This is a genomic window from Pseudomonas sp. P39-UII1 (genome assembly GCF_039672635.1).
In the GTDB taxonomy this organism is placed as follows: Bacteria; Pseudomonadota; Gammaproteobacteria; order Pseudomonadales; family Pseudomonadaceae; genus Aquipseudomonas.
The window spans coordinates 223485-280300 of sequence record NZ_JBDFPP010000001.1; the positions used below are offsets into that span (position 1 = coordinate 223485).

At 64.0% G+C, this 56816-nt stretch carries 52 protein-coding genes (1 of these 52 only partly in view); 19 read left to right on the plus strand and 33 right to left on the minus strand.

Going from position 1 to position 56816, the window contains the following annotated elements:
• The 6 genes from ABEH27_RS01115 to rpsB form a co-directional block, all read right to left on the minus strand.
• Positions 1–655 carry the 5' portion of a phosphatidate cytidylyltransferase gene (locus ABEH27_RS01115; RefSeq protein ID WP_346611792.1) on the minus strand. It extends 161 nt beyond the left edge of the window, so 655 of the gene's 816 nt are visible here — the first part of the coding sequence; its start codon is at positions 653–655; its stop codon lies beyond the left edge, outside the window.
• A complete protein-coding gene (gene uppS, locus ABEH27_RS01120; RefSeq protein WP_346611793.1) occupies positions 655–1410 on the minus strand; it encodes a polyprenyl diphosphate synthase in 756 nt (251 codons plus the stop codon). The genes ABEH27_RS01115 and uppS overlap by 1 nt, the downstream gene beginning before the upstream one ends.
• Positions 1411–1425: 15 nt before the next feature.
• Entirely contained in the window at positions 1426–1983 is a 558-nt protein-coding gene (gene frr / locus ABEH27_RS01125) for a ribosome recycling factor (protein ID WP_008094910.1), read from the minus strand.
• Positions 1980–2723: a UMP kinase gene (gene pyrH / locus ABEH27_RS01130; protein WP_008094912.1), complete on the minus strand. Its 744-nt coding sequence runs from the start codon at positions 2721–2723 to the stop codon at positions 1980–1982. Before pyrH ends, frr begins: the two co-directional genes overlap by 4 nt.
• Before the next feature lie 177 nt (positions 2724–2900).
• Positions 2901–3764, minus strand: coding sequence for a translation elongation factor Ts (gene tsf / locus ABEH27_RS01135; RefSeq protein ID WP_279805046.1), 864 nt, complete (start codon positions 3762–3764; stop codon positions 2901–2903).
• A 185-nt stretch (positions 3765–3949) separates the two neighbouring features.
• Entirely contained in the window at positions 3950–4687 is a 738-nt protein-coding gene (rpsB, locus tag ABEH27_RS01140; protein WP_027595792.1) for a 30S ribosomal protein S2, read from the minus strand.
• A gap of 345 nt (positions 4688–5032) precedes the next feature.
• Between rpsB and map the strand changes: the two genes are divergently transcribed.
• The 3 genes from map to dapC are packed head-to-tail and all read left to right on the plus strand — an operon-like array spanning position 5033 to position 9781.
• Positions 5033–5815, plus strand: a complete 783-nt coding sequence (gene map, locus ABEH27_RS01145) for a type I methionyl aminopeptidase (protein ID WP_016712936.1) — start codon at positions 5033–5035, stop codon at positions 5813–5815.
• 36 nt (positions 5816–5851) lie between these two features.
• The gene (locus tag ABEH27_RS01150) at positions 5852–8554 is read left to right on the plus strand and encodes a [protein-PII] uridylyltransferase (RefSeq protein ID WP_346611794.1); all 2703 of its coding nucleotides are present in this window, start codon (positions 5852–5854) and stop codon (positions 8552–8554) included.
• Positions 8555–8584: 30 nt separating this feature from the next.
• Entirely contained in the window at positions 8585–9781 is a 1197-nt protein-coding gene (gene dapC, locus ABEH27_RS01155) for a succinyldiaminopimelate transaminase (RefSeq protein WP_346611795.1), read from the plus strand.
• 124 nt (positions 9782–9905) lie between these two features.
• Here the strand turns inward: dapC and ABEH27_RS01160 are convergent, their stop codons facing one another.
• Positions 9906–11552 carry a Na+/H+ antiporter gene (locus ABEH27_RS01160; RefSeq protein ID WP_346611796.1) on the minus strand — a complete coding sequence of 549 codons (1647 nt, stop codon included), beginning with the start codon at positions 11550–11552 and terminating at the stop codon, positions 9906–9908.
• A gap of 287 nt (positions 11553–11839) precedes the next feature.
• Here ABEH27_RS01160 and ABEH27_RS01165 point away from each other — a divergent pair, with 287 nt between their 5' ends.
• From ABEH27_RS01165 to ABEH27_RS01180, 4 genes are all read left to right on the plus strand, one after another.
• On the plus strand, positions 11840–12187 hold the full coding sequence (locus ABEH27_RS01165) for an ArsC family reductase (protein ID WP_306381699.1): 348 nt from the start codon (positions 11840–11842) through the stop codon (positions 12185–12187).
• A 42-nt stretch (positions 12188–12229) separates the two neighbouring features.
• The gene (gene dapD, locus ABEH27_RS01170) at positions 12230–13264 is read left to right on the plus strand and encodes a 2,3,4,5-tetrahydropyridine-2,6-dicarboxylate N-succinyltransferase (RefSeq protein WP_346611797.1); all 1035 of its coding nucleotides are present in this window, start codon (positions 12230–12232) and stop codon (positions 13262–13264) included.
• A 120-nt stretch (positions 13265–13384) separates the two neighbouring features.
• On the plus strand, positions 13385–14590 hold the full coding sequence (locus ABEH27_RS01175; protein ID WP_346611798.1) for a cysteine desulfurase: 1206 nt from the start codon (positions 13385–13387) through the stop codon (positions 14588–14590).
• Positions 14587–14997 (plus strand): SufE family protein, encoded by a 411-nt coding sequence (locus ABEH27_RS01180; RefSeq protein ID WP_346611799.1) that lies wholly within the window; start codon positions 14587–14589, stop codon positions 14995–14997. Before ABEH27_RS01175 ends, ABEH27_RS01180 begins: the two co-directional genes overlap by 4 nt.
• A gap of 74 nt (positions 14998–15071) precedes the next feature.
• On the opposite strand, the gene tcdA is transcribed toward ABEH27_RS01180, so the two are convergent.
• Entirely contained in the window at positions 15072–15881 is an 810-nt protein-coding gene (gene tcdA, locus ABEH27_RS01185; RefSeq protein ID WP_346611800.1) for a tRNA cyclic N6-threonylcarbamoyladenosine(37) synthase TcdA, read from the minus strand.
• 132 nt (positions 15882–16013) lie between these two features.
• Between tcdA and ABEH27_RS01190 the strand changes: the two genes are divergently transcribed.
• The 4 genes from ABEH27_RS01190 to ABEH27_RS01205 all read left to right on the plus strand — a co-directional run bounded on the left by ABEH27_RS01190 (position 16014) and on the right by ABEH27_RS01205 (position 21059).
• Entirely contained in the window at positions 16014–18605 is a 2592-nt protein-coding gene (locus ABEH27_RS01190) for a glycosyltransferase (RefSeq protein ID WP_346611801.1), read from the plus strand.
• 98 nt (positions 18606–18703) lie between these two features.
• Complete coding sequence (gene dapE, locus ABEH27_RS01195; protein WP_346611802.1) at positions 18704–19855, plus strand: succinyl-diaminopimelate desuccinylase; 1152 nt, start codon at positions 18704–18706, stop codon at positions 19853–19855.
• Positions 19855–20667 (plus strand): putative RNA methyltransferase, encoded by an 813-nt coding sequence (locus ABEH27_RS01200; RefSeq protein WP_346611803.1) that lies wholly within the window; start codon positions 19855–19857, stop codon positions 20665–20667. The genes dapE and ABEH27_RS01200 overlap by 1 nt, the downstream gene beginning before the upstream one ends.
• A gap of 17 nt (positions 20668–20684) precedes the next feature.
• Complete coding sequence (locus ABEH27_RS01205; protein WP_346611804.1) at positions 20685–21059, plus strand: hypothetical protein; 375 nt, start codon at positions 20685–20687, stop codon at positions 21057–21059.
• A 123-nt stretch (positions 21060–21182) separates the two neighbouring features.
• On the opposite strand, the gene ABEH27_RS01210 is transcribed toward ABEH27_RS01205, so the two are convergent.
• A complete protein-coding gene (locus ABEH27_RS01210) occupies positions 21183–21392 on the minus strand; it encodes a cold-shock protein (RefSeq protein WP_346611805.1) in 210 nt (69 codons plus the stop codon).
• A 231-nt stretch (positions 21393–21623) separates the two neighbouring features.
• Here ABEH27_RS01210 and plsB point away from each other — a divergent pair, with 231 nt between their 5' ends.
• The 3 genes from plsB (at position 21624) to ABEH27_RS01225 (ending at position 25308) form a co-directional block, all read left to right on the plus strand.
• Positions 21624–24110 (plus strand): glycerol-3-phosphate 1-O-acyltransferase PlsB, encoded by a 2487-nt coding sequence (gene plsB / locus ABEH27_RS01215; RefSeq protein WP_346611806.1) that lies wholly within the window; start codon positions 21624–21626, stop codon positions 24108–24110.
• A gap of 76 nt (positions 24111–24186) precedes the next feature.
• Positions 24187–24585, plus strand: a complete 399-nt coding sequence (locus tag ABEH27_RS01220; protein WP_346611807.1) for a YbaY family lipoprotein — start codon at positions 24187–24189, stop codon at positions 24583–24585.
• A 33-nt stretch (positions 24586–24618) separates the two neighbouring features.
• On the plus strand, positions 24619–25308 hold the full coding sequence (locus tag ABEH27_RS01225; RefSeq protein WP_346611808.1) for a DUF4197 domain-containing protein: 690 nt from the start codon (positions 24619–24621) through the stop codon (positions 25306–25308).
• A gap of 135 nt (positions 25309–25443) precedes the next feature.
• Here ABEH27_RS01225 and ABEH27_RS01230 read toward each other — a convergent pair whose 3' ends face one another.
• Positions 25444–28509, minus strand: a complete 3066-nt coding sequence (locus tag ABEH27_RS01230; protein WP_346611809.1) for an efflux RND transporter permease subunit — start codon at positions 28507–28509, stop codon at positions 25444–25446.
• A gap of 6 nt (positions 28510–28515) precedes the next feature.
• On the minus strand, positions 28516–29616 hold the full coding sequence (locus ABEH27_RS01235) for an efflux RND transporter periplasmic adaptor subunit (protein ID WP_346611810.1): 1101 nt from the start codon (positions 29614–29616) through the stop codon (positions 28516–28518).
• Between the two features lie 169 nt (positions 29617–29785).
• Here ABEH27_RS01235 and ABEH27_RS01240 point away from each other — a divergent pair, with 169 nt between their 5' ends.
• Positions 29786–30427 (plus strand): TetR/AcrR family transcriptional regulator, encoded by a 642-nt coding sequence (locus ABEH27_RS01240; protein ID WP_346611811.1) that lies wholly within the window; start codon positions 29786–29788, stop codon positions 30425–30427.
• A gap of 195 nt (positions 30428–30622) precedes the next feature.
• Here ABEH27_RS01240 and ABEH27_RS01245 read toward each other — a convergent pair whose 3' ends face one another.
• Positions 30623–31399, minus strand: a complete 777-nt coding sequence (locus tag ABEH27_RS01245) for a class I SAM-dependent methyltransferase (protein WP_346611812.1) — start codon at positions 31397–31399, stop codon at positions 30623–30625.
• Positions 31400–31502: 103 nt separating this feature from the next.
• On the opposite strand from ABEH27_RS01245, the gene ABEH27_RS01250 reads away from it, so the two are divergent.
• Positions 31503–32123: an energy transducer TonB gene (locus ABEH27_RS01250; protein ID WP_346611813.1), complete on the plus strand. Its 621-nt coding sequence runs from the start codon at positions 31503–31505 to the stop codon at positions 32121–32123.
• Positions 32124–32125: 2 nt separating this feature from the next.
• Here ABEH27_RS01250 and ABEH27_RS01255 read toward each other — a convergent pair whose 3' ends face one another.
• The 7 genes from ABEH27_RS01255 to ppc form a co-directional block, all read right to left on the minus strand.
• On the minus strand, positions 32126–32812 hold the full coding sequence (locus ABEH27_RS01255; RefSeq protein WP_346611814.1) for an extensin family protein: 687 nt from the start codon (positions 32810–32812) through the stop codon (positions 32126–32128).
• 6 nt (positions 32813–32818) lie between these two features.
• Complete coding sequence (locus ABEH27_RS01260) at positions 32819–33649, minus strand: isocitrate lyase/phosphoenolpyruvate mutase family protein (protein ID WP_346611815.1); 831 nt, start codon at positions 33647–33649, stop codon at positions 32819–32821.
• A gap of 30 nt (positions 33650–33679) precedes the next feature.
• The gene (locus ABEH27_RS01265) at positions 33680–34549 is read right to left on the minus strand and encodes a DUF72 domain-containing protein (protein WP_346611816.1); all 870 of its coding nucleotides are present in this window, start codon (positions 34547–34549) and stop codon (positions 33680–33682) included.
• Between the two features lie 3 nt (positions 34550–34552).
• Positions 34553–34840, minus strand: coding sequence for a hypothetical protein (locus ABEH27_RS01270; protein WP_346611817.1), 288 nt, complete (start codon positions 34838–34840; stop codon positions 34553–34555).
• Positions 34841–34969: 129 nt separating this feature from the next.
• Positions 34970–35644, minus strand: a complete 675-nt coding sequence (tsaB, locus tag ABEH27_RS01275; protein WP_346611818.1) for a tRNA (adenosine(37)-N6)-threonylcarbamoyltransferase complex dimerization subunit type 1 TsaB — start codon at positions 35642–35644, stop codon at positions 34970–34972.
• 189 nt (positions 35645–35833) lie between these two features.
• Positions 35834–36484: an adenylate kinase gene (adk, locus tag ABEH27_RS01280; protein ID WP_346611819.1), complete on the minus strand. Its 651-nt coding sequence runs from the start codon at positions 36482–36484 to the stop codon at positions 35834–35836.
• 257 nt (positions 36485–36741) lie between these two features.
• The gene (gene ppc, locus ABEH27_RS01285; protein ID WP_346611820.1) at positions 36742–39369 is read right to left on the minus strand and encodes a phosphoenolpyruvate carboxylase; all 2628 of its coding nucleotides are present in this window, start codon (positions 39367–39369) and stop codon (positions 36742–36744) included.
• 170 nt (positions 39370–39539) lie between these two features.
• On the opposite strand from ppc, the gene ABEH27_RS01290 reads away from it, so the two are divergent.
• From ABEH27_RS01290 to ABEH27_RS01300, 3 genes are all read left to right on the plus strand, one after another.
• Entirely contained in the window at positions 39540–39884 is a 345-nt protein-coding gene (locus ABEH27_RS01290; RefSeq protein WP_346611821.1) for a pilin assembly protein, read from the plus strand.
• 267 nt (positions 39885–40151) lie between these two features.
• Positions 40152–40565 carry a DUF4398 domain-containing protein gene (locus ABEH27_RS01295; RefSeq protein ID WP_346611822.1) on the plus strand — a complete coding sequence of 138 codons (414 nt, stop codon included), beginning with the start codon at positions 40152–40154 and terminating at the stop codon, positions 40563–40565.
• 50 nt (positions 40566–40615) lie between these two features.
• A complete protein-coding gene (locus ABEH27_RS01300) occupies positions 40616–41404 on the plus strand; it encodes an OmpA family protein (RefSeq protein WP_346611823.1) in 789 nt (262 codons plus the stop codon).
• 156 nt (positions 41405–41560) lie between these two features.
• On the opposite strand, the gene ABEH27_RS01305 is transcribed toward ABEH27_RS01300, so the two are convergent.
• The 14 genes from ABEH27_RS01305 to ABEH27_RS01370 all read right to left on the minus strand — a co-directional run bounded on the left by ABEH27_RS01305 (position 41561) and on the right by ABEH27_RS01370 (position 56745).
• The gene (locus ABEH27_RS01305) at positions 41561–41887 is read right to left on the minus strand and encodes a hypothetical protein (protein ID WP_346611824.1); all 327 of its coding nucleotides are present in this window, start codon (positions 41885–41887) and stop codon (positions 41561–41563) included.
• A complete protein-coding gene (locus ABEH27_RS01310; RefSeq protein ID WP_346611825.1) occupies positions 41884–42807 on the minus strand; it encodes an alpha/beta hydrolase in 924 nt (307 codons plus the stop codon). The genes ABEH27_RS01305 and ABEH27_RS01310 overlap by 4 nt, the downstream gene beginning before the upstream one ends.
• Complete coding sequence (locus ABEH27_RS01315; RefSeq protein WP_346611826.1) at positions 42779–44056, minus strand: flavohemoglobin expression-modulating QEGLA motif protein; 1278 nt, start codon at positions 44054–44056, stop codon at positions 42779–42781. The genes ABEH27_RS01310 and ABEH27_RS01315 overlap by 29 nt, the downstream gene beginning before the upstream one ends.
• A 27-nt stretch (positions 44057–44083) precedes the next feature.
• On the minus strand, positions 44084–44632 hold the full coding sequence (locus tag ABEH27_RS01320) for a hypothetical protein (protein WP_346611827.1): 549 nt from the start codon (positions 44630–44632) through the stop codon (positions 44084–44086).
• A gap of 29 nt (positions 44633–44661) precedes the next feature.
• Positions 44662–45378, minus strand: a complete 717-nt coding sequence (locus ABEH27_RS01325) for a TetR family transcriptional regulator (protein ID WP_346611828.1) — start codon at positions 45376–45378, stop codon at positions 44662–44664.
• Positions 45379–45570: 192 nt separating this feature from the next.
• The gene (gene lysS, locus ABEH27_RS01330) at positions 45571–47073 is read right to left on the minus strand and encodes a lysine--tRNA ligase (protein WP_346611829.1); all 1503 of its coding nucleotides are present in this window, start codon (positions 47071–47073) and stop codon (positions 45571–45573) included.
• Between the two features lie 93 nt (positions 47074–47166).
• Positions 47167–48262, minus strand: a protein-coding gene (gene prfB / locus ABEH27_RS01335) for a peptide chain release factor 2 (RefSeq protein WP_346611830.1) whose coding sequence is annotated in 2 segments (ribosomal slippage) — positions 47167–48189 and positions 48191–48262 — 1095 coding nt in all. Because the reading frame shifts where the segments join, the coding sequence is not laid out codon by codon here.
• Between the two features lie 92 nt (positions 48263–48354).
• Complete coding sequence (wspR, locus tag ABEH27_RS01340; protein ID WP_346611831.1) at positions 48355–49359, minus strand: Wsp signal transduction system regulator diguanylate cyclase WspR; 1005 nt, start codon at positions 49357–49359, stop codon at positions 48355–48357.
• 50 nt (positions 49360–49409) lie between these two features.
• A complete protein-coding gene (locus ABEH27_RS01345; RefSeq protein WP_346611832.1) occupies positions 49410–50423 on the minus strand; it encodes a chemotaxis response regulator protein-glutamate methylesterase in 1014 nt (337 codons plus the stop codon).
• Positions 50420–52702 (minus strand): hybrid sensor histidine kinase/response regulator, encoded by a 2283-nt coding sequence (locus ABEH27_RS01350; RefSeq protein WP_346611833.1) that lies wholly within the window; start codon positions 52700–52702, stop codon positions 50420–50422. The genes ABEH27_RS01345 and ABEH27_RS01350 overlap by 4 nt, the downstream gene beginning before the upstream one ends.
• A complete protein-coding gene (locus ABEH27_RS01355) occupies positions 52699–53364 on the minus strand; it encodes a chemotaxis protein CheW (RefSeq protein ID WP_346611834.1) in 666 nt (221 codons plus the stop codon). Before ABEH27_RS01355 ends, ABEH27_RS01350 begins: the two co-directional genes overlap by 4 nt.
• Positions 53361–54614, minus strand: a complete 1254-nt coding sequence (locus ABEH27_RS01360) for a CheR family methyltransferase (protein ID WP_346611835.1) — start codon at positions 54612–54614, stop codon at positions 53361–53363. Before ABEH27_RS01360 ends, ABEH27_RS01355 begins: the two co-directional genes overlap by 4 nt.
• Entirely contained in the window at positions 54611–55117 is a 507-nt protein-coding gene (locus ABEH27_RS01365) for a chemotaxis protein CheW (protein ID WP_346611836.1), read from the minus strand. The genes ABEH27_RS01360 and ABEH27_RS01365 overlap by 4 nt, the downstream gene beginning before the upstream one ends.
• Before the next feature lie 5 nt (positions 55118–55122).
• Entirely contained in the window at positions 55123–56745 is a 1623-nt protein-coding gene (locus ABEH27_RS01370) for a methyl-accepting chemotaxis protein (RefSeq protein WP_346611837.1), read from the minus strand.
• Positions 56746–56816: the final 71 nt, after the last annotated feature.

The following is a 56816-nucleotide window of genomic DNA, read 5'->3' on the forward strand; positions in this document are numbered from 1 at the left end:
CGATCACCGACGACATGACCACCAGCGCGGCGCCCACAAGGCCCAGCAGGATCTGGCCAATACCCCAGTCGCGGCTGATGCCGACCCCCAGGGTAATCAGCAGGCTGACAGCCAGGCCGCCATAAACGCCTTCCCAGCTCTTGCCCGGGCTGACCTGCGGCGCAAGCTTGCGCTTGCCAAAGGCACGACCGGAGAAATAGGCGCCGATATCGGCAGCCCACACCAGCACCATGACCGAGAGAATCAGCCAGTTGCCCAGCGGCCAGTGCTTGAGCAGCACCAACCCCTGCCAGGCCGGCAGCAGTATCAGCAGGCCGATCAGCAGGCGGCAGGCGGCGCTGGCCCACAATTCACTGCTGCGCGGGTAGGTCAGCACCAGCCAGGTGGCCAGCGCCCACCAGATCACCGAAGCACCCAGCACCCAGGGCGCCAGGTCAGGCATCAGGTAGAGCAGCATCAGCGCCCCGGCGACCACGGCGGCGTAGGCGATGCGCAGGGGCTGAGCCATAAGCCCGGCCAGGCGCGCCCATTCCCAGGCACCCAGGGTAACCACGAAGCCGATGAAGAGGGCGAAGTCCCCGCCGTTGAGCAGGAAGAAACCACCCAGCGCGACCGGCAGCAGGATCAGCGCGGTAATGATGCGTTGTTTAAGCATTAAGCACGAGCTCCAGCCTCGACCTGCTCGCTGGTCTTACCGAAGCGGCGCTGGCGCGAAGCGAAATCGGCCAGGGCATTGCGCATGGCCTCGTGTTTGAAGTCCGGCCAGTACAGGTCGGAGAAGTACAGTTCGGCGTAGGCCAGCTGCCACAGCAGGAAGTTGCTGATGCGGTGCTCGCCACCGGTGCGGATGCACAGGTCCGGCAACGGCTGCTCGCCGGTGGCCAGGCATGCCTGCAACAACCCCGGCGTGATGTCGTCCGGGCGCAGATGGCCGGCCTGAACTTCACGCGCCAGCCGTTGCGCGGCTTGGGCGATATCCCACTGCCCACCGTAGTTGGCGGCGATCTGCAGGATGAAGCGGTTGTTGCCGGCAGTCAGCGCCTCGGCCTCGCGCATGGCGGCCTGCAGCTCCGGGTGAAAACGCGAACGGTCACCAATGATACGCAGGCTGATGTTGTTCTCGTTGAGGCGCCTGGCCTCACGGCGCAGTGCCGAGAAGAACAACTCCATCAGCGCACCGACCTCTTCGGCCGGGCGCTGCCAGTTCTCGCTGGAGAAGGCGAACAGGGTCAGCACCTCGACCCCGGACTTGGCGCAGACTTCGATGACCGCACGCACGGCATCGACGCCGGCCTTGTGCCCGGCGACGCCGGGCAACAGGCGCTTCTTTGCCCAGCGATTATTGCCATCCATGATGATCGCGACGTGACGCGGCACCGATGACGGTGCCGCCAGCTTGGTCTTTTCCATTAAAAAACCTCGGCCTTAGACGGCCAACAGGTCCTTTTCCTTGGCTTTGAACGCAGCGTCGATCTCGGCGACGAATTTGTCGGTCAGCTTCTGGATCTCGTCAGCGGCGCGACGCTCTTCGTCTTCGCTGATTTCCTTGTCCTTGGTCAGCTTCTTGAGGTCGGCCAGTGCGTCACGACGCACGTTGCGCACGGCAACCTTGGCGTCTTCGGCAACAGCGCTGGCCTGCTTGGTGTAACCCTTGCGGGTTTCTTCGGTCAGGGCAGGCATCGGCACACGAATGGTGGTACCGGCGCTGGACGGGTTCAGGCCCAGGTCGGACGTCAGGATGGCCTTTTCGATGGCAGCGCTGAGGTTCTTGTCGTGGGCGACGATCTTCAGGGTACGGGCATCTTCAACGGACACGGCAGCCACCTGGTTCAGCGGCATTTCGCTGCCCCAGGCCGGAACCTTGACGCTGTCCAGGATGCTGGGGTGGGCGCGACCGGTACGGATGGACGCCAGGTTGCGACCCAGTGCCTCGATGGACTTGCCCATGCGGTCCTGGGCGTCTTTCTTGATGTCGTTGATCATTTTTGAACTTCCTCGATCAGAGTTCCTTCCGCGCCGCCATGCACGATGTTCAGCAGGGCGCCGGGCTTGTTCATGTTGAAGACGCGCAGCGGCATCTTGTGGTCGCGGCACAGACAGATTGCCGTCAGGTCCATCACGCCCAGCTTGCGATCCAGCACTTCATCGTAGGTCAGATGATCGAACTTCTCGGCATGCGGGTCTTTGAATGGATCTGCAGTGTATACACCATCGACCTTCGTTGCCTTCAATACCACGTCGGCATCGATTTCGATGGCGCGCAGGCAAGCGGCAGAGTCGGTGGTGAAGAACGGGTTGCCGGTACCGGCAGCGAAGATTACGACTTCTTTGGCATTCAGGTGGCGCATGGCTTTGCGGCGATCGTAATGATCGGTCACACCCACCATGGAAATGGCCGACATCACGATGGCAGTGATGTTCGCCCGCTCCAGCGCATCGCGCATGGCCAGGCCATTCATGACGGTTGCCAGCATGCCCATGTGGTCGCCGGTGACACGGTCCATGCCGGCTGCACTGAGCGCCGCACCACGGAACAGGTTGCCACCACCGATAACGAGACCTACCTGAACACCGATGCCGACCAATTGGCCGACCTCAAGTGCCATGCGATCCAGGACCTTGGGGTCGATCCCGAACTCTTCCGAGCCCATCAGGGCCTCGCCGCTAAGTTTGAGTAGAATGCGTTTATAGCGAGCCTGATAACCACTGCCCTGCTGAGCCATTGCGAATCTCTCCTGCGGCGTTTGTAAAATTCTGGCGGGCTGCTTCGAGCCTGCGTGTAACTCTAACGTGACGCAGCGACTGCGTCAGCGAACAACGGTTCGAAAACCGCACCCGCTTTGACAAAGAGGCTGCGCGCGTGAGCGGGCAGCCTCTTTGGGGCGACAGACGAGTCTGTCTTACTGCTTGGCAGCTGCTACCTGAGCGGCTACTTCAGCAGCGAAGTCGTCGACCGGCTTCTCGATGCCTTCGCCTACTTTGAAGTAAGTGAAGGAAACGATTTCAGCGCCGGCTTTCTTGGCCAGTTCGCCGACTTTGACTTCCGGGTTCATGACGAAGGCTTGCTCTTTCAGCGAGGCTTCGGCCTTGAACTTGGTGATACGGCCGTTGATCATGTTCTCAACGATGTTTTCCGGCTTGCCGGCGATCTTGTCGGCGTTCAGCTGCAGGAAGACATTCTTCTCGCGCTCGATGGCCTCGGCGGAGATTTCCGAAGCATCCAGGAACTCTGGGTTCGAGGCTGCAACGTGCATGGCGATGTTCTTGGCCAGCTCGACGTCGCCGCCTTTCAGGACAACAACGGCACCGATCTTGTTGCCGTGCAGGTAAGCACCGACAACGTCACCCTCAACGCGCACCAGGCGGCGGATGTTGACGTTTTCGCCGCACTTGGCAACCAGGGCTTCACGAGCAGCTTCACGCGAGGCGATCAGCGGAGCTGCGTCAGTCAGCTTCTGGGCGAAGGCTTCTTCGATGCTTTCGGCAACGAAGTTCTTGAAGTCGTCTTGCAGGGCCAGGAAGTCGGTCTGCGAGTTCACTTCCAGCAGAACGGCGGATTTACCGTCGGTCTTGACTGCGATCGCGCCTTCGGCAGCGACGTTGCCAGCCTTTTTGGCGGCCTTGATGGCGCCCGAGGCACGCATGTCGTCAATGGCTTTTTCGATGTCGCCGCCGGCCTTTTCCAGGGCCTTCTTGCAATCCATCATGCCTTCGCCGGTACGCTCGCGCAGTTCTTTGACCAGCGCTGCAGTAATTGCTGCCATTTCAAAATCCTCTTGGAAAGTTTTTCAACCATTCCACCCGCTCGTCACGGGCGTTCAATTCTGCGAATCCGCTGTTGTTGTCTCAGCCAGCCCATGATGCGGGAGCATTGCTGACAGCAGGATTTCAAGGTGGCAAAAAGGGGGCAAAGCCCCCTTTTTGCGTGCCAAGTAGACGCTAGCGCCTATTACTCAGCAGCAGGTGCAGCCGCTTCTTCAGCGTAGACTTCGGTGCCGCCAGCAACGTTGTTGCGGCCGCGGATGATGGCGTCGGCCATCGAAGTCATGTACAGCTCGATGGCGCGGATGGCGTCGTCGTTGCCTGGGATGATGTAGTCAACACCTTCCGGGCTGCTGTTGGTATCGACAACGCCGATTACCGGGATGCCCAGCTTGTTGGCTTCGGTGATAGCAATGCGCTCGTGGTCAACGTCGATCACGAACAGGGCATCAGGCAGGCCGCCCATGTCCTTGATACCACCCAGGCTGCGGTCCAGCTTTTCCAGATCGCGCGAACGCATCAGGGCTTCTTTCTTGGTCAGCTTGGCAAAGGTGCCATCTTCGGCCTGGGTTTCCAGGTCGCGCAGACGCTTGATCGAAGCACGGATGGTTTTGTAGTTGGTCAGCATGCCGCCCAACCAGCGGTGATCAACGTATGGCGAACCGGCGCGAGCAGCTTGCTCGGCAACGATCTTGCCGGCGGAACGCTTGGTGCCGACGAACATGATCTTGTTCTTGCCCTGAGCCAGACGCTCTACGAAAGCCAGAGCTTCGTTGAACATTGGCAGGGTTTTTTCCAGGTTGATGATGTGGATCTTGTTACGCGCGCCGAAAATGTACTTGCCCATTTTCGGGTTCCAGTAACGGGTCTGGTGGCCGAAGTGCACACCGGCCTTCAGCATATCGCGCATGTTGACTTGGGACATGATAGTTCCTTGATAAGTCGGGTTGGGCCTCCACGTATCCCAATGACCAACCCGCAAATTCGAGAACTCGGGGCACCCAGGTCATCGTGTCGACACGTGTGTGGGTTTATGCTCACGGGGTCGTCCCCGAAAGCGGCGCATTTTATACCACAGACCGCGACCGAACGGAACCAGGATAATCGCTCGTCCGTCAGCGGTTTTTGCAGCACCCCGCCAAACAGGCCAGAATGCCCCCTGTAGACAGCAGCATGGCCGCCTTTATCCCGACAGAATGCCGCCCTGCTCTGCTAGAATCCGGCCTTTCCCGTTTGTTCGCGCCGCCTGCGGCGCCGTAGAGAGCCTGTAATGACCGTTACCATCAAGACCGCAGAAGACATCGAGAAGATGCGCATCGCCGGCCGCCTGGCCGCCGAAGTGCTGGAAATGATCGAAGAGCACGTCAAGCCCGGTGTCACCACCGAAGCGCTCGACCGCCTGTGCCACGACTACATCGTCAACGTCCAGCAGGCGATCCCGGCACCGCTCAACTACAAAGGCTACCCGAAGTCGATCTGCACCTCGATCAACCATGTGGTCTGCCACGGCATCCCCAACGACAAGCCGCTCAAGGACGGTGACACGCTGAACATCGACGTCACCGTGATCAAGGACGGCTACCACGGCGACACCAGCCGCATGTTCCACGTCGGCACCGTGCCGGTATGGGCCGAGCGCCTGTCCAAGGTCACCCAGGAATGCATGTACAAGGCCATCGAACTGGTCAAGCCGGGCTGCCGCCTGGGCGACATCGGTGAAGTGATCCAGAAGCACGCCGAAAAGAACGGTTTCTCGGTGGTGCGCGAGTTCTGCGGCCATGGCATCGGCAAGGTGTTCCACGAAGAGCCGCAGATCCTTCACTACGGCCGTGCCGGCACTGGCATGGAGCTCAAGGAAGGCATGACCTTCACCATCGAGCCGATGATCAACCAGGGCAAGGCCGATACCAAGGTGCTGGGCGACGGCTGGACGGCCATCACCAAGGACCGCAAGCTCTCGGCCCAGTGGGAGCACACCCTGGTGGTGACCGCGACCGGCTACGAGATCTTCACCCTGCGCAAGGACGACACCATCCCGCGCACCTCGGCCTGATTTGACGCCAAGGCCTTTACGACAGGAACGCGACGCATGCCCCAGGTGGATCCCGAGCTGTTCGACCGCGGCCAGTTCCAGGCGGAACTGGCCCTCAAGGCGAGCCCAATCGCCGCCTTCAAGAAAGCCATCCGCCAGGCCGGCGAGGTGCTCGACAAGCGTTTTCGCGAAGGCCGGGAGATCCGTCGGCTGATCGAGGACCGCGCCTGGCTCGTCGACAACATTCTGCAGCAGGCCTGGAACCAGTTCGACTGGGGCGACACCAGCGGCATCGCCCTCGTCGCGTGCGGTGGTTACGGGCGCGGCGAATTGCACCCGCACTCGGACATCGACCTGCTGATCCTGCTCGGCGCCGCCGAGCACGAGCAGTACCGCGACGCCATCGAACGGTTCCTGACCCTGCTATGGGATATCGGCCTGGAAGTGGGCCAGAGCGTGCGCACCGTCGATGAATGTGCCGAGCAGGCGCGTGCCGACCTGACGGTCATTACCAACATGATGGAAAGCCGCACCATCGCCGGCCCCGAAGCCTTGCGCCAGCGCATGCTGGATGTCACCAGCACCGCGCACATGTGGCCGAGCCGGGAGTTCTTCCTGGCCAAGCGCGCCGAACTCAAGGCCCGCCACCACAAGTACAACGACACCGAGTACAACCTCGAGCCCAATGTCAAAGGCTCGCCCGGCGGCCTGCGCGACATCCAGACGGTGCTGTGGGTGGCCCGGCGCCAATACGGCACGCTGAACCTGCACGCCCTGGCCGGCGAAGGTTTTCTGCTGGAGAGCGAAAACGAACTGCTGGCCTCGTCCCAGGACTTCCTGTGGAAAGTGCGCTACGCCCTGCACATGCTGGCGGGCCGCGCCGAGGACCGCCTGCTGTTCGACCACCAGCGCAGCATCGCCGCGCTGCTGGGCTACACCGATGAAAACCCCAAGCGCGCCATCGAACAGTTCATGCAGCAGTACTACCGGGTGGTGATGAGCATCAGCCAGCTGTGCGACCTGATCATCCAGCACTTCGAGGAAGTCATCCTCGCCGATGACGACAGCGGCACCACCCAGCCGCTGAATGCGCGCTTCCGCCTGCACGACGGCTATATCGAGGCGGTCAGCCCGAACGTGTTCAAGCGCACGCCGTTCGCCATGCTGGAAATCTTCGTGCTGATGGCCCAACACCCCGAGATCAAGGGTGTGCGCGCCGACACCGTGCGCCTGCTGCGCGAGCATCGCCACCTGATCGACGACACCTTCCGCAACGACATCCGCAACACCAGCCTGTTCATCGAGCTGTTCAAATGCGAAATCGGCATCCACCGCAACCTGCGGCGGATGAACCGCTACGGCATCCTTGGCCGCTACCTGCCGGAATTCGGCCTGATCGTCGGGCAGATGCAGCATGACCTGTTCCACATCTATACGGTCGATGCGCATACCCTCAACCTCATCAAGCACCTGCGCAAGCTGCAGTACACGCCGGTGTCCGAGAAATTCCCGCTGGCCAGCAAGCTCATGGGCCGCCTGCCCAAGCCGGAGCTGATCTACCTGGCCGGGCTGTACCACGACATCGGCAAAGGCCGCCAAGGCGACCATTCCGAACTGGGCGCGGTGGATGCGCAGAAGTTCTGCGAACGCCACCAGCTGCCGGCCTGGGACAGCCGCCTGATCGTCTGGCTGGTGCTGAACCACCTGGTGATGTCGACCACCGCCCAGCGCAAAGACCTGTCCGACCCGCAGGTGATCAACGACTTTGCCCTGCATGTCGGCGACGAAACGCGCCTGGACTACCTCTATGTGTTGACCGTGGCCGACATCAACGCCACCAACCCCAGCCTGTGGAATTCCTGGCGCGCCAGCCTGCTGCGCCAGCTGTACACCGAGACCAAGCGCGCCCTGCGCCGCGGCCTGGAAAACCCGCTCGATCGCGAAGAACAGATCCGCCAGACGCAAAGCTCGGCACTGGACATTCTGGTGCGCGAGGGCACCGACCCGGACGACGTCGAGCAACTGTGGTCCCAGCTTGGCGACGACTACTTCCTCAAGCACAACGCCGCCGATGTGGCCTGGCACACCGACGCCATCCTCCAGCAACCCGCTGACGGCGGGCCGCTGGTACTGATCAAGGAAACCACCCAGCGCGAGTTCGAAGGCGGCACGCAGATCTTCATCTATGCACCCGACCAGCACGACTTCTTTGCCGTGACCGTGGCGGCCATGTCGCAGCTCAACCTGAACATCCATGACGCGCGGATCATCACCTCCAGCAGCCAGTTCACCCTCGACACCTACATCGTGCTCGACAACGACGGCGGCTCGATCGGCGACAACCCGCAGCGGGTCAAGCAGATCCGCGACGGCCTGACCGAAGCGCTGCGCAACCCCGAGGATTACCCAACGATCATCCAGCGTCGGGTGCCGCGCCAGCTCAAGCACTTCAACTTCCCGCCGCAGGTGACCATCCTCAACGATGCCCAGCGGCCGGTGACCATCCTGGAGATCACCGCACCCGACCGCCCCGGCCTGCTGGCACGCATCGGGCGAATCTTCCTGGAGTTCGACCTGTCGCTGCAAAATGCCAAGATCGCCACCCTCGGCGAACGCGTGGAAGACGTGTTCTTCATTACCGACGCCGATAACCAGCCGCTGTCCGACCCGCAACTGTGCAGCCGCCTGCAGGAAGCCATCGTGCAGCAGCTGCAGGCCGGCCAGGCCAGCGACACCAGCCCGAACCGCGTGACCTTTTAACGATTAGACGATTGACGAGACCTTGCGCCGATGAACCCTGCCCTGACCCAGCTTCAGCCCTACCCGTTCGAGAAACTCCGCGCCCTACTGGGCAGCGTGAAGCCTGCAGCGGACAAACGCGCCATCGCCCTGTCGATTGGTGAGCCGAAGCACGAATCGCCTGCGTTCGTCGCCCAGGCCATGGCCGACAACCTCGACAAGCTGGCGGTCTATCCAAGCACTCTCGGCCTGCCAGCCCTGCGCCAGGCCATTGGACAGTGGTGCGAACGCCGTTTCGGCGTGCCGGCCGGCTGGCTGGATGCCGACCGCCACATTCTGCCGGTCAACGGTACCCGCGAGGCGCTGTTCGCCTTCACCCAGGCCGTGGTCAACCGCGACAATGATGGCCTGGTAGTCAGCCCCAACCCGTTCTACCAGATCTACGAGGGCGCAGCCCTGCTCGCCGGTGCCACCCCGCACTACCTGCCGTGCCTGGAAGCCAACGGGTTCAACCCGGACTTCGATGCCGTGCCTACGGAAGTCTGGACGCGTTGCCAGATCCTGTTCCTGTGCTCGCCGGGCAACCCCACCGGTGCGCTGGTGCCGATGGACACCCTGAAGAAGCTGATTGCCCTGGCCGACGAGCACGACTTCGTGATCGCCGCCGACGAGTGCTACAGCGAACTGTACTTCGACGAAGACGCGCCACCACCGGGCCTGCTCAGCGCCTGCGCCGAGCTGGGCCGCAACGATTTCAAGCGTTGCGTGGTGTTCCACAGCCTGTCCAAACGTTCCAACCTGCCGGGCCTGCGCTCGGGCTTCGTCGCCGGTGACGCCGCGATCATCAAGCCGTTCCTGCTGTACCGCACCTACCATGGCTGCGCCATGCCCGTGCAGACTCAGCTGGCCAGCATCGCTGCCTGGCAGGACGAGGCGCATGTGCGCGAGAACCGTGACCAGTACCGCGCCAAGTACGATGCCGTGCTGGATATCCTGCAGCCGGTAATGGATGTGCAGCGGCCGGATGGCAGCTTCTACCTTTGGGCCAAGGTGCCGGGCTGCGATGCCGCGTTCACCCGCGACCTGTTCGAAGTCCAGCATGTGACCGTGGTGCCGGGGTCTTACCTGTCGCGTGAGGTGGATGGCGTGAACCCAGGCGCAGGTCGGGTGCGCATGGCACTGGTTGCGCCGCTGGCCGAATGTATCGAGGCGGCTGAGCGGATTCGCGCCTTCCTGCAAAACCGCTGACGGAACTGGGGGCACTTTGTGCCCCATTCGCGGGGCAAGCCAGCTCCCACAGGTTCTCCATTGCATTTGAGGTTGCTGGGTACCTGTGGGAGCGGGCTTGTCCCGCGAATGGCAACAATGAGTTCTACCTGACCTGCCCCAGGTTGGCCTCACTCATATCCAGCTCACCCAACACCTGCCGCACCACCTCATCGCCCACCAGGTGCTGGCGATGCAGGTTATACAGCTCCAGCCGCTGCGCCCGTAGTGCGCGCAAACGCAAACGCCGCTCGAGCAAATCCATCTGCTCAGCCAAAGCTCTCGCCTCGGCCGTGTCGTTGTAACTGTTCAGCTCGTCCCGATACTCGGCCATCAACCTTGCCTTGAGCTCGGTGGCGAGTGTCGCCTGCGCGGCATCCTGCGGCGCGTTGGCGTCGATCACTTCCTCAGCTTCCAACGCATGAATCGCCGCCTCGGCGGTACGGCGCCAGGCTTCCTGCACCTCTTGATGCAGGCGCTCGTCCGGGCTCTTGGTGATGCCACGCAGCAGGATCGGCAACGCGATGCAGGCACTGATCAGCGACAACAAAATGACCCCGGCGGCAATGAAGATCAGCAAGTCGCGTTCAGGGAACGCCTGGCCCGCCCCCATCAGCAACGGTATCGACATCACACCCGCCAGGGTCACCGCACCCCGTACCCCGCCCAAGGTCAGCAGCCAGCACGAGCGTGCGGTTGGCATCAGCACCAGCGCCGGCTTGCCGCGCCAGCGCCGCACCACACCAATCGCCCGCCAGATGCTCTGCACCCAGATGAACCGCAGCAGAATCAACGCTGCGAAGATCGCCAGCACGTCCAGGCAGCGCCAGGCCAGGGTTGGCCAGACCGTCGCCTCGTGGCTGACCACCGCCTTGATGATGTCGGGCAACTGCAGGCCCAGCAGCAAGAAGATCAAGCCATTGAACGCGAACTCCAGCAGCGACCAGACGCTGCGGTTGAGCAAGCGGGTGCTGGTCTGGCGCGGCAGCAGGTCGAGCCAGCTCTGCATCATGCCGGCCGCCACCGCCGAGAGAATGCCCGACACACCAAGGCGCTCGGCCAGCACATAAGCGGCAAACGGTAGCAGCAGCATGAACACCACATGGGTAGCCGGGTCATCCCAGCCACGGGCGATCATCCAGGCGCGCAGGCGACCGATCAGCCAGCTCAGGGCCACACCCACCGCCAGGCCACCCAATGCGACCAGCACGAAGCTGAAGCTGGCATCGGCCAACGAGAACACGCCGGTGATCGCCGCTGCCAGCGCGAACTTGAAGGTCACCAGGCCCGACGCGTCGTTCATCAGCGCCTCGCCCTGGAGCATGTGCATCAGCGGGGTGGGTAGGCGGTCCTGGGTTATCGCCGAAACCGCCACGGCGTCGGTCGGCGACAACACGGCTGCCAAGGCGAAGGCCACGGGCAGCGGGATGCTCGGCAGCAGCCAGTGGATGAAGTAGCCGGCACCCACCACGGTGAACAGCACCAGCCCCACGGCCAATGCCACCACCGGCCCGCGAATGCGCCACAGCTCACGCTTGGGGATGCGCCAGCCGTCGGCGAACAGCAGCGGGGGCAGGAACAGGAAGAGAAACAGCTCAGGGTCCAGCGCCACGTGCAGGCCCAGGGTCGGCCAGGCCAACAATGCGCCGGCGGCGATCTGCACCAGGGGCAGGGGTAGCGGGACCATGCGCCCGACCAGTTTCGACACGCTTACCAGCGTCAGCAGGATGAGGACGGTATAGGCTGACTGCATCCGTAAAAGCTTCCTTTATGAATCAAGAACTACATCGGGGCGAAACATCGCCATTGAAACAATATGTTAGCGGTGATGGCTAAATCGAGACCGCTGCACGATAGTCGCAGGTGACGGATGAATATGTAACATGATGATACTAGAGAGCTGCGACTTCGATGCACGTAGCTCACACCGCCCCCCATTCACCCCACACCCGTGGCGCTCAAAGAATCGTTCCCGCATAATCCCGCGACTGACATTCGGAAATGGAGAGATTGGGGCAGCCTGTGGCCTCAATGCACACAATGACCTACACGCTCTACGGCATCAAAGCCTGCGATACCATGAAAAAGGCGCGCACCTGGCTCGAAGACAAAGCCATCGCCTACGAATTCCATGACTACAAAGCTCAAGGCATCGACCGTGACAGCCTGAACCGCTGGTGCGACGAACACGGCTGGGAAGTCATCCTCAACCGTGCCGGCACCACCTTCCGCAAGCTCGACGACGCCAGCAAGGCCGATCTCGACCAGGCCAAGGCCGTCGAACTGATGCTGGCCCAGCCGTCGATGATCAAGCGCCCGGTGCTCGACCTGGGCGCGCGCACATTGGTCGGCTTCAAGCCTGACCTGTACGCCGCCGCGCTGGCCTGAGCCCGCTGGCGCTTCATACCCTATTTCGCACGAGGTAATCACATGTCCAATACCCTGTTCAGCCTGGCCTTCGGTGTCGGCTCCCAGAACCGCCAGGGCACCTGGCTGGAAGTGTTCTACGCACAACCGCTGCTCAAGCCGAGCGCCGAGCTGGTCGCCGCCGTAGCGCCGATCCTCGGTTACGAAGGCGGCAACCAGGCCATCACCTTCAGCAACGGCCAGGCCTTGAAACTGGCCGAAGCCCTGAAAGGCGTTGATGCTGCCCAGGCCGCTCTGTTGACCCGCCTGGCCGAAAGCCACAAGCCGCTGGTCGCCACCCTGCTGGCCGAAGACGCTGCGCTGACCTCGACCCCTGAGGCCTACCTCAAGCTGCACCTGCTGTCGCACCGCCTGGTCAAGCCGCACGGCCTGAGCCTGGCCGGTATCTTCCCGCTGCTGCCGAACGTGGCCTGGACCAACCAGGGCGCCGTCGACCTGGCGGAGCTTGCCGAACTGCAACTGGAAGCGCGCCTGAAGGGCGAGCTGCTGGAAGTGTTCTCGGTGGACAAATTCCCGAAGATGACCGACTACGTGGTCCCGGCCGGCGTGCGCATCGCCGACACCGCCCGTGTGCGCCTGGGCGCCTACATCGGCGAAGGCACCACCATCATGCACGAAGGCTTCGTCAACTTTAACGCTGGCACCGAAGGCCCAGGCATGATCGAAGGCCGTGTCTCGGCGGGCGTCTTCGTCGGCAAGGGCTCGGACCTGGGCGGCGGCTGCTCGACCATGGGCACCCTGTCCGGCGGCGGCAACATCATCATCAAAGTCGGCGAAGGCTGCCTGATCGGCGCCAACGCCGGTATCGGCATCCCGCTGGGCGACCGCAACACCGTCGAAGCCGGCCTGTACATCACTGCCGGTACCAAGGTGAACCTGCTCGACGAGAACAACGAGCTGGTCAAAGTGGTCAAGGCCCGTGACCTGGCCGGCCAGACCGACCTGCTGTTCCGCCGCAACTCGCTCAATGGCGCCGTCGAGTGCAAGACGCACAAGTCGGCGATCGAGCTGAACGAGGCGCTGCACGCGCACAACTGAGAATCCTTCAGCACCTGTAGGAGCGGGCTTGCCCGTGAACAGCGCACGCTCAGCGTATGAAATGTTAAGATCGGGTCTGGCACCACGCCAGACCCGATTTTCATTCCAGGCCCCGTGATCATGTTCCAGCCCTCCCCCTGGCGTGCCGATTTCCCCGCTATCGACGCCCTGCAACGGCAGCACCAGACCTACCTGGACAGCGCCGCCACCACCCAGAAGCCCCAGGCCCTGCTCGATGCCCTGAGCCACTATTACGGCCACGGCGCGGCCAACGTGCACCGTGCCCAGCACCTGCCCGGCGCGCTGGCGACCCAAGCGTTCGAAACCAGCCGCGACAAGGTGGCCGCCTGGCTCAATGCCGCCGAATCGCGGCAAATCATCTTCACCCACGGCGCCACGTCGGCGCTGAACCTGCTGGCCTATGGCCTGGAACACCGCTTTGAGGCGGGCGAAGAGATCGCCGTCAGCGCCCTGGAACACCACGCCAACCTGCTGCCCTGGCAGCAACTGGCGCAGCGGCGCAACATGCGCCTGGTAGTGCTGCCCGTGGACGCGCATGGCCGCATCGACCTCGACCAGGCCTTGCAACTGATTGGCCCACGCACACGGGTGCTGGCCGTCAGCCAGTTGTCCAACGTGCTCGGCACCTGGCAGCCGCTGCCAAGCCTGCTCGCCCACGCACGCGCCCAAGGCGCGTTGACCGTGGTGGATGGTGCACAGGGCGTGGTGCATGGGCGTCACGATGTGCAGCAACTGGGCTGTGACTTCTATGTGTTTTCCAGCCACAAGTTGTACGGCCCTGAAGGCGTCGGCGTGCTCTATGGCCGCGCGCAGGCGCTGGAGCTGCTGCGCCACTGGCAGTTCGGCGGAGAGATGGTGCAGCTGGCCGATTACCACAGCGCCAGCTTCCGCCCTGCTCCGCTGGGCTTTGAGGCAGGCACACCGCCCATCGCCGGTGTGATCGGGCTGGGCGCGACCCTCGATTACCTGGCCAGCCTGGATGCCATGGCGGTCAGCAACCATGAATCCAGCCTCCATCAGCACCTGTTGCGCGGGCTGGCTGACCGTGATGGCGTGCGCGTACTGGGCTCCCCGCAGGCGGCCCTGGCCAGCTTCGTCATCGACGGCGTGCACAATGCCGACATCGCTCACCTGCTGACCGAACAGGGCATTGCCGTACGCGCTGGCCATCACTGCGCCATGCCGTTGCTCAAAGGGCTGGGGCTGGACGGGGCGATTCGGGTGTCGCTGGGGCTGTACAACGACAGCGACGACCTGCAGCGGTTTTTCGACGCGCTCGACCAAGGCCTGGAGTTGCTACGATGAGCCTGCCTGCAGACGCCCAAGCGGCGCTGGACAGCTTCGAACAGGCCCGAGGCTGGGAGCAGCGTGCGCGGTTGCTGATGCAAATGGGTGACCGCCTGGCTCCGCTGGAGGATGCGCAAAAGTGCGAAGGCAACCGGGTGCATGGCTGCGAAAGCCTGGTGTGGCTGGTGGTTGAACAGCGCGATGGCCAGTGGCGGTTCAAGGCAGGCAGTGACGCGCGGTTGTTGCGCGGTTTGCTGGCGTTGCTGCTGGTCCGGGTGCAAGGCCTGAACAGTGCTGAACTGGCTGCACTGGATTTGCGCGAGTGGTTCACCCGGCTGGGGCTGGAGCGGCAGTTGTCGCCGTCGCGCAGCAATGGGTTGCATGCGGTGTTGCAGCGGATGGCGGAGCTGGTTTCGGTCAGCTGAATCGGCGGGGGGTTCATCGCGGGCAAGCCCGCTCCTACAGGGGCCTGCGAAGAAGCTCACCCAGGTCCAGCGCCTTACTCCGGTTTGACCCGTTCAGAAGGTCGCCGCGCACCCGCCACCAGTTTTTCCACCGCCTTGCTGGCAGCCACCATGCCGAAGGTCGCGGTGACCATCATCACGGCGCCAAAGCCCCCTGAGCAGTCCAGGCGCACGCCCTCACCGACGAAGCTTTTCTGCAGGCACACGCTGCCATCCCCCTTGGGATAGCGCAGCTGCTCGCTGGAGAACACGCAGGGCACACCGTAATTGCGGCTGACGTTGCGCGAGAAGTTGTAGTCCCGGCGCAAGGTGGAGCGCACGCGCGATGCCAGCGGGTCGTTGAAGGTCTTGTTGAGGTCGCCGATCTGGATTTGCGTCGGGTCGATCTGCCCGCCCGCGCCACCGGTGGTGACCACGGCGATCTTGCGCCGCCGGCACCAGGCAATCAGTGCGGCCTTGGCCATCACGCTGTCGATGCAGTCGATGACGCAATCGAGGTTTTCGGTAATGTATTCGGCCATGGTCTCGCGGGTGACGAAGTCGGCCACTGCATGCACCGTGCACGCCGGGTTGATCGCGCGCACGCGCTCGGCCATCACCTCGACCTTGGGCCGCCCCACCTGCCCTTCCAGGGCATGGGCCTGGCGGTTGGTATTGCTGACGCAGACATCGTCCAAGTCGAACAGGGTGATCTCGCCCACGCCACTGCGCGCCAGCGCCTCAGCCGCCCACGAGCCAACCCCGCCGATTCCGACGACCCCCACATGGGCCTGGCTCAGGCGTTGCAGCCCGTCGTCGCCGTAAAGCCGGGCAACGCCGGCGAAGCGTGGATCTTCTGTGCTCATGGTGCTACCCGAAACCTATACCTCGAAAACCGGCGCGCATTATAGGCCAGCAGCCGCTTTCAGCTCCATCGTTAGGAAAGACACTACCAATGCTGCTTTAATGTCCTACCACCTAGAAAGAAATGGACCACAATGTCATCACGCAAATTCGGCCTCAACCTGGTGGTGGTCCTGGCCATCGCCGCGCTGTTCACCGGGTTCTGGGCGCTGATCAACCGCCCGGTTTCCGCACCTGCCTGGCCCGAGCAGATCTCCGGCTTCTCGTACTCGCCATTCCGCCTTGGGGAAAGCCCGCAAAAGGGTCAATACCCCAGCGATGACGAGATGCGCCAGGACCTGGAGCAGATGAGCAAGCTGACCGACAGCATTCGTATCTACACCGTGGAGGGTACCCAGGCTGATATCCCGCGCCTGGCAGAAGAGTTCGGCTTGCGGGTAACGCTGGGCATCTGGATCAGCCCGGACCTGGAACGCAACGAGCGCGAAATCGCCACCGCCATCGAGCTGGCCAACACGTCACGCAGCGTGGTGAGGGTTGTGGTGGGCAACGAGGCACTGTTCCGTGAAGAAGTCACACCGGAAAACCTGATCAAATACCTAGACCGGGTACGCGCTGCGGTCAAAGTGCCCGTCACCACCAGTGAGCAGTGGCACATCTGGAAGGAACACCCAGAGCTGGCCAAGCACGTCGACCTGATTGCCGCGCACATCCTGCCCTATTGGGAGTTCGTGCCGATGAAGGATTCGGTCGAGTTCGTGCTGGACCGCGCACGTGAACTGAAGCAACAGTTTGCCCGTAAACCGCTGCTGCTATCGGAAGTCGGCTGGCCAAGCAACGGCCGCATGCGCGGGGGGGCCGATGCCACTCAGGCCGACCAGGCCATCTACCTGCGCACCTTGGTCAACACCCTCAACCGCCGTGGCTACAACTACTTTGTCATCGAAGCCTATGACCAACCGTGGAAGGCCAGCGACGAAGGCTCCGTGGGTGCCTACTGGGGCGTGTACAACGCTGAGCGCCAGCAGAAGTTCAACTTTGAAGGGCCTGTGGTGGCGATCCCGCAGTGGCGTGCCCTGGCGGTAGCCTCGGTGGTGCTGGCGGTGATCGCCCTGATGGTGTTGTTCATCGACGGCTCGGCCCTGCGCCAGCGCGGGCGAACCTTCCTGACATTCATCACCTTCCTGTGCGGGTCGGTACTGGTGTGGATCGCCTACGACTACAGCCAGCAGTACAGCACCTGGTTCAGCCTGACCGTGGGCGTGCTGCTGGCGCTGGGCGCGCTGGGGGTGTTCATCGTGCTGCTGACCGAGGCCCACGAACTGGCCGAGGCCGTGTGGATCCACAAGCGGCGCCGGGAGTTCCTGCCGGTACAAGGCGACAGCGCCTACCGGCCGAAGGTCTCGGTGCATGTGCCGTGCTACAACGAGCCGCCGGAGATGGTCAAACAGACCCTCGACGCGCTCGCCGCGCTGGACTACCCGGATTACGAAGTACTGGTGATCGACAACAACACCAAGGACCCTGCCGTGTGGGAGCCGCTCAAGGCCCACTGCGAAAAGCTCGGCGAGCGCTTCAAGTTCTTCCATGTCGCACCGTTGGCCGGTTTCAAAGGTGGCGCCCTGAACTACCTGCTGCCCCACACCGCCAAGGATGCCGAAGTGATTGCAGTGATCGACTCGGATTACTGCGTCGATCGCAACTGGCTCAAGCATATGGTGCCGCACTTCGCCGACCCGAAAATCGCCGTGGTGCAATCGCCGCAGGACTACCGCGACCAGCACGAGAGCGCCTTCAAGAAGCTCTGCTATAGCGAGTACAAAGGCTTCTTCCACATCGGCATGGTGACCCGCAACGACCGCGACGCCATCATCCAGCACGGCACCATGACCATGACCCGGCGCAGCGTGCTCGAGGAGCTAGGCTGGGCCGAGTGGTGCATCTGCGAGGATGCAGAGCTGGGCCTGAGGGTGTTCGAGAAAGGCTTGTCGGCCGCCTACGCCCACAACAGTTACGGCAAGGGCCTGATGCCCGACACCTTCATCGACTTCAAGAAGCAGCGCTTCCGCTGGGCCTACGGTGCTATCCAGATCATCAAGCACCACGCCGCCGCCCTGCTGCGCGGCAAGGGCAGCGAGCTGACCCGTGGCCAGCGTTATCACTTCCTGGCCGGCTGGCTGCCGTGGGTCGCCGATGGCATGAACATCTTCTTCACCGTCGGTGCGTTGCTGTGGTCGGCGGCGATGATCATCGTGCCGCACCGGGTGGACCCGCCCCTGATGATCTTCGCCATCCCGCCGCTGGCGCTGTTCTTCTTCAAGGTCGGCAAGATCATCTTCCTGTACCGTCGGGCAGTAGGGGTCAACCTCAAGGATGCCTTCGCCGCGGCACTGGCGGGGCTGGCGCTGTCGCACACCATCGCCAAGGCGGTGCTGTACGGGTTCTTCACCAGCAGCATGCCGTTCTTCCGCACGCCGAAGAATGCCGACAGCCATGGGCTGCTGGTGGCCATTTCCGAAGCGCGGGAAGAGCTGTTCATCATGTTGCTGCTGTGGGGGGCTGCGCTTGGCATCTACCTGGTGCAGGGGCTGCCGAGCTCCGACATGCGCTTCTGGGTGGCGATGCTGCTGGTGCAGTCGTTGCCGTACCTGGCGGCGTTGGTGATGGCGTTTCTGTCTTCGCTGCCCAAGCCGCAGGAAAAGGCCGCCGAACCGCAACAGGCTTGAGATTGCCGGGGGGCGCTTTGCGCCCCTATCGCGACGCTATTTGATATAAGATAACGCCCCTCAGATTTCCCCGCCTTGCCTTGCCCCGGAGTTCCCCCATGACGGCCCCAGCCGAGCTCTCGCCTACCCTTCAACTGGCCTGCGACCTGATCCGTCGCCCCTCGGTCACCCCCGTCGACGCCGATTGCCAGGCGCAGATGATGAACCGCCTGGGCGCCGTGGGCTTCCAGCTCGAACCGATGCGCATCGAGGACGTCGACAACTTCTGGGCTACCCACGGCAACCAGCAAGGCCCGGTGTTGTGCTTTGCCGGCCACACCGACGTGGTTCCAACCGGCCCGGTGCAGCAGTGGCAGCATGAGCCGTTCGAGGCGCTGATCGATGCCGATGGCATGCTCTGTGGCCGTGGCGCGGCCGACATGAAGGGCAGCCTGGCGTGCATGGTAGTGGCCAGCGAGCGCTTTGTGCGTGACTACCCAAACCACCGTGGCCAGGTCGCGTTCCTGATCACCAGTGACGAGGAAGGCCCGGCCCATCACGGCACCAAGGCGGTGGTAGAGCGCCTGAAAGCGCGCAACCAGCGGCTGGACTGGTGCATCGTCGGCGAACCGTCGAGCACCAGTCTGCTCGGTGACGTGGTCAAGAACGGCCGCCGTGGCTCGTTGGGTGCCAAGCTGACCGTACGTGGCAAACAGGGCCATGTGGCCTACCCGCACCTGGCGCGCAACCCGATCCACCTGGCCGCGCCAGCACTGGCAGAGCTGGCCGCCGAACACTGGGACGAAGGCAACGCATTCTTCCCGCCGACCAGCTTCCAGATCTCCAACCTCAACTCCGGCACCGGCGCCACCAACGTGGTCCCGGGCGACCTGACCGCGCTGTTCAACTTCCGTTTCTCTACCGAGTCGACGGTCGACGGTTTGCAGGCACGGGTATCGGCAATCCTCGACAAGCACGGGCTGGACTGGTCGATCGACTGGGCGCTGTCGGGCCTGCCGTTCCTCACCGAGCCGGGTGAGCTGCTCGATGCCGTCTCGGCCAGCATCAAGGGCGTCACCGGCCGTGACACCCAACCGTCCACCAGTGGTGGCACTTCCGATGGCCGCTTCATCGCCACCATGGGCACCCAAGTGGTCGAGCTTGGCCCGGTCAACGCCACCATCCACCAGGTGGACGAGCGCATCCTGGCCAGCGACCTCGACCTGCTGACCGAGATCTACTACCAGACCCTGGTCCGGTTGCTCGCCTGATGCTTGCCTGCCCAATTTGCCAGGCGGCCCTGACGCGGCTCGATAACGGTGTGGTGTGCCCGGCTGGCCATCGCTTCGACCGTGCCCGCCAGGGTTACCTGAACCTGCTGCCGGTGCAGCACAAGAACAGCCGTGACCCGGGCGACAACCAGGCCATGGTCGAAGCACGCCGTGACTTCCTCGACGCCGGCCACTACGCCCCGGTATCCCGCCGCCTGGCGGAGCTTGCCGCCGAGCGCACACCCCGCGCCTGGCTCGACATCGGTTGCGGCGAAGGCTATTACACCGCGCAGCTCGCCCAGGCCCTGCCACAGGCTGAAGGCTACGCCTTGGATATCTCGCGCGAAGCCGTCAAGCGCGCGTGCCGCCGCGACGCCTCGGTCACCTGGATGGTCGCCAGCATGGCCCGTGTGCCCCTGGCCGATGCCAGCTGCCAGTTCCTCGCCAGCGTGTTCAGCCCGTTGGACTGGGCCGAGGCCAAGCGCCTGCTCAGCCCAGGCGGCGGCCTGATGCGCGTGGGCCCGACCAGCGGCCACCTGATGGAACTGCGCGAGGTGCTCTACGATGAAGTACGCCCCTACGCCGACGACAAGCACCTGGCCCTGGTACCTGAAGGCATGGCCCACGCCCACAGCGAAACCCTCGAGTTCCGCCTGAGCCTGGCCGCGCCCAAGGCCCGCGCCGACCTGCTGGCCATGACCCCGCACGGCTGGCGCGCCAGCGCCGAGAAGCGCGCCCTGGTCATCGACCAGGCCGAGCCGTTCGAGGTCACGGTTTCCATGCGTTATGACTATTTCGTGCGCCAAGACTGAGCACACCCGGAGCCCTTATGCGCCAACCTGATATCGAGATCTACCTGAAGGACGCCGACGTCGACCACAAGCAGATTGCCCAGTGGCTGGGCGAAGCGATTGGCCCCTGCAGCGAATGGCAACAGAAAGGCCAGACCTTCAAATGCAAGGCCGGTAACATTTCAGTGACTTGGTTACCCAAAGCTGTAGGGAAATGGAACAGCCTGTACCTGGAAAGTGACCAGACCCCATGGGCCGATGACGTCGCCTGTGCACGCGCCGCGTTCGCCGCACTGGGCGTGGAAGTACGCTGCGCACCGGGTGGCTGGGTCGAAGAGGATGGCGAGGAAGATGCCGACCGCTGGGTCCGCATCAGCGCCGACGGTGAAGAGGAAATCACCTGGCGCACATGAGTGCTCGGCAGTTTTTGTAGGCGCTGGGTTGCCGGCGATGCAGCCACGGCGGTGTATGGCACCGGCTTTGCCGGTCATCGCCGGCAAGCCAGCGCCTACAGCTTGAGCGTTGCCTCAGGAGGCTCAGAGCCCGACTACATCCTCGGCTTGCAGGCCTTTCTGGCCCTGCACGCAGGAGTACTCGACCCGCTGCCCTTCGACCAGGGTACGATGCCCCTCACCGCGGATCGCCCGATAATGGACGAACACATCCGCACTACCTTCGCGCTGAATGAAGCCAAAGCCTTTGGCATCGTTGAACCACTTTACATTCCCAGTCTCACGAGACGACATCTGAACTACTCCGGATTTTTATTGTGAAGATCGCCTTGCAGACACAGGTATCGCTCCCCGTGTCGACGCCGCTTGCCGAAATATCCTGCAAGTGGCAGGCCGAGTATATGACACAGAACAAAGAATTTTCATGACCGCCGCGCCATTTGCAGGTTTTTGCTGAACTTACGCAGATACGGCAGACTAACTGCTTGCACACTCACTAAAAATCACACCCAGGGCACACACCCCATGACCCGTTCCCCCCTGCGCCGCCTGATCTTCGGCGCGCTGCGTCGCCTGTTGTACCTGTGGGTGCGCTCCGAGACCATCAACCAGTCCGCCACCAGCCTGCAACTAGACCGCAGCCGCCCGGTGTTCTACGCCCTGCCCTCGCCATCGCTCACCGACCTGGCCGTGCTCGACCATGAGTGCACCAAGGCGGGGCTACCGCGCCCGGTACTGCCGGTGGCGGTGGGCACGCTGCATGAGCCAGCCGGTTTCTTCTACCTCACCCCCGACCCGGACTGGCTCGGCCGTCACGATAAGCGCGGTGCACCACCGACCCTCGAGCGGGTGATTGCAGCCGTCAGCCAGCATGCCGAAGAAGACGCACAGATCATCCCGGTCAGTGTGTTCTGGGGCCAGACACCGGCCAGCGAGTCCAGCCCCTGGAAGCTGCTGTTCGCCGACAGCTGGGCAGTCACCGGGCGCCTGCGCCGGCTGCTGACCATCTTGATTCTGGGGCGCAAGACCCGTGTGCAGTTCTCCGCGCCCATCCACGTGCGTGAGCTGGTGCAGCACAACAAAGGCCATGAACGCACGGTGCGCATGGCCCAGCGCTTGATGCGCGTGCATTTTCGCAACCTCAAGACCGCCGTGATCGGCCCGGACATCTCGCACCGGCGCAACCTGGTCAAAGGCCTGGTGCATGCGCCGATGGTGCGCCAGGCGATCAGCGACGAAGCGCAACGGGAAAACATCCCTGTGGCCAAGGCTGAAGCGCTGGCCCTGCGCTACGGCAACGAGATCGCCTCGGACTACACCTACACCGCCATCCGCTTCCTCGAAGTGGTGCTCAGCTGGTTCTGGAACAAGATCTACGACGGCATCAAGGTCAACCACATCGAGCAGGTGCAAGGCATCGCACCGGGCCACGAAGTGATCTACGTACCCTGCCACCGCAGCCACATCGACTACCTGCTGCTGTCCTACCTGCTATTTCGCAACGGCCTGACGCCGCCGCACATCGCCGCCGGCATCAACCTCAACATGCCGGTGGTCGGCAGCCTGCTGCGCCGCGGCGGCGCCTTCTTCATGCGCCGCACGTTCAAGGGCAACCCGCTGTACACCGCCGTGTTCAACGAATACCTGCACACTCTGTTCACCAAGGGCTTCCCGGTCGAGTACTTCGTCGAGGGCGGGCGCTCGCGCACGGGGCGCATGCTGCAACCACGTACCGGAATGCTGGCGATCACCCTGCGCAGCTTCCTGCGCTCATCGCGCACGCCGATCGTCTTCGTACCGGTGTACATCGGCTACGAGCGCGTGCTCGAAGGCCGCACCTACCTGGGTGAGCTACGCGGGGCGAGCAAGAAGAAAGAGTCGATCTTCGATATCTTCAAGGTCATCGGTGCGCTGAAGCAGCGTTTTGGCCAGGTCTACGTGAACTTCGGTGAGCCGATCCGCCTGGCGGGCTTTCTCGACCAGCAGCAACCCGGCTGGCGCGAGCAGGATCTGGGCCCGCAGTTCCGCCCGGCCTGGCTCAACGAGACCACCACCCGCCTCGGCGAAACCGTGGCCCGTCACCTCAACGAGGCGGCTGCAGTCAACCCGGTCAACCTGGTGGCCCTGGCGCTGCTCTCCACCAGCCGCCTGGCACTGGACGAAAGCGCGCTGACGCGGGTGCTGAACCTGTACCTGGCCTTGCTGCGCAAGGTGCCCTACTCCGAGCACACCACCTTGCCGGATGGCGACGGCCAGGCGCTGATCGAGCACGTCAGGGGCATGGACCTGCTGTCCGAGCAGAAAGACGCCCTCGGCCGCATCCTCTACCTGGATGAAGCCAACGCGGTGCTGATGACCTATTACCGCAATAACGTCCTGCACATCTTTGCCTTGCCGGCGCTGCTGGCGAGTTTCTTCCACAGCAGCTCGCGGATGAGCCGCGAACTGCTCGGCCAATACGTACACGCGCTGTACCCGTACCTGCAGGCCGAGCTGTTCCTGCGCTGGTCACCCGATCAGCTCGACGCGGTGATCGACCAATGGCTGTCGGCGCTGGTTGAACATGGCCTGCTGCGCCAGGAGAACGACAGCTACGTGCGCCCACCCCCGAGTTCACGTCAGTTCGTCCTGCTGACCCTGCTTGCTCGCACCATCACCCAGACCCTGCAGCGCTTCTACATGGCCACGTCGCTGCTGCTCAACAGCGGCCAGCACACCCTTACCGCCGAAGAGCTGGAAGACCTCTGCGTGATGATGGCCCAGCGCCTGTCGATCCTGCATGGGCTCAATGCCCCGGAGTTCTTCGACAAGGCCCTGTTCCGCCATTTTATTCAGACCCTGATCGAGCAAGGCGTGCTGCGCCCGGATGGCAACGGCAAGCTGGGTTATCACGACAAGCTCGGCGAACTGGCCGAAGGGGTGGCCAAGCGCGTGCTGTCGGCCGAGCTGCGCCTGTCGATCCGGCAGGTAGCACTGCACCGCGATTATTCACCGGAAACTTCGGGCCTCTGAGGCTTTATCAGCCGGGAAAATCCGCTAAAGTCCCTGGGGTTGGCCACAAGCCAGCCCCAAGGACAACGGAGATTCCATGAAAAAGCTCGTAATGCTGTGTTGCGCATCCCTGCTCGCGGCCTGTTCCAGCAACACCCCGACCACCCAGGCCAGCCTGGATGGCGAAGTCTTCTACCTGCAGCGCATTGCCCTGCCACCTGCCGCCACCTTGAGCGTGGAGCTGCAGGACGTGTCGCTGATGGACGCCCCTGCCGTCACCCTGGCCCGCCAGGCCGGCCCTGTGAAAGGCAACGTGCCGCTGCCGTTTCACCTCACCTATGACCCGGCCCAGGTCAAGCCTGGCCACCGCTATGCGCTGAGCGCCCGTATCGAGCTGGACGGCAAGTTGCTGTTCATCAACACCGAGCACCACGGCGTCACGCTGGATGGCAGCGACGCGCAGCCCGTACGGATCAAAGTCGATCCGGTGCGCTGATATCCGCCTACTTCTGTTGAAAAGGAAAGCTTCATGATTCGCTCCTCCCTGCGCTTCACCGCCCTGTGCGCCGGCTTGCTGCTGTCGGCCAGCGCCCTGGCCCTGTCGCTGGGCGACCTGACCCAGAAAGACGCCACCGGTGGCCTGAAGGACGCCCTTACCCAAGGTGCACAGGTTGCCGTCAAGCAGCTGAGCACCCCCGGCGGTTTCAGCAACAACCCCGACGTGCGCATCGAGCTGCCGGGCAACCTTGGCAAGGCCGCCAAGGCCATGAAAATGTTCGGCAAGGGTGACCAGGTCACGGCCCTGGAAGACAGCATGAACAAAGCCGCTGAAGCAGCGGTACCGCAAGCCCAGGCGATCCTGGTGGATGCGGTGAAAAACATGAGCGTGACCGATGCCAAGGGCATCCTCAGCGGTGGCGATGACTCGGCTACCCAATACCTGAACAAAAGCAGCCGCGAGCAGATCCGCGCCAAGTTCCTGCCGATCGTCAAGGCGGCAACCGACAAGGTTGGCGTGGTTCAGCAGTACAACAGCTTTGCTGGCCAGGCTTCAGCGCTTGGCCTGGGTAACGCCAAGAGCGCCAACGTCGAGAGCTATGTGACCGAAAAGGCCCTCGATGGCCTGTTCGAAATGATCGCCAAACAGGAGCAGAGCATTCGCCAGAACCCGGCGCAGGCGGCTACCAGCCTGGCGAAGAAGGTCTTCGGCGCCCTGTAGAGGCCAAGGGCTGCGTTGCAGCCCATCGCCGGCAAGCCGGCTACCACAGGTACAGCACAGCTTTCACCAGCGGCGCCGACACTGTGGGAGCCGGCTTGCCGGCGAATGGAGGGCAACCGCCCTCCCCTGCGGCCTTCAGCCCTTCTTCACCCTGAACCACGCCGCATACAACGCCGGCAGGAACAGCAGCGTCAACGCCGTCGCGACAATCAGCCCGCCCATGATCGCCACCGCCATCGGCCCGTAGAACACACTGCGCGACAGGGGGATCATGGCCAGCACCGCCGCCAGCGCCGTCAGCACGATCGGCCGGAAGCGCCGCACCGTGGCCTCGATGATCGCCTGCCAACGGTCCATCCCCGAAGCGATGTCCTGTTCGATCTGGTCCACCAGTATCACCGAGTTGCGCATGATCATCCCTGCCAGGGCAATGGTGCCGAGCATGGCGACGAACCCGAACGGCTGCCGGAAAACCAGCAGGAACAGGGTCACGCCGATCAGCCCCAAGGGCGCGGTAAGGAACACCATCACCGTGCGCGAGAAGCTGCGCAGCTGGATCATCAACAAGCTCAATACGACCACGATGAACAGCGGCATGCCCGCATTCACCGAGTTCTGCCCACGCTCCGAATCCTCGACGGTACCGCCCACTTCCAGCAAGTAGCCATCCGGCAGCTTGGCCTTGATTTCACTCAAGGTCGGCTCGATCTGCCGTACCAGGGTCGCCGGCTGCTCCTTGTCGTAGATGTCGGCACGCACGGTCACCGTCGGCAAGCGGTTGCGGTGCCAGATGATGCCTTCCTCGAACCCGTACTCCAGGGTCGCCACCTGCGACAGTGCCACGCTCTGGCCGTTGTCGGTGGGCAGCGCCAGGCTACCGAGGTTGCCCAGCTCGCCGCGCTCCTTCTGGGTGCCGCGCAGCAGGATCTCGATCAGCTCATTGTCCTCGCGGTACTGGCTGACCGTGGTACCGGTCAGCGAGCTTTGCAGGAAGCTCGACAAGCGCGCAGTGCTGACGCCGAGGGCACGCGCACGGTCCTGGTCAATCGACAGGAACACGGCCTTGCTCGGCTCCTCCCAATCAAGGTGCACGTTCACCACATGCGGGTTTTCACGCACCTTGGCCGCGACCTCACGGGCCAGGGCGCGTGCTTTCTCGATATGCTCGCCGGTGACACGGAACTGCACCGGGTAACCCACGGGCGGGCCGTTCTCCAGGCGGGTGACACGAGCGCGCAGGTCGGGGAACTGCTGGTCAACGGTATCGATCAGCCAGCTGCGCAGGCGTTCGCGCTGTTCCATCGACTTGGCCAGCACAACGAACTGGGCAAAGCTTGCCGCCGGCAGTTGCTGGTCCAGGGGCAGGTAGAAACGGGGCGAGCCCGTGCCCACGTAGGCCACATAGTTGTCGATGCCGTCCTGCTGCTTGAGCAGCGCTTCCAATTGCTTGACCCGCTCGGCGGTATTGGCCAGCGAGGCGCCCTCGGCCAGCTTCAGGTCGACCATCAGCTCCGGGCGCCCGGAGGCGGGGAAGAACTGCTGGGGCACGAAGCGGAACAACAGGATGCTGCCGACAAAGGCGGCGATGGTCAGCAGGATTACCGTCTTGCGCCGCCGCACGCACCACTCCACCACACGCCGTACGCGCTGGTAGAACGGGGTGGCGTAAGGGTCTGGTGCATGGCCGTCGCTGCCATGGCGGGCGGCATGCAACTTGGCCAGGTCCGGCAACAGCCGTTCGCCCAGGTAGGGAACGAACACCACCGCCGCGACCCACGAGGTCAGCAGCGCAATGGTCACCACCTGGAAAATCGAGCGGGTGTATTCACCCGTGCTCGACGCTGCCGTGGCAATCGGCAGGAAGCCGGCAGCGGTGATCAAGGTGCCGGTGAGCATCGGGAAGGCCGTGCTGGTCCAGGCATAGCTGGCCGCCTTGAGCCGATCGAAGCCCTGCTCCATCTTGATCGCCATCATTTCCACGGCAATGATCGCGTCGTCCACCAGCAGGCCCAGTGCCAACACCAACGCACCGAGCGAGATCTTGTGAAGGCCGATGCCAAAGTAATGCATGGCCGCAAAGGTCATGGCCAGCACCAGCGGGATGGCCAGCGCCACCACCAGGCCGGTGCGCAGGCCCAGCGAGAAGAAACTCACCAGCAACACGATGATCAGCGCTTCGACCAGCACCTGGACGAACTCGCCAACACCCGCCTTGACCGCTGCCGGCTGGTCGGACACCTTGCGCAGCTCCATGCCCGCCGGCAGGTTGTGCGACAGGCGTTCGAACTCACCTTCCAGCGCTTTGCCCAGCACAAGAATGTCGCCGCCATCCTTCATCGACACGGCCAGGCCGATTGCGTCCTCGCCCATGAAGCGCATGCGCGGCGCGGGTGGGTCGTTGAAACCCCGGTGCACGTCCGCGACGTCACCGATGCGGAAGGTGCGGTCACCCACCCGGATGGGGAACTGGCGAATCTGCTCGACACTGTCGAACTGCCCGCTCACCCGCAACTGCAGGCGCTCGCTGGGGGTTTCGAAGAACCCGGCGGTACTCACCGCGTTCTGTTCGCGCAGGGCTTGCTGCACCGCCTCAAGCGGCACACCCAGGGTGGCCAGCTTGAGGTTGGACAGTTCGATCCAGATCTTCTCGTCCTGCAGCCCGACCAGCTCGACCTTGCCCACGTCCTTGACCCGCTGCAGCTGGATCTGGATACGGTCGGCGTAGTCCTTGAGCACCGCATAATCGAAGCCAGCACCGGTCAGCGCGTAGATGTTGCCGAAGGTGGTGCCGAACTCGTCGTTGAAGAACGGCCCCTGGATTTCCGGTGGCAAGGTGTGGCGGATGTCCGCGACCTTCTTGCGGATCTGGTACCACAGCTCGGGGATGTCCTTGGAGTGCAGCGAGTCGCGGGCCATGAAGGTCACCTGCGATTCGCCGGGGCGCGAGAACGAAACAATCTTCTCGTACTCGCCGGTTTCCATCAGCTTCTTCTCGATCCGTTCGGTTACCTGGCGCGACACTTCCTCGGCCGTAGCACCCGGCCACAGGGTACGGATCACCATGGCTTTGAACGTGAACGGCGGGTCTTCGCTCTGGCCAAGCTTGGTGTAGGACATGGCGCCAATGGCAGCCAGCAGGATCATCAGGAACAGTACGATCTGGCGATTGCGCAGCGCCCAGGCGGAAAGGTTGAAACCCATCGGGACTTACTCCTTGGCCGTCAGGTTCACCACGCGGTTGGTGCGGTCCACAGGCCGCACCTCCTGCCCTTCGCGCAGCACATGGCCGCCAGCGGCGACCACCCAGTCGCCAGGGTTCAAACCTTCGAGCACCGGCACACTGTCGGTGCCATACACCCCGAGGCGCACCGCCGCCCGCTCCAGGCGACGGTCCTGGTTGACCCGCCAGACATAGGCCTGGCCGTTTTCCGCGGTAACCGCCGCCAGCGGCACAGCCAACGGAATCAGCCCATCATGGGCAATGAACACGCGTGCGCTCTGGCCGATGTCTGCGGGCACTTTGGCCGACGTGAAGGCGATGCGCGCGGCGAAGGTGCGCGAGCGCGGGTCGGCTGCCGGCGACAGCTCACGGATGCGCCCCGGAAAGCGTGCGGCGCCATGCGACCACAGCTCTACGCTGACCGCCTGGCCCACAGCGAAGCGGGCGAACTGCTGCTCGGGCAGGCCGATGACCACCTCCCGCTCACCGTCGGCAGCCAGGGTGAACACGGTTTGCCCGGCAGCAACCACCTGGCCGACCTCGACCTGGCGCTTGGCGATGACGCCGGCCTGCGGCGCACGCAGCACAGCGTACTCAGCCTGGTTGCCGGCCACGTCGAACTCGGCCTTGGCCTGCTTGAGGCGCGCCAGCCCGGCACGGTACAGGTTTTCGGCATTGTCGTAGAGGGAATGGCTGACCATCTGCCGGTCGAGCAATTTCTGGTAGCGGTCACGCTCGGCGCGTACCAGTGCCAGGTTGGCTTCGGCGGCCGCCAGTTGCGCGCGGTTGGCCTCCAGTTGCAGGCGTACGTCCTGGGGGTCGAGCTCGGCCAAAGGCTGGTTTGCCTTGACCCGTTGCCCCTCCTCCACCAGGCGTTTGCTGACTTTGCCAGCGATGCGGAACGCCAGCTCCGGCTCCAGGCGCGCGCGCACCTCGCCAGGGTAACTGTCGGCAGCGGCTTCGGCCGGCTGCGGCTGCACCACCAGCGCGGGGCGAGGCGCGGCCGGGGCGGCGGCTTCCTGGCCGCAGGCCGCCAGGAACAGCACGGCGGCGGCAGGCAGGGCGAGGGACAAGGCATGACGCAACATGATGAATCCTTCCGCGACGAGCGCATCGAATATTTATACTGGCGAGTATATTAAGTCAGGGAACCGAAGCCGGGAAGCCAGCGTCGGAAAGAAAATCAACATTAACGCCAGGGCATTCCTTCAAGCCGGATGGCATCCGAGCCGGTAAGATGGGCGCCCCTTCAACCAGATGCGGACTCCAATGCCCAACGACGCACCCATCGGCCCAGGTCGCCCCAAGGACCTGGCCAAGCGCGAGGCGATCCTCGAAGCGGCCAAGACGCTGTTCCTCAGCCTTGGCTATGCCAACACCAGCATGGATGCGGTCGCTGCGGCGGCAGGTGTTTCAAAACTCACTGTGTACAGCCACTTCACCGACAAGCAGACCCTGTTCGGCTCGGCGGTCATGGCAACGTGCCAGAATCAGTTGCCCGACTTGATGTTCGAATACCCCGAGGGCGCGCCCGTCGAGGACGTGCTGCTGAATATTGGCAGGGGCTTCCAGGCGCTGATCAGCAGTGATGAGGCGGTCAAGTTGAGCCGCCTGATCATGGCGCTGGGTAACCAGGACCCAGGCTTTGGCGAATTCTTCTACGAGGCCGGGCCCAAGCGAGTGCTGGCCGGGATGGAAGCACTGCTGCGCGGGGTGGCCGAGCGCGGGTTGCTGCGCATCGACAATCCGCTGCATGCGGCGGAGCACTTTTTCTGCCTGGTCAAAGGCGCGCCGGATTACCGGCTGCTGCTGGGGTGTGCGGGGCCGCTGGAAGGGGACGCGGCCGAGGCGCATGTGCGTGAGGTGGTCGGGGTGTTCATTCGGGCATTCAAGCCCTGAAGCTTTCGCCTGAGTGAACCGGCCCCGTCGCGGGCAAGCCCGCCCTCATAGAACAAACGCTAACTTACTGATTTGGCGGGGATCTTGTAGGAGCGGCTTCAGCCGCGAACACCGGCGAAGCCGGTGCCATCCACCACGGCACCTGCTTCGCGGCTGAAGCCGCTCCCACAGGGTATGCGGCGCGCTCGCGGGCTATCAGGCTTTCAAGGCCTTCTTGGGATAGATGTCGTAGCGGCTCGATTTGCCTTCCAGGCTATGGCCAGGCTTCGGCCCTTCGATGATTGGTGCCTTGCGCGGGCGTTTCACCACCACTCGGTGGCTGGCCAGCGCCAGAGCCGCTTCCAGCAATGCCGGCGCATCCATGTCATCACCGACCAACGGCCGGAACACGCGCATTTCCTTCTTCACCAATGCGCTCTTGTCACGGTGCGGGAACATCGGGTCGAGGTAGATCACTTGCGGCGGTTCGCCCTCCCAGGCGCGCATGCGCTCGATAGCGTTGCCGGTCAGCAGGCGCATGCGACCGACGATCGGGCCTACCTCAGCGTCGGACCTGGCCCGTGCCAGGCCATCTTCGAGCAACGCCGCGATCAGCGGTTGGCGCTCGATCAGGGTCATCTGGCAACCCAGGCTGGCCAGCACGAATGCGTCCTTGCCCAGGCCTGCCGTGGCATCCAGCACCTGCGGCCGTACGCCCTGGGCGATGCCTACCGCCTTGGCGATCATCTGCCCGTTGCCACCGCCAAACTGGCGCCGATGTGCGGCCTGGCCTTCGACGAAATCGACCCGCACCGGCCCCGGTGCCTGCGGCCCCAGTTGCTGGATCTGCAAGCCTTCGGCGCCTACCTGCACGGCGAAGCCTGCCGCATCGTCCTGCAGCGGCAGGCCCAGGCGCTCGGCCCATGCCCTGGCCTGTTCCGTATACTCGACCGCCATCGCCTCGACCCTGATACCCGTGCCTTGCTCTTGCATCGTCCACACCTAAAAAATCAAACCACGCCCTTAATGAATCGGCAAAACGGCCGATACAGGCAATATCCCGCTATTCTGCCAGAGCACAACGCGCGCGACTGCCATGACAGATACTCTTCCCATCGGTTTGACCTACTTGTCGCCTGTCGGCAACTACGGTCGGCAGAATACCCAGGCACTCGGGGGCGTCAGCCACCTGTGGCAGGATTTCTTTGCTCGCGCGCTGGCCGAGCAGCAAGCGCAAGAGCCCGACAGCGCCAGCCAGGCGCTGGTGCAGTACGACCAGCACAGCGGTGAGCCGATTGGCGGGGCCAAGGCCCTGGCGTTGATCGACGCCCAGCGGGCCTGCCCTGTGCACGACACCATCGTCGCACCGCCCGAGCCACTGTTTCTGCCCAAGGCTGAACTGGAAGCCAACCTGCTGGAGCCGGCCCCCGAGCCTTTCAGCACCGCCGAGATGATCCAGCAGCAACGTCAGCTCGACATCAGCAACACCTGGCTGCGCCCGGTGGTCATGAGCCAGGGCCAGCCGCTCGGCGAGCCCGGCCCGGCCCCTTCCCCGCGCCCGCTGCACCTGCCCATCGCCGAGCTTGAATTGAACCTGCTCGAACCCGCGCCGGAGCCGTTCGACGAAGCGACCATGGCCAAGCAGCAGAACGACCTGGAATTCGACATGCACTGGGCGCGCCCGGTGGTGCTGAACAACGTCCGCGCCCACGCCTGACGTCAGCGGCAGATCTGCCAGCGCCCCATGTCCAGGTGAAAGTGGTTGTGGTGCGCCGCGTTGTAATCCGGGCCCAGCACCGTACTGAAACTTTCGCAGGCGGCCTGCTGCACTTCGCGCAGAAATTTCGCCTTCTGCCCATCCGCCTGCCAGTCCCGCGCCAGCACGATGCGCTGGCCGTCCTGCAGGCGGAAGCCGCTGATGTCCAGCGCATTGGCCGTGGCGTGCTGGCTGAGCCGGCCCTGCTTGCGGTTATACACATTGCGGCAGGCGAAACTGCCCAGGTGATCCACCTGCACGACGCGCTGGCCGAACACCCGCTGCGCAGCCGGTTGCAGGCCATGGTTCTCGAACAGCGCGTAAGCCACGGCCAGCGGGCAACTGGCCAGGAAGCTGCTGCTCAAGCGCGCATCGCCTTGCTCGATGCGCCACACATTCTGCAACGGGCATTTGGCCGAGGCCGGGCTGTCGGCTTGTGCCCTGAAGCGCAGCTGGCTGGCCTCGAGCACTTGTTTGCACAAGCCCGGGTCATCGCGCAGCCGCGACAGCTTGTAAGGGGTCAGCAGGTTCGGTGCCTGGCGCACGTCCAGCGCCGCCCATGGGTTCCAGGCATCCGGCAGGCGCCAGCCCAGCAGCCAGGGCAGGCCCGCCACAAGCAGCAGGCCGCACAGCAGCACCAATGCGCGCACTGCGCCTCAGCGGCGGAACAGGTCGTTGAGCTGGGCGAACGGCAAGGCCTGCTCACCGTAGCTGAACGTGCCTTGGTCACGGATCTCCAGCGCCGCGCGCTGGAACGCCCCCAGCGCCGCTCGGGCCAGCGATGACCCAACGCTGATGCGGCGTACACCCAGGTCTTGCAACTGGTTGACGCTCAGCGGCACGCCGGCCAGCCCCATCAATACATTGACCGGTTTCGGTGCCACGGCCTGCACCACCGCGCGAATTTCGTCGACACTGCGCAAGCCCGGCGCATAGAGCACATCGGCGCCCGCTTCGGCGTAAGCCTGCAGGCGCAGGATGGTGTCGTCCAGGTCCATGCGCCCGTGCAGCAGGTTTTCTGCGCGGGCACAGAGCATGAAGGGGAAAGGCAGGCTGCGAGCTGCCTGCACCGCAGCGCGCACGCGCTCCACGGCCAGCCCGAAGTCATAGATCGGGGCGTCGCTCCGGCCGCTGGCATCTTCGATCGAGCCGCCGACCAACCCGGCCTCGGCAGCCCGCAGAATGGTCTGCGCACAGTCATCGGGCAGGTCGCCGAAGCCGTTTTCCAGGTCTGCGGCGACGGGCAAGGCCGTGGCGTCGACGATCAGCCCGGCGTTGTCCAAGGTCTCGTCCAGGCTCAAGGCCGCTTCCGCATCCGGTCGGCCCAGGCTGAAGGCCAGTCCCGCACTGGTAGTGGCCAGCGCTTCGAAGCCCAGGCTGGCCAGCAGCTTGGCGGAGCCGGCATCCCACGGGTTGGGGATGACGAAGGCGCCATCGCGCTCGTGCAGCGCCTTGAAGGCTTCGGCACGCAGGGTTTGTACATCCATGGTCACAACCTCCGGGTGGTCGGGAAAGGGTCAGAGTAGTCCCAGTTGTTCGACCTCAGGGGCGCGCGGCAATTCCGGCAGAGCTGCCAGGCCGGGCAAGCGCGTCATCAGGCGCTGGTGAAAACGCTGGGCCAGTGCGGCAGCCAGGCGGTTGTCGGAGGTATGCAGGAAAATGTAAGGGCTACGGCCTTCCTCAATCCAACGGGCGACCTTCTCAACCCAGGGCAAGAGGAAGGGTTCGTTGGCATCCAGCACGGGGTGGCCGATGAAGCGCACCTGCGGGTGCTGGCTGAACGCTGCCGGGCGCGGCGGCACCTTGGGCTTCTTGGCTTGAGCGTCGAGCACCGCGGTGTCGCGTGACGTGCAGCTGAACAGCGCGCGCGGGTCCAGGCAGATACGTTCCACGCCGCGCTCATGCAGCAGGCGGTTGAGCAGGCGCTCTTCCTCGCCTTTGGCGAAGAAGGCCTGGTTGCGTACCTCAACGGCCACCGGCACACCGATCTCATCGAGAAACTGCCCCAGTTCCGCCAGGCGCTCCGGGCCGAACTGCGCCGGCAATTGCAGCCAGTACGGCGACACTCGCTGGCCAAGGGGCGCCAGCAGCCGGGTGAAATCGCAGGCGGCTTCGAAACGCTCGCGCAGGTCGCCTTCATGGCTGATATCGCGGGGGAATTTGGCGGTGAAGCGAAAGTGCGCTGGCATCACCTGTGCCCAGCGCGCGACGGTGCCGGGCGCGGGGCGCGCGTAGAAGGTGGTATTGCCCTCGACCGCGTTGAATACCTGGCTGTACAGGCCCAGGTATTCGCGGGTTGTGGCATCAGCGGGGTACAGGTAGTCGCGCCAGGCGTTTTCACTCCATGACGGACAACCGAGAAAATAGGGCAGGGGTGATGGAATCATCCATCAAATGTACAGGTCGAGCCCCAGCACTTCCATGTCCCAATCGGTAAAACCGGCAGTACTGAGGTAGCTTGCAAGCGCGGTTGCAGTACGGCGGTCACGGGCGCGGGGGAAGACCATGTCTTGCTGGCGAGCCGGCAGGCCACCGGGGCGGCGGCGCTGCGCGGCCTCCGGAGCGACTTCGGCGTCTTCGACCAGCTCGGCATCGTCGATGCTTTCATCGCGCACCGCCGCTTTGCGCGGTGTGCGCTTGACCGGGTAGGACTGCGATGAAAAACCGTCGATACGCATGATGAGCACTCAGGACCGATGATGGCAATTTAGCAGCATCAGTGTTCCGTCGCTAATGCTCGAGTGATAACTGGACCACAGTTTGCACCAAAGGTTTTATCGACAACCGCGATAACCGACGAACAGCACTCAGCGGGCTTTGGGCGTAGCTACATTATCGCGCAGGTAAACCGGTTGCGCCTGGTCGGCGGCGATTGCCTCGCCACGCGCCCAGGCAAAGCGTGCCAGGCTGAGGATATCCAACGCGTTCGGCAGCGCCGCCGGGTTGCTGGCACTGGCCTGCACAGCGAGGCGCTCGGCGTAGCCCCAGCCAGTACCGGCGCCGTACCAGTCGCCGCTGCTGGCCTCAGGCAACGCCACGCGCTCCGGAGGCAGCACTGCTTCCTGGCCTTGCAGGCGCATCTCGCCGGCCACCGCCTTGTAGCAACCCCAGTATACTTCGTCCATGCGCGCGTCGATGGCAGCTGCCACCTGCTCGGCACCGTGCTCGCGCAGCGCGCCCTGGGCCAGCGCGGCCAGGTTGGACACCGGCAGCACCGGGCGCTCCAGGGCAAAAGCCAGGCCCTGCACCACGCCGATGGCGATACGCACACCGGTGAACGCGCCCGGGCCACGGCCGAAGGCGATGGCATCGAGGGCATTGAGCGCCACCCCGGAATCACCCAGCAGCTGCTTGATCATTGGCAGCAGCTTCTGCGCGTGCATGCGCGGGATCACCTCGTAATGGCTGGTTACCTTGCCATCATGCAGCAGCGCGACGGAACAGGCTTCGGTGGCGGTATCCAGGGCCAGCAGGGTGGTCATCGAACGGGTATCCAGGTGCGAATGAAAAGAGCGGCAGTATAGGGCACCAGCGACGTTGTGTCCCCAGGGGCCGCCGTGTGGCCTTTGCACAACAGCGCTTTGACGCGATCTCTGCAGGAGCCGTGGTTCGAGGCCTTGAAATGACTACGGCCCGCTAGCGGGCCGTTGTGATGTGCGGCAGGTGATGGATCAGCTCAGAGCTGCCAGGACCTTGGCCGTGATGGCGTCGACCGAACCAACACCTTCGATGTGGCTGTACTTAGGCTTGCCAGCATTGGCAGCCGACAGCTTCTGGTAGAACTCCACCAGCGGCTTGGTCTGGGTGTGGTAGACCGACAGGCGATGACGCACGGTTTCTTCCTTGTCGTCGTCGCGCTGGATCAGGTCTTCGCCGGTGACGTCGTCCTTGCCTTCCACTTTCGGCGGGTTGTACTGGATGTGGTAGGTGCGGCCCGAGGCCAGGTGCACGCGGCGGCCAGCCATACGGCCAACGATCTCTTCGTCGTCGACAGCGATTTCGACCACGGCGTCGATGTCGACACCGGCAGTGACCATGGCTTCAGCTTGCGGGATAGTCCGTGGGAAACCGTCGAACAGGCAGCCGTTGGCGCAGTCTGGCTGGGCGATGCGCTCCTTGACCAGGCTGATGATCAGCTCGTCGGAAACCAGCTGGCCGGCATCCATGACTTTCTTCAGTTCCAGGCCCAGCGGGGTGCCAGCCTTGACGGCAGCACGCAGCATGTCACCGGTGGAGATCTGTGGAATACCGAACTTTTCGGTGATGAACTTTGCCTGAGTACCTTTACCGGCCCCGGGAGCTCCCAGCAGAATTACGCGCATCTCGTGCTCCTCAAATTTTTTTATGAAATTCAATGGATTCGGCAACCAGGGCCAAGTCCGGAATATCGGGTATGACCATAAATCGGTCAGAAGGCTGCTCAAGATACACAGCGCCCGTCAGCCAGACAAGCGCCCCAAAGTTACAGGAATGTGCCATGCCTGCCTGCGGCTGCAGGCGGTTGCGCCCGGCGCAACCACCCTCCACACCTTACCCTGGGTAACCCGACGCCCAGGGTGGCGGGCACCGCACGATAGCCTCAGCCGGTATTGCGCAGGCCTGCGGCAATGCCCGCCACGGTGACCAGCAAGGCCTGCTCCAATGGGCTGTCCAGAGCGGCTTCACGGCTGCGCGAACGCGCCAGCAGCTCGGCCTGAAGGCGGTGCAGCGGATCGAGGTAGGTGTTGCGCAGGCTGATGAATTCCAGGGTCTCGGGGCTGTGCGCCAGTAGCACCGGCTGCCCGGTCAGGCCCAGGACCACTTGGCACGACTGCGACAATAGGTCGCGCAGATGCGCACCTAAAGGAAGCAGGCCGGGTTGCACCAGACGTTCGTCGTAGGCCTCGGCGATTTGTGCATCGGCTTTGGCCAGGACCATCTCCAGCATGTCGATGCGGGTACGGAAGAACGGCCACTGCTCGCGCATCTGCGCCAGTAACGCGCCCTGGCCACGGGCCAGCGCATTGCTCAAGGCCGTTTCCCAACCCAACCAGGCGGGCAGCATCAGGCGCGTCTGGGTCCAGCCGAAGATCCACGGGATGGCCCGCAGGCTTTCAATACCCCCGGCACGGCGCTTGGCCGGGCGGCTGCCCAGTGGCAGGCGCCCCAGTTCCTGTTCCGGCGTGGACTGGCGGAAGTACTCGACGAAGTCTGGGTTCTCCCGCACGACGCTGCGGTAGGCGTCGACGCCGTCGGCCGCCAGCTGGTCCATCAATGCACGCCAGGCCGGTTCAGGGGGTGGCGGCGGCAACAACGTGGCCTCCAGCACCGCAGCCAGGTAAAGGTTGAGATTCTGTTCGGCAATGCCCGGCAAACCGAACTTGAAGCGGATCATCTCGCCCTGCTCGGTGGTGCGAAAACGCCCCGCCACCGAACCCGGTGGCTGCGACAGGATCGCCGCATGGGCCGGGCCGCCGCCACGGCCGACAGTGCCGCCACGGCCATGGAACAACAGCAGCTCGACCTGATGTTCACGGCAGATGCGCACCAGGTTTTCCTGCGCGCGGTACTGCGCCCAGGCTGCAGCCGTGGTGCCGGCGTCCTTGGCCGAATCGGAGTAACCGATCATCACTTCCTGCGGCCCGCGCAGGCCCGCACGGTAGCCCGGCAGGCCCAGCAGCCGCTCCATCACCGGCCCGGCGTTGTCCAGGTCGGCCAGGGTTTCGAACAGTGGCACCACACGCATGGGCCGGGTCAGGCCGGCCTCCTTGAGCAGCAACTGCACGGCCAGTACATCGGACGCCGCGCCGGCCATGGAGATGACGTACGACCCCAGCGATGCGCCAGGCGCTGCGGCTACTTCACGGCAGGTGGCGAGCACTTCGGCGGTGTCGGCCTGGGGCGTGAAGTGAGCGGGGAGCAATGGCCGGCGGTTTTTCAGTTCGGCCTGCAGGAACGCGATGCGCTTGTCTTCATCCCAGTCGGCATAGTTGCCCAGGCCAAGGTAATCGGTGATCTCCGACAGCGCGTCGCGGTGCCGGGCCGCATCCTGGCGCACGTCCAGGCGACCGAGGAACAGGCCGAAGGTCACTGCACGGCGCAAGGTGTCGAGCAACGGGCCATCGGCAATAACGCCCATGCCGCATTCATGCAGCGACTGGTAGCAGAGCTCCAGCGGCGCGATCAGGTCACGGTTGTCCACCAGCACGTCGGCGCTGGCCGGTTGGTTGCTGGCCAGCGACGCATGGGCCCAGGCACGTGTCGCCCGCAGGCGGTCGCGCAATTGCTTGAGGACGGCGCGGTAAGGCTCGGCACTCTCGCCCACCCGTTCGCGTACCGCACTGCTGGCCTGCTGCATTGACAACTCGGCGGCCAGCGCATCGATGTCACGCAGGAACAGGTCTGCGGCCATCCAGCGCGCCAGCAGCAGCACCTCGCGGGTGACGGCGGCGGTGACATTGGGGTTGCCGTCGCGGTCGCCGCCCATCCATGAGGCAAAGCGAATGGGTGCAGCTTCCAGCGGCAGGTGCAGGCCGGTGGCCTCGAACAATGCCTTGTCGACCTTGCGAAGGTGGCTGGGGATTGCATGCCAGAGCGAGTGCTCGATCACCGCGAAGCCCCATTTGGCTTCATCTACAGGGGTTGGCCGGGTGCGGCGGATTTCTTCGGTGTGCCAGGCCTCGGCGATCAGCCGACGCAGGCGTTCGCGCACCTGCTCGCGCTCGGCGGGGGTCAGGTCGCGGTGGTCCTGGGCGGCCAGCTGGCCGGCGATGGCGTCGTATTTCTGGATCAGCGTGCGGCGTGCCACTTCGGTCGGGTGGGCGGTGAGCACCAGCTGGATGTCGAGCTTGGCCAACTGCCTGGCCAAGGCATCGTCCTTGTGCCCGGCCTGCTTGAGGCGTGCCAGCAGCTCGGGCAACACCCGCGCTTCAAAGGGCTCGGGCTGGTCGGCATCACGGCGGCGGATCAACTGATACTGCTCAGCCATGTTGGCGAGGTTGAGAAACTGGTTGAATGCCCGCGCCACTGGCAGCAGGTCTTCCTCGGCGAGGTCCGCGAGGGTCGAACTCAACTGCTCGCCGGCACTGCGCCGGTCGGCCTTGGCGCTGTGGCGGATGGCCTCGATCTTTTGCAGAAACGCCTCACCGTGCTGCTGGCGAATGGTATCGCCGAGCAATTCGCCCAACACATGCACATCTTCACGCAAGCGCACATCGATATCGGTCATTGGCCCTCTCTTCGGCGCGGCTCGCCCGCGCTCTGCTCCGGAAACAGCACTGGCCCAAGAGTGCCCATAGCCGGGGCGTGATGGCAAGCCGCGATCGGGCAAAGCAAACTAAAGTAAAGGCACAACAGTCCGATGCGATGCAGCCTTTGAAGGCGTTTACCGAGGTCATCATGAAAATCCGCGAACTCGCCCAGCACTGGGAACAGAATGCCGCCGGCACCCTGAGCCCGACCGGCCATAGCTTGCACCTGGACCTGGAGTCCGAAGCACGCCTGGCGGCCCTGATCGACATGTACCCCAAGCGCACCGCCGAGGAACTGCTCGGCGAACTGGTCGCCGCCGCACTCGAAGAGCTCGAGGCCAGCTTCCCTTACGTGCAGGGCCGCACGGTCATTTCGACCGATGAGGAAGGCGACCCGCTTTATGAAGACATCGGCTCTACGCCGCGCTTCCTGGCCCTTTCACGGCGCCACCTGCAGAGCCTCAGCAACACCGGCGACGACAGCGGCAACTGACGCGCCTTCCTGATGTTCCGGGCCGCCCATCGGCCCGGAATACCGCTGCTGTCAGTGGAAGTTCCATGGGAAAACCGCTGACCAATCAGTCAGAAATACTTGGTATTTTTTTCTGAACTATTCAAAAAACGCCTCAGTCAGAGCCAATAGCCATCACGCTAAAACCCTGCACACCTGCCGTTGTGCACCGTTCAGCCGACACGCGAGGCGATGCCAGGGATTGAGCGATGGACTGCTACGGACATCGTCGTTATCAGGAGTGATCCAATGGAGCTGACCACCATGAAGACCCGCACTTCGAAATTTACATCCACTCACCTGCGCGGGTTCAAGCTGGCCGCGCTGGCCCTGGGCAGTAGCCTGGTCCTGGCCGGCTGTGCAGGCAACCCGCCAACCGAGCAGTATGCCGTCACCCAGTCCGCCGTGAACTCCGCCGTCAGCGCTGGCGGTACCGAGTTTGCCGCCGTCGAAATGAAAGCGGCGCAGGACAAGTTCAAGCAGGCTGAAATTGCCATGCATGACAAGAAGTATGACGACGCCCGACGCCTGGCCCAGCAGGCCGAATGGGATGCTCGCCTCGCCGAACGCAAAGCCCAGGCTGCCAAGGCCCAGAAGGCCGTGCAGGATGCCCGCCAGGGCGTTCAGGACGTACGTGAGGAAGGCCTGCGCAGCGCTCAGTGAGCCCTGCCCTGCCCGCCTTAGCCTTCGCACTCGATCAAAGGATGAACACTATGCGCAACTACGTCATGATTCCCGCCCTGCTGGCCCTGAGCGTCGGTCTCGCTGCTTGCTCGCACGACCCGAACGCCAACCTGGAGTCGGCCCGCACCAACTTCTCGTCGCTGCAGAGCGACCCGCAGTCGAGCAAGGTCGCGGCCCTTGAAACCAAGGACGCCCAGGACTGGCTGAACAAGGCCGACAAGGCCTACATGGACCGTGAGGACACCCAGAAGGTCGACCAGCTGGCTTACCTGACCAACCAGCGTGTCGAAGTGGCCAAGCAGACCATCGCCCTGCGCACCGCCGAAGGCGAGCTGAAAAACGCCTCCGCCCAGCGTGCCCAGGCCAAGCTGGATGCCCGCGACGCACAGATCGCCAAGCTGCAGGACAGCCTCAACGCCAAGCAGACCGACCGCGGTACGTTGGTCACGTTCGGCGATGTGCTGTTCGACTTCAACAAGGCCGAGCTCAAGAGCAGCGCCTTGCCTAACGTCACCAAGCTGGCGCAGTTCCTTCAGGAAAACCCTGAGCGCAAGGTGATCGTAGAGGGCTACACCGACAGCGTCGGCTCGGCCAACTACAACCAGACCCTGTCCGAGCGCCGCGCCGCTGCCGTGCGCATGGCCCTGGTACGTGCAGGCGTAGACCCGGCGCGCATCGTCGCCCAAGGCTACGGCAAGGAGTACCCGGTGGCTGAAAACTCCAGCAACTCGGGCCGTGCGCAGAACCGCCGCGTGGAGGTGACCATCTCCAACGACAACCAGCCGGTGGCACCGCGTTCGGTAAGCCAGGCGCAGTAAGCTGGCTAGCTGAAACAAGAACCCCGCCGTGATGGCGGGGTTTTTTGTTTGTCTGTTCCGGCCTCTTCGCGGGGCAAGCCTGCTGCCACAAGTGAGGTACCTGTGGGAGCGGGCTTGCCTCGCGAAAAGGCCGGTACAGCCAAAGCAAGTGACTGCTCACTGCACCTGTTTCGGCGTCTCCTCGCCCATGCACCGCACCGCACGCTTGCGGTTGTCCACCAGCACGCCGGTCAGGCCTTTCTGTTCGGTGTCGAACAACACCAGCACGCCATCCACGCACTGCGCCACCTGCGGCGCCGGGTCGAGGGATACTTTGTAATCCTCGCCGGGAATGGTCTTGAGCATGGTGAAGTCCTGCAACAGCAGTGCATCCTCCGGTTTCGCGAAATGCAGGTAGCCGTAATACCAGAGGGCCCCCACCGTCACGATGATGCTGCCGACACCGGTCAGAATCAGCGGGATGGCGTTGCGTTCTTCACTCATTGCTTGTTCTTCTCGTCAGGGTAGTTGGGCACTTCGGCGAGCCGCCGCAGGCCGTTGAAATGGCTCGGGTCATCGAGAAAGCGCAGCATCACCTGGCGCCACACCGGGTCAGCGAACGTCTGCACGTGGCCGCCACGGGTCAGTTGCAGCACCCGCGGTGGCGGTGCGTGCTGGTACAGCCGGATGCCGTTGTTCATCGGCACCAGGTTGTCGTCGATGCTGTGGAAGAACAGCTTCGGCGGGCTACTCAGGCGCTCCACCGAACGGATCGCGCTGTCGCCATCGGGCACCAGCCAGGACAACGGCACCTGCAACGGCCAGGTCATCCATGAGGTACTCAGGGCAAACCGCCCTACATCGCGATAGCTGGCCGGCACCCCATCGAACACCAACGCGCTGAAGCGCTGGCGCTGGTCCGGGTGCTCGGCCAGGTAGTGAATGGCCATCGCCCCGCCAAGGCTCTGCCCCAGCAACACCAAGGGCTTGCCCTTGACCTCGGGTGCCTGGTCGAGCCAGGCCATGGCCGCCGCGATGTCTTCATAGACCTCCGGCAAGCCAGGCTTGCCTTGGGACAAGCCATAGCCGCGGTAGTCGATCATCAGCACCTGGTAGCCTTGCTCCGGCAGCCAGTAGCTGCCGCCAAGGTGCCCGGCCAGGTTGCCGCCGTTGCCATGCAGGTGCAGCACCGTGCCTTTGACCGCCACGCCGGCCTTGGCTGGCAGCCACCAGCCATGCAGGCGGACACCGTCCGCGGTAGAAAGGGTGACATCGCGGTACTGCAGCTTCGCCCGCTCCGGCGTGAACGGCTGGCCAGGCTCTGGGTAGAACAGCAGGCTGCTGCACCCCCCAAGCCCCAGCAGCAACATGCCTAGTGCCAGCCAGCGGCAGCGCTCAGAGAATGTTCGCGTAATCGGCTTCAATGCGATCAAGGCTCAGGTGGTTGAGGAAGTTGGAGAAGCACATCCACGCCGACAGCGCGTTGAGGTCGCGAAACTGCTCCGGCAGGTATTTGGGCGGCTCCACCAGGCCCTCTTCGACCAGCTGGCGCAAGGTGCGCATGTCTTCGAGGGTGGTCTTGCCGCAGAACAGCAGCGGAATCTGCTCAAGCTTGCCCTTCTTCACGGCCAACTGAATGTAGTTGTAAACCATGATGAAGCCTTTGAGGTAGGACAAGTCCTTGGTAAACGGCAAGCCATTGGGCACCGAACCGCGGAACACCCGGCTGGCGTTGCTGTAGCTTTGCGCCATCTCGAAGCCCTGGGCGCGGAAGAATTCGAACACCTGCAGAAAATCAGCGCCCTCCTCGACCATGTGAATGGCGCGGGTGCGGTTGGTGAGCTTGCGCAGGCGGCTGGGGTAGGAAGCAAAGGCGATCACCTCCATGAGGATCGCCAGGCCCTCCTGGGTCACCGTCGACGAGGGCGGGCCCTTGGCGAGGAAGGTGCAGATCGGCTGATTGAGCCCGTTCAGTGTGGTACCCACGTGCACCAGCCCCTCATGCACCTCCAGCGCGCGCACGTCGCGGCTGTTGAACATGGCGTCAGCGCGGACCTTGATGTAGTCGGCGCCCGCTGCAGCATCGGCGACGATGCCATCGGACTCGAACACGCGGATGGTTTCCTCGGCCTCGCCGAACACCTTGTTCAGGCGGCGCTGGAGAATGTCCACGGCCTCCTTGGCAGTGAGGTTCTTTGGCTCGTCCTTGAGGTCGCCACGGCCATCGATGTTGTTCAGGTAGTCGGAAAGCATCAGGCCCAGATCGGCCAGGGTCGGGTCGCCGGCGTGGAAGGCATCGGACGCCGCGCCGTACAGTTCCTGGGAGATCAGGCCGAAGTCTTCGGTGCCGCGCGCTTCGAGCATGCGCACCACCATGCGGTACTCCTTGCACATGCGCCGCATGATCTGCCCGACCGGGTTGAACTGGCCGAGCCGACGGGTGATGTCGCGCTCGATGCTCTGGAACTCGGCCTTGACCGCGCTGGAATCGAACGACAGCGGGCGCGACTGGTAATAGGCGCGGTCTACCGCGGGTGGCTCCTTGCCCTTGGACTTGAGGAAGCCCTGGCGAATGCTGTCGTCCCACTTCACCGCATCCAGCACGCGGATCGGGGTCTGCGCCGCGACAATGCGGTCGGACAGCGCGCGTATGGTCTGCTGATACTCGTCCACCGGGGACTCCTTGAAATCAGATCCTGGCTATTTGCCGCTGCGCTGGAAGCGTGCCACCTCGACGAACAGGTCGGAGTTGGCCGGGTCATCCAGGTAGGCCAGCACCCGCGCGGACGGGCTGTCGATCAGCACGCCTGCGCCGTTGTCTTCGGGTACCTCGGTGCTGTGCCCGCTCAGCTCCTTCTTCTCGACCGCCTGCTGCACCTGCTCGACGTCGAGGTTGTATAGCACCAGCTCCTTGCCATCGACGATATCGAAGCCGCCGATCAGGAAATTGCCACCCAGGCGCTTGGGCACACCGGCCGAGAGGTACCAGCGGTTGCCGTGGCGCGATACGGTGAACACATATTCTGCAGGTTTCTTGCCCTTGGCCGTAGCCACGGCCTTGTAGGCATCGGCGCCACTGCGGCTGATGACCAGTTTCAGCGGTTCGCCCCAGGCATCCTTGCTGCTCCACTGGCCGAGCAGGGCCTTGGGCGCCGCCTGATTACTCGGCAGCGGCTCATGGAAGGTCACCAGACAACCGCCCAGCAGCAGGAATGACAACGTCAACAACACCACACGCCAGGCTTTCATCAGGTTCTCCTTGAAAGTTCGGACTGTGCTCAGGCCGATGCCAACACCAGGTGCAGGTAACGGGTAAGCATAGCGAGCATCTGCCCATCGGCTTGCGCATCGGCGTCCTTGAGCAGGCCCTGATATTCCATCTGCTCGATAATCGCCGTCAACATCTGGGCGTCCTGTTCCGGCTGCTGCGAGCCGACGACCTGCAAAAGCTGCCGCGTGCCATGCAGCAGAATCTGCTCATGGGCACGCACCAGCTCGGCCAGGCGCGGGCACAGCAGCGCCTCCTGGCGGAAGGCCTGTTCGGCCATCATGAAGTCGCGACGGTTGAGCAACTGACGGGATACATAGTCGGCGGTCATGCGTGCCACTTCGTCGGCCAGCCGCGCCCGCGATTGCGCGCTGCCATCGCCCTGGGCCAGCAGCTGGCGCAGGACCACTTCGGTATTGGCCCAGAGCTTGGCCATGTAGGCGGCGCTGCGCTCGACGTACTGGGCGAAGGTATCGGTGAGCAGGTCCTCGATATCCTTGAAATAGTAGGTGGTGGCCGACAGCGGCACGCCCGCCTCGGCGGCCACCGCACGGTGACGCACGCCACGCACGCCATCACGCACGACGATGCGCATGGCGGCGTCGAGGATCAGCTGGCGACGCTGTTCGCTGCCTTGGCGGGCGGTCTTGCGACCCTGGTATTGCACGCTTTCGGCGACGGCGGTGGCAATGCCGGCGGCGCCTTGCTGGGCGGTTGCGGGGGTCACGGGTGTACCTCATCGATCTTGGGGTGACTGTACCGGTCCTATCGCCGGCAAGCCGGCTCCCACAGCTACCCCACTGTATTCAAGCGCGGTGCGGTACCTGTGGGAGCCGGCTTGCCGGCGATAGGACCTGACAGACAACATAAGGTTTCAGGCAAGAAAAAGCCGCCTCGTAAGGCGGCTTGTTCAAATGGCTCAGGCCTGTGGACGCATGTGCGGGAACAGGATCACGTCGCGAATCGACGGCGAGTTGGTCAGCAGCATCACCAGGCGGTCGATGCCGATGCCTTCACCGGCGGTCGGCGGCATGCCGTATTCCAGGGCGCGAACGAAGTCGGCATCGTAGTGCATGGCTTCGTCATCACCGGCGTCTTTCTCGGCCACCTGGGCCAGGAAGCGCTCGGCCTGGTCTTCGGCGTCGTTGAGCTCGGAGTAGGCGTTGGCGATTTCGCGGCCACCGATGAACAGCTCGAAGCGGTCGGTTACAGCCGGGTTCTCGTCGTTGCGGCGCGCCAGCGGCGAGACTTCGAACGGGTACTCGGTGATGAAGTGCGGCTGCTCCAGCTTGTGCTCGACCAGCTCTTCGAAAATCATCACCTGCAGCTTGCCCAGGCCTTCATGGCCGAGCACCTTGGCACCGGCTTTCTTGGCGATAGCACGCGCCTTGTCGACGTCCTGCAGGTCGGCGGCAGTCAGCTCAGGGTTGTACTTGAGGATCGAGTCGAACACCGACAGGCGCACGAACGGCTCGCCGAAGTGGAACACCTTGTCGCCGTACGGCACGTCGGTGCTGCCCAGTACCAGCTGCGCCAGCTCGCGGAACAGCTCTTCGGTAAGGTCCATGTTGTCGTTGTAGTCGGCGTAGGCCTGGTAGAACTCGAGCATGGTGAACTCGGGGTTGTGCCGGGTCGATACGCCTTCGTTACGGAAGTTGCGGTTGATCTCGAAGACCTTCTCGAAGCCACCGACCACCAGACGCTTGAGGTACAGCTCCGGCGCGATACGCAGGAACATGGCCATGTCCAGGGCATTGTGGTGGGTTTCGAACGGCTTGGCCGCGGCACCACCCGGGATGGTCTGCAGCATCGGCGTTTCGACTTCGAGGAAGTCGCGCTCGGTGAGGAACTTGCGGATGTGCGAGATCACCTGCGAACGCACACGGAAGGTGTGGCGGGTTTCTTCGTTGACCATCAGGTCGACGTAGCGCTGACGGTAGCGCTGCTCGGTGTCGGTCAGGCCGTGGTGCTTGTCGGGCAGCGGGCGCAGCGACTTGGTCAGCAGGCGCACGTTGGTCATTTCGACGTACAGGTCGCCTTTGCCGGAGCGCGCCAGGGTGCCCTCGGCGCTGATGATGTCGCCCAGGTCCCAGGTCTTGACGGCGGCCAGGGTTTCTTCCGGCAGGGTCTTGCGGTTGACGTAGACCTGGATGCGACCGGTCATGTCCTGGATCACCATGAACGAGCCACGGTTGAGCATGATGCGCCCGGCAACCTTGACCGGAATCGCTGCAGCTTCCAGTTCTTCCTTGGTCTTGTCGGCGTACTGCTTCTGCAGGTCGTTGCAGTAGCTGTCGCGACGGAAGTCATTGGGGAAGGCATTGCCCTTGGCGCGCTCTGCGGCAAGCTTTTCCTTGCGCAGGGCGATCAGGGTGTTTTCTTCCTGTTGCAGGTCTTGCGATTCGGTCTTGAGGTCGCTCATGTCGTCATTCTTTCCATCAGGTATTCGTTGCCCTTGTCGGGCAGGGCACGCGATGCCGGCAGGCAGCCGGGCATCGCGGCGGTGGTGTGCGGCTTACAGCCCCTGCTTGAGGCTCGCTTCCAGGTACTGGTCGAGGTCGCCGTCCAGAACCTTCTGGCAGTCGCTGCGCTCTACGCCGGTACGCAGGTCCTTGATGCGGGAGTCATCCAGCACGTAGGAGCGGATCTGGTGGCCCCAGCCGATGTCCGACTTGCTGTCTTCAAGCGCCTGGGAAGCGGCGTTGCGCTTCTGCATTTCCAGCTCGTACAACTTGGCCCGCAGCATTTTCATGGCGGTGTCTTTGTTGGCGTGCTGGGAGCGTTCGTTCTGGCAGGCCACCACGGTGTTGGTAGGCACGTGGGTGATACGCACCGCAGAGTCGGTGGTGTTCACGTGCTGACCACCGGCACCCGAGGAGCGGTAGGTGTCGATACGCAGGTCGGACGGGTTGATGTCGATCTCGACCTTGTCGTCGATCTCGGGCGACACGAACACCGCCGAGAACGACGTGTGACGACGGGCGCCGGAGTCGAACGGGCTTTTGCGCACCAGGCGGTGCACGCCGATCTCGGTGCGCAGCCAGCCAAACGCGTACTCGCCCTTGATGTGCACGGTGGCGCCCTTGATACCGGCGACCTCGCCTTCGGAGAGCTCGATGATGGTGGCGTCGAAACCGCGCTTGTCGGCCCAGCGCAGGTACATGCGCAGCAGGATGTTGGCCCAGTCCTGCGCTTCGGTACCGCCGGAGCCGGCCTGGATGTCCAGGTAGGCGTTATTCATGTCCATCTCGCCGCTGAACATGCGACGGAACTCAAGCTGTGCCAGGTTCTCTTCCAGGCCTTGCAGCTCGGTCACGACGTCGCTCACGGCGTTTTCGTCATTTTCCTCGACGGCCATGTCGAGCAGGTCCTTGCAGTCGGCCAGGCCGCCGGACATCTTGTCCAGGGTCTCGACGACCTGCGCCAGCATGGCGCGTTCGCGGCCCAGGGCCTGGGCATACTCGGGCTTGTTCCACACGGCTGGGTCTTCCAGCTCCCGGTTGACTTCGATCAGGCGGTCATGCTTTTGATCGTAGTCAAAGATACCCCCGAATGGACTGGGAACGCTCGGTGAGGTCCTTGATGGTGTTCAGAATCGGTTGGATTTCCATGGGCGCGCGGCTCTCGTACGAATTCGGTGAAAAGCCCGCGAGTATAACCGATCCAGGGAGCTGCGGCAGCCCGTTGGGCTACCGCTCGTGCCTCAGGCAATGCCGACCTGGTTGCGGCCGCTGTTCTTGGCCAGGTACAAGCCCTTGTCCGCTGCCGAAATCAACTGCCGGCAATGGCTGCCGATCGCAGGTGTGTGGGTCGCCAGGCCAATGCTGACGGTCAGCCGCGAATCGGCCTGCGGCGCTGTGTGCGGAATACTCAGGCCATGCACGGTCTGGCGTAGCTTCTCGGCGACCAGGCGGGCACCGCCCGGGGAGGTATTGGGCAGCACCAGGGCGAACTCCTCGCCACCGTAGCGCGCCGGCAGGTCGGTGGGCCGTGCGCAGGAACCGCGAATGGCCTCGGCCACCTGGCGCAACGCCTCGTCCCCGGCCAGGTGGCCGAAACTGTCGTTGTAGACCTTGAAGTAATCGACATCGATCATCAGCAACGACAACTGCTGCTGTTCACGCATGGCCCGGCGCCATTCCAGCTCCAGGTACTCGTCGAAATGGCGGCGGTTGGACAGCCCGGTCAGGCCGTCCGAGTTCATCAGCCGCTGCAGCATCAGGTTGGTGTCGAGCAGTTGTTGCTGGCTCACCCGCAGTGCACGGTATGCCTCGTCGCGCTGCAGCAGGGTCAGGTACGAGCGCGAGTGATAGCGGATGCGCGCCACCAGCTCGATGGTGTCCGGCAGCTTGACCAGGTAGTCGTTGGCACCTGCCGCGAAGGCAGCGCTTTTGACCAGCGGGTCTTCCTTGGTCGACAGGACGATGATCGGGATGTCCTGGGTGGCCGGGTTGTTGCGGTACTCGCGCACCAGGGACAGGCCGTCCAGGCCCGGCATGATCAGGTCCTGGAGGATTACCGTGGGCTTGATGCGCATGGCCTGGGCCACCGCCTGGTGCGGGTCGGCGCAGAAGTGGAAGTCGATGTTCTCTTCGTGGGCCAGGCCACGACGCACCGCTTCGCCGATCATCGCCTGATCGTCGACCAGCAAGACCATCGCCGAATTTTCATTGGCGGTCGCAAAACCTTCGATGGGTAGATCAGTCATCCGTATTCACCTGATCACGGCCGCGTGGGCGGGGTGATTCAATACATTCGTCATTGTGCGAAGATTTCCATCAAGCGCCCGGCAATCCGCTCCAGCGGACGGATTTCCACCGCCGCACCGATTGCCGCGGCAGCCTTGGGCATGCCATAGACTGCACTGCTGGACTGGTCCTGAGCGATGGTCAGAAAGCCTTGCTGGCGCATCAGTTTGAGGCCCTGGGCGCCATCGCGGCCCATGCCGGTGAGCAAAACGCCCACCGCATCGCCGCGCCAGTAGCGCGCCACGCTCTCGAAGAACACATCGATCGAGGGCCGGTAGATTTCGTTGACAGGTTCGGCAGTGTAGGCCAACTGGCCGTTCTGCAGCAGGCGTATATGGTGGTTGGTGCCCGCCAGCAGCACCTGGCCGGGCTGCGGTGGCTCGCCCTCACGGGCCAGGCGCACCGGCAGGTCACAAGCGCTGGCGAGCCACTCGGCCATGCCAGCGGCGAACACCTGGTCGACATGCTGAACCAGCACGATGGACGCCGGAAACGCCTTGGGCAGCCCCTTGAGCAGCACTTCCAGCGCGGCTGGCCCACCGGCCGACGAGCCGATCGCCACCAGGCCGCGGCGCTGTGCGGCATCACGCAAGGGTGCCGCCACCGGTTTGGTCACGCCGGGCCGTTGCTGGCCGATCAGCCAGCTGATATTGAGGATCTTGCGCAGCAGCGGCGCCGCCGCCTCACGCGCATCCCCAGCCCCCAGGGCCGGGGTGTCGACCACATCCAGCGCGCCATGGCCCATGGCTTCGAACACCCGGTGCACGTTCTGCTTGCGGTCGACGGTGACGATGACGATGGCGCACGGCGTCTCGGCCATGATCCGCCGGGTCGCCTCCACACCGTCCATCACCGGCATGATCAGGTCCATGAGAATCAGGTCGGGGGTGGCCACGGCGCACTGGCGCACGGCCTCGGCGCCATCACCGGCGACCCAGATCACCTCGTGCGCGGGCTCGAACGCCAAGGCCCGGCGCAACGCCTCTACCGCCATGGGCATATCGTTGACGATGGCGATCTTCATCCCTGAGCATCTCCGATCAGTTCTACCACGGCATCCAGCAACGCATCATCGTGGAAGCTGGCCTTTGCCAAATAGTAGTCGGCGCCAGCGTCCAGGCCACGCCGTCGATCTTCCTCGCGGTCCTTGTACGACACCACCATCACCGGCAGGGCCTGCAGGCGCTGGTCGCGGCGCACCAGGGTGACCAGTTCGATACCGTCCATGCGTGGCATGTCGATATCGGTGATCAGCATGTCGAACGCTTCGCTGCGCAGCGCGTTCCAGCCGTCCATGCCATCGACCGCTACCGCCACCTCGAAGCCGCGGTTGCTCAGCAGCTTGCGTTGCAGCTCGCGCACGGTGAGCGAGTCGTCGACCACCAGAATGCGCTTGCGGCTGGCACCACGGCCGCCTTGCACGCCACGCTCGATGCGCTCCAGGCGGCCGGTGCTGAGCAGCTTCTCGACCGAACGCAGCAGGTCTTCGACATCGACGATCAACACCACCGAGCCGTCGTCCAGCAGTGCCCCTGCCGAAATGTCCTGAACCTTGCCCAGGCGCGGATCCAGCGGCATCACCACCAGCACACGTTCGCCGATCAAGCGTTCCACGGCCACGCCATACAACTGCTCACGCTCGCGAATGACCACCACCCGCAAGCTGCTTTGATCGCCCTGTGCGGTCGGCCGGTTGAGCAGCTGGGTGGCCGCCACCAGGCCGATATGCCGGCCCTCGTGCCAGAAATGCTGACGGCCTTCGATCTGCACGATCTGCTCGGCCGCTACCTCCAGCGTGCGCTCGATATGCGCCAACGGAAACGCATAGGCTTCACCGCCGACTTCCACGACCAGGCTGCGCACCACCGACAGCGTCAGCGGCACTTCCAGGTGGAAGCGGCAGCCCTGGCCGGCCTGCTGGGTCAGCTCGATCGAACCGCGCAAGTCCCGAACCATATGCTGTACCGCATCCAGGCCAACGCCGCGGCCGGACACTTCGGTCACCGTGTCGCGCATGCTGAAGCCCGGCAGGAACAGGAAGGTCAGCAGCTCCGCTTCGCTCATCTGCGCCACGGTTTCTGCCGGGGACAAGCCGCGCTGGACGATACTGCGCCGCAGCCGCTGCAGGTCGATGCCAGCGCCGTCATCGCTCAGTTCGAGTATCAACATCCCGGCCTGGTGCGAGGCGCGCAGGCGGATTGCGCCGTCTTCCGGCTTGCCTGCCAACAAACGCTGCTCGGGCAGTTCGATACCATGGTCGACCGCGTTGCGCAGCAGGTGGGTCAACGGTGCTTCGAGTTTTTCCAGCACATCGCGGTCGACCTGGGTCTTGTCACCGTCGATCTGCAGGCGCACCTGCTTGCCCAGCGAGCGGCCCAGGTCACGCACCATGCGGCTCTGCCCGGTGAGCACATCGGCAAACGGGCGCATGCGGCAGGCCAGGGCGGTGTCGTAGAGCAACTGGGCGCGCTGGCTGGCCTGCCAGCCGAACTCGTCGAGGTCGGCGGCCTGTTGTTGCAGGATCTGCTGGGTTTCCACCAGCAGCCGCTGGGTCTGGGCCAGCGCGTCGAGCACTTCCAGGCTCTGGCCGCTGTCTTCCAGTTGGCTCTTCAGCCCGTCAAGGGCGCGCATGCCCTGGCCGTGCATGCGCTTGAGGCGCTGCAAGGTGGCGAGATAAGGCTTGAGGCGTTGAGTCTCGACCAGCGATTTGCTCGACAGGTCGAGCAGGCTGTTGAGCCGGTCGGCGGTTACCCGCAGCACCCGCTCGCCGCCTTCCCCACCGCGTTTACCGGCCTTGCGCGGCAGCAGCGGTTCGGCTTCGGGCTCGGGGTCGCTGAGAACCGGCTCGACCACTGGCGGGACAAAAACGGGCACCACAGGCTCGGCCGGCAGCGCGGGTGGTAAAGGCGCGGCAGCTGGGTCGAGCAGGCCTGCCATCTGCGCCAGGAACACGGGGACTGCCGCCTCACCTGCGGGGTCACCGGGTGTGGCGATATGCAGCAGCAGGTCAGTGCCGCGCAGCAGTGCGTCGATGTGCTCGGCGCGCAGCAGCAAGCGGCCTTCCTGGGCGGCTACCAGGCAGTCTTCCATGACATGGGCCACGCTGACCCCGGCATCGATGCCGACAATGCGTGCCGCCCCTTTCAGAGAGTGCGCCGCGCGCATGCAGGCTTCGAGCTGGTCGGCCTGGGTCGGGTTGCGCTCCAGGGCCATCAGGCCCGCGCTGAGCACCTGGGTCTGGGCTTCGGCTTCGAGGCTGAACAGTTCGAGCAACGATGCGTCGCGCATTTGCTCAGGGGTCATGACAGGCTCCGCTGCACGGCAGACAGTAGTTGTTGATCGTCCAGCACGCGTACGCTGCGCCCGCGCCACTGCAGCACGGCAGCAGTGTACGGCGCGCAATCTTGCGGGGCGCCCGGCAGTGCGGTGTCGAGGCGATGAATGCCGTCGATCTCGTCCACCGCCAACACCACGGGCCCGCCCGCCGCCGCGAGTATCAGCAGCCGTGGCATGCTGCGGCCGCTGCGCGCCTGCTCAGGCCCATGCGCCAGCCCCAACAGCTCGCTCAACGACAGGCACGGCACCAGCGCACCGCGCACATTCGCCACCCCTTGCAGCACCCGCGAGCGCTGATGGGGCAAGGAATGCACCGGCTGCACTGGCGCAATCTCGGCCAGGCACGCGGTGGCCAGGGCCAGCCACTCCTCGCCCAGGCGGAACAACAGCAACGAGCGCCCGGCGTGGCTCTCGACCACTGCAGCCTCATGCACCTGATCGTCCTGGGCCAGTGAATAACGGTCGAGCAGGCGGGTGGCAGCGGCGGCGTAAACTTCACAATTGCGGCAATGGATATGCCGCTCCAGCAGCGGGCACTGCTTGTCGCCGTGCACGCCGATCCGGTTCCAGCAATCGTCGATGCGCTCGTCATCCTCAGCGAGCAGCTCGATCGCGTGTTCGACATTCATCGTTCACTCTCCCGGCCTGCGCGCGCCGCACGTTCCTGCAAGCGGCGGGCACCGGCTTCGTCGCCCTGGGCCGCCAGCAGCATGGCCAGGTGCAACAGCGCTTCGGGGTGCTGAGGCTCCAGGTACAAGGCCTTGCGGTAATGGGTCAGCGCTTGGCGGGCATCGCCTTCGGTATCGCTGAGCAGGCCCAGCCAGTAATACACCTGGGCCTTGGGCGCAAAATGCTGCAGGTAGCGCTGGCAACTGGCGCGGGCTTGCACGCTGTCGCCGGCGTTGGCCTGGCGGGCAATGCTGGCCAGCAACTCGCTTTCGCTTTCGCGCTGGGCGGCGCCAGGCGCGGCAACCGGGGCCTGGCGCAATGGCCGCAGAACGGGCGCAGCTGCAGGCATGGGCCGGCTCGGCGCTGCTGGCGTCGGCAGGCTGCGCCGAATCGGCGGTGGCGCCGAGGGCGTATCCGCCGGCTGGCGGACATAGGCAAACGACTGGGCGATCCCCAACGGCCGCATACCCAGCCGCGCCAGCAGGCTGCCCTCAGCCGGCCCGATGAACAGCACGCCCTGGGCATGGGTGAGGCGCTTGAGCACTTCGAACACCCGCTGTTGCGTCGGCACATCGAAATAGATCAGCAAGTTGCGGCAGAACACGAAGTCGTAGTCGCCATTGCGGCTGCTCAAAGCGGGATCGAGCACGTTACCCACTGTCAGGCTGACCTGTGCGCGAACGCGCTCATCCAGCAGGTGGCCGTCGTCGAACTCGTGGAAGTGCCGCTCGCGAAACGCCAGCTCGCTGCCACGGAACGAGTTGCGTCCATAAACGCCCTGCACACCTTTGGCCACCGAATTGGGGCTGATATCGATGCCGTCGATATGGAACGCCGTCGGGCTCATCCCGGAGTCGAGCAGAGCCATGGCCAGGGAATAGGGTTCTTCCCCCGTGGAGCACGGCAGGCTCAGCAAGCGCAGGGGCCGTTCGCCGGCAAGCTCGGCCAGGCGCTTGTGGGCCAGCCCGACCAACGCAGTGAACGACTCTGGATACCGGAAGAACCAGGTCTCCGGAACGATCACCGCCTCAATCAGCGCCTGCTGTTCTTCTGCAGACTGCTGCAAGCGCAGCCAGTAGTCGTGCAAGTCGCTGGCATTTACCGCGACGCAGCGCTGCTGCAGGGCACGCTCGACCATGGGCGCACCCACCGAGTCGACATCCAGGCCGATCCGCTCCTGCAAAAAGCGGAAGAAGCGTTGCTCGCTCATGCTGGCACCTGCCCGGGCTCAGGGGGGAACAGCAGCTCGCGCACGGCATCGGTTAGCAAATCATCGACTTCGATACGCTGCAGCAAGCCGCTGGCGTCCTGGCGAACCGGGCCCAGGTAACGCGCCTCGCCGTTGTCCAGGCCATAGGGCTGGAACTCCTCGGCGGGGCAACGCAAGGTTTCGGTGGCTTGTTCGAGGATCAACCCAAGCTGATGCTCGCCACGGTAGCGCACCAGCACCAGGCGTGTGCTGGTGCGTGCTGCCGCCGGGCGCGCAAAGCTCAGTGCCGACAGGTCGACCACCGGCACCAGGGCGCCACGGTGGGCCACAATGCCAGCGACCCAGGCCGGAGCCTGGGCGATCGGCTTGAGCGGCCGGCGCGGCAGCACCTCGACCACTTCGCGCACGTCCAGGGCAAAGCGTTGCTCGTTGAGACGAAACTGCAGGTACAGCGTGCCCTTGGCGCTGGCCGCTGCTGCCGTATGAGGGTGCAGGTCGGTCATGGCGGTCAGACTTTGAAGCGCGAAACACCGCCGCGCAGGCCCGCGGCCACCTGGCTCAGCTCGTCAATGGCGAAACTGGCCTGGCGCAGCGATTCCACCGTCTGGGTGCTGGCATCGCTGAGCTGGGCCAGCGCTTGGTTGATCTGCTCGGCACCGGTAGCCTGGGCCTGCATGCCTTCGTTGACCATCAGCACCCGCGGCGCCAGCGCCTGCACCTGGTGGATGATCTGGCTCAGTTGCTCGCCCACCTGCTGCACCTCGAACATGCCGCGGCGCACCTCTTCGGAGAACTTGTCCATGCCCATGACCCCGGCCGAGACCGCCGACTGGATTTCCCGCACCATCTGCTCGATGTCGTAGGTCGCCACCGCCGTCTGGTCCGCCAGGCGCCGCACCTCGGTGGCCACGACGGCAAAGCCACGGCCGTACTCGCCGGCCTTTTCCGCTTCGATCGCGGCATTGAGCGACAGCAGGTTGGTCTGGTCGGCGACCTTGACGATGGTCACCACCACCTGGGTGATGTTGCTGGCCTTTTCGTTGAGGATCGCCAGCTTGGCGTTAACCAGGTCGGCAGCGCCCATCACCTGGTGCATGGTGTCTTCCATGCGCGCCAGGCCCTGCTGGCCGGAACCTGCCAGGCTCGACGCCTGGTCGGCGGCGCTGGTGACTTCGGTCATGGTGCGCACCAGGTCGCGCGAGGTAGCGGCGATCTCACGCGAGGTGGCACCGATTTCGGTCGTAGTGGCCGCGGTTTCGGTGGCGGTGGCCTGCTGCTGCTTGGAGGTGGCGGCAATTTCAGTGACCGAGGTGGTCACCTGCACCGACGAACGCTGGGCCTGGGACACCAGGTTGGCCAGCGCCTCGGCCATTTCGTTGAAGCCGCTTTCGATGGCGCCGAACTCGTCCTTGCGGTCGAGGCTCAGGCGCATGCTCAAGTCGCCCGAACGCAATTTGTCGAGGGCATGCACCACGCGCTGTACGGGGGCGGTGATAGCACGCATCAGCAACAGGCCGCAGATACCGGCCGCAACGATCGCCAACAGCAGCGAGACGATCATGCTGCCCTTGGCGGTGCTCACGGCGCTGACGATCTCGTGGGTAGCGGCATCGGCGGATTCGCGGTTGTGCTCGATCACCGTGTTGAGGTGCTTGCGGCCGTCCACCCAGGCCGGGGTGAGGACGTCCTTGATCAGCCGCTCGGCTTCGGTGTAGTCGTGCCGACGGTAAGCGTCCAGGACCTGGCCGATGATATGCGTGTAGGTTTCCTCCATCTGGATGAAGGTGTCGAAGCGCGCCTGGTCGTCATTGTCCTGAATGGTCTGCTGATAGCTGGCCATGTGCTGCTTGAGGCGGTCTTCAAAGCTTTTGAACAGTTCCATGTCTGCCGCAGTGATTTCGCGGTGGTCGGACAACCCCACCAACTGCTGGCTGGTGACGTAACTGTCGACCCAGGCGCTGCGGATCATCGAGCTGTAGTAAACCCCGGGAATGCTGTCGGTGCCGACCGCCTCCTCGGCACTTTCGATCGCCACCAACCGTGAGTAGGCGGCCACGATCATCAGCAGCATGATGGCGATGATCACGGCGAAACTTGCCAGGATCCGTTGGCGCAACGTCCAGTTCTTCACATTCAGCCCTCAGGAATTCACAACGAGCGGGAAAATCGCCGAAGTATAGCCCAGGCTTCCTACGCTTTTGC

Bases quoted from the DNA above. Each gene is read 5' to 3' on its own strand.
- uppS (WP_346611793.1), bottom strand. From the start codon at position 1,410: ATGGAAAAGACCAAGCTGGCGGCACCGTCATCGGTGCCGCGTCACGTC.
- frr (WP_008094910.1), bottom strand. From the start codon at position 1,983: ATGATCAACGACATCAAGAAAGACGCCCAGGACCGCATGGGCAAGTCC.
- pyrH (WP_008094912.1), bottom strand. From the start codon at position 2,723: ATGGCTCAGCAGGGCAGTGGTTATCAGGCTCGCTATAAACGCATTCTA.
- tsf (WP_279805046.1), bottom strand. From the start codon at position 3,764: ATGGCAGCAATTACTGCAGCGCTGGTCAAAGAACTGCGCGAGCGTACC.
- rpsB (WP_027595792.1), bottom strand. From the start codon at position 4,687: ATGTCCCAAGTCAACATGCGCGATATGCTGAAGGCCGGTGTGCACTTC.
- map (WP_016712936.1), top strand. From the start codon at position 5,033: ATGACCGTTACCATCAAGACCGCAGAAGACATCGAGAAGATGCGCATC.
- ABEH27_RS01150 (WP_346611794.1), top strand. From the start codon at position 5,852: ATGCCCCAGGTGGATCCCGAGCTGTTCGACCGCGGCCAGTTCCAGGCG.
- dapC (WP_346611795.1), top strand. From the start codon at position 8,585: ATGAACCCTGCCCTGACCCAGCTTCAGCCCTACCCGTTCGAGAAACTC.
- ABEH27_RS01160 (WP_346611796.1), bottom strand. From the start codon at position 11,552: ATGCAGTCAGCCTATACCGTCCTCATCCTGCTGACGCTGGTAAGCGTG.
- ABEH27_RS01165 (WP_306381699.1), top strand. From the start codon at position 11,840: ATGACCTACACGCTCTACGGCATCAAAGCCTGCGATACCATGAAAAAG.
- dapD (WP_346611797.1), top strand. From the start codon at position 12,230: ATGTCCAATACCCTGTTCAGCCTGGCCTTCGGTGTCGGCTCCCAGAAC.
- ABEH27_RS01175 (WP_346611798.1), top strand. From the start codon at position 13,385: ATGTTCCAGCCCTCCCCCTGGCGTGCCGATTTCCCCGCTATCGACGCC.
- ABEH27_RS01180 (WP_346611799.1), top strand. From the start codon at position 14,587: ATGAGCCTGCCTGCAGACGCCCAAGCGGCGCTGGACAGCTTCGAACAG.
- tcdA (WP_346611800.1), bottom strand. From the start codon at position 15,881: ATGAGCACAGAAGATCCACGCTTCGCCGGCGTTGCCCGGCTTTACGGC.
- ABEH27_RS01190 (WP_346611801.1), top strand. From the start codon at position 16,014: ATGTCATCACGCAAATTCGGCCTCAACCTGGTGGTGGTCCTGGCCATC.
- dapE (WP_346611802.1), top strand. From the start codon at position 18,704: ATGACGGCCCCAGCCGAGCTCTCGCCTACCCTTCAACTGGCCTGCGAC.
- ABEH27_RS01200 (WP_346611803.1), top strand. From the start codon at position 19,855: ATGCTTGCCTGCCCAATTTGCCAGGCGGCCCTGACGCGGCTCGATAAC.
- ABEH27_RS01205 (WP_346611804.1), top strand. From the start codon at position 20,685: ATGCGCCAACCTGATATCGAGATCTACCTGAAGGACGCCGACGTCGAC.
- ABEH27_RS01210 (WP_346611805.1), bottom strand. From the start codon at position 21,392: ATGTCGTCTCGTGAGACTGGGAATGTAAAGTGGTTCAACGATGCCAAA.
- plsB (WP_346611806.1), top strand. From the start codon at position 21,624: ATGACCCGTTCCCCCCTGCGCCGCCTGATCTTCGGCGCGCTGCGTCGC.
- ABEH27_RS01220 (WP_346611807.1), top strand. From the start codon at position 24,187: ATGAAAAAGCTCGTAATGCTGTGTTGCGCATCCCTGCTCGCGGCCTGT.
- ABEH27_RS01225 (WP_346611808.1), top strand. From the start codon at position 24,619: ATGATTCGCTCCTCCCTGCGCTTCACCGCCCTGTGCGCCGGCTTGCTG.
- ABEH27_RS01230 (WP_346611809.1), bottom strand. From the start codon at position 28,509: ATGGGTTTCAACCTTTCCGCCTGGGCGCTGCGCAATCGCCAGATCGTA.
- ABEH27_RS01235 (WP_346611810.1), bottom strand. From the start codon at position 29,616: ATGTTGCGTCATGCCTTGTCCCTCGCCCTGCCTGCCGCCGCCGTGCTG.
- ABEH27_RS01240 (WP_346611811.1), top strand. From the start codon at position 29,786: ATGCGGACTCCAATGCCCAACGACGCACCCATCGGCCCAGGTCGCCCC.
- ABEH27_RS01245 (WP_346611812.1), bottom strand. From the start codon at position 31,399: ATGCAAGAGCAAGGCACGGGTATCAGGGTCGAGGCGATGGCGGTCGAG.
- ABEH27_RS01250 (WP_346611813.1), top strand. From the start codon at position 31,503: ATGACAGATACTCTTCCCATCGGTTTGACCTACTTGTCGCCTGTCGGC.
- ABEH27_RS01260 (WP_346611815.1), bottom strand. From the start codon at position 33,649: ATGGATGTACAAACCCTGCGTGCCGAAGCCTTCAAGGCGCTGCACGAG.
- ABEH27_RS01265 (WP_346611816.1), bottom strand. From the start codon at position 34,549: ATGATTCCATCACCCCTGCCCTATTTTCTCGGTTGTCCGTCATGGAGT.
- ABEH27_RS01270 (WP_346611817.1), bottom strand. From the start codon at position 34,840: ATGCGTATCGACGGTTTTTCATCGCAGTCCTACCCGGTCAAGCGCACA.
- tsaB (WP_346611818.1), bottom strand. From the start codon at position 35,644: ATGACCACCCTGCTGGCCCTGGATACCGCCACCGAAGCCTGTTCCGTC.
- adk (WP_346611819.1), bottom strand. From the start codon at position 36,484: ATGCGCGTAATTCTGCTGGGAGCTCCCGGGGCCGGTAAAGGTACTCAG.
- ppc (WP_346611820.1), bottom strand. From the start codon at position 39,369: ATGACCGATATCGATGTGCGCTTGCGTGAAGATGTGCATGTGTTGGGC.
- ABEH27_RS01290 (WP_346611821.1), top strand. From the start codon at position 39,540: ATGAAAATCCGCGAACTCGCCCAGCACTGGGAACAGAATGCCGCCGGC.
- ABEH27_RS01295 (WP_346611822.1), top strand. From the start codon at position 40,152: ATGGAGCTGACCACCATGAAGACCCGCACTTCGAAATTTACATCCACT.
- ABEH27_RS01300 (WP_346611823.1), top strand. From the start codon at position 40,616: ATGCGCAACTACGTCATGATTCCCGCCCTGCTGGCCCTGAGCGTCGGT.
- ABEH27_RS01305 (WP_346611824.1), bottom strand. From the start codon at position 41,887: ATGAGTGAAGAACGCAACGCCATCCCGCTGATTCTGACCGGTGTCGGC.
- ABEH27_RS01320 (WP_346611827.1), bottom strand. From the start codon at position 44,632: ATGAAAGCCTGGCGTGTGGTGTTGTTGACGTTGTCATTCCTGCTGCTG.
- lysS (WP_346611829.1), bottom strand. From the start codon at position 47,073: ATGAGCGACCTCAAGACCGAATCGCAAGACCTGCAACAGGAAGAAAAC.
- wspR (WP_346611831.1), bottom strand. From the start codon at position 49,359: ATGACTGATCTACCCATCGAAGGTTTTGCGACCGCCAATGAAAATTCG.
- ABEH27_RS01345 (WP_346611832.1), bottom strand. From the start codon at position 50,423: ATGAAGATCGCCATCGTCAACGATATGCCCATGGCGGTAGAGGCGTTG.
- ABEH27_RS01350 (WP_346611833.1), bottom strand. From the start codon at position 52,702: ATGACCCCTGAGCAAATGCGCGACGCATCGTTGCTCGAACTGTTCAGC.
- ABEH27_RS01355 (WP_346611834.1), bottom strand. From the start codon at position 53,364: ATGAATGTCGAACACGCGATCGAGCTGCTCGCTGAGGATGACGAGCGC.
- ABEH27_RS01360 (WP_346611835.1), bottom strand. From the start codon at position 54,614: ATGAGCGAGCAACGCTTCTTCCGCTTTTTGCAGGAGCGGATCGGCCTG.
- ABEH27_RS01365 (WP_346611836.1), bottom strand. From the start codon at position 55,117: ATGACCGACCTGCACCCTCATACGGCAGCAGCGGCCAGCGCCAAGGGC.